The organism is Ruegeria sp. AN6 (assembly GCF_056540425.1).
The window spans coordinates 1-56484 of record NZ_JBQFWR010000016.1 but is presented as its reverse complement, the minus strand read 5'-3'; the positions used below and the strand labels follow the sequence as shown (position 1 = coordinate 56484).

Genomic DNA, 56484 nt, shown 5'->3' with positions numbered 1-56484 from the left:
ACATGATCCGCGACCGTCAAAGCTTTGGCATTCGCAACAAGGATCAGCTGTTGTCCGGTGCAACGGATTACCAGCTGCGGTTTTACGAAAACCCGCCGACCACTGCGACTGATCCCGCTCAACCCGCGCAATTGCTGGATTCGACCGATCCTGCCAGCGGGCCGATTGCAGCATTTGTTCGGGTGACCGTCGACACGCACGAGGTCGGCACTCCGCTGGCGGCGGCAGCGGCAGCTCTTTTGGGCAATGCGCAGCCTTTCTCCAGCGTCAACGCCGATGCCGTAGCAGGCTTCACCTTGATGGCCTGCGACATCACCCCCATGTTCATCTGCCTGCCGCAGCCCAGCCTCGATCTAACCGAAGGGCAGTTGATCAGAATGGTAAGTCAGGGCGGCAATGGCCATTGGGGTCCCGGAAACTTTGGTTTTTTGTCTTCTAATCAGAATCTGGCCATCGACGCGTCTGGTGCCTGCGAACCTGCACCAAACGGTCAGGAAGATTCATGTGCTCTGGCCGCATCGCGCGCTGTATCCATGTGCTTCAGCCAAAGAGCCGTTGAAACCAGACCGGGTCTGAGCGTGGGCAACATGGTGGCTGGCTTTAACACACGTTTCGACCGGTTTGAATCCAGCGCCGGGCAGTTCAAAAACGGCTCGCGCTACGATGTCGACAATTTTGCTTCTTCTCCACATGTCCTGGACGGTTGGATCACTGCGAGTAACGGAAACAACTGCACCAGCCAGCTGTCGCCCACCTATGACGCGAACGGGGTCCTTGATCCGGCCGCGACCGTTGGGCTGCCACTTGACGATTGTTTTGCCAGCGGCACTTGCCCGACACCTCGCATAGGAAATGGCGTCTTTACTACCGGGCTTACTGAGTATCTTACCATCAACTACGGCGCTGATTTCAGCGGTCCTCTTCCAACCGGTATTCCATCTTGGTTCCCGACCGGTGGCACCCGCTATGACATCTACAATGCAGAGGTTACCAACCAGGCCGCTCTGGAAGCTATCCTGACCGCAGGTGGTAAAGCAGAAAGCAGCATGCCTTCGTGCCAACCCCCCTCTGCCGGTCGTGCCGATCCCACGCGTCGTGTCATCACCGTCGCCGGTATCGATTGTGCGACTTTTCAGGATGAGCTGAACGGCGGGTCGGGTGCCATTCCGGTGACAAGTTTCATCGAGATGTTTCTGATCCGCCCCTCGGAATCCGGCAGCACCGGTGCGAACGCGGTCATCTATGGTGAGGTCATTCAGACCGTATCGAATGGCATCGGCGGCGCCGGAGTCGGCGGCATCGTTCACGATCTAGTTCAGCTTTACGAGTAATGATCATGTTTGGTGCATCCCATCATATCAGCAATACCCTTAGCCGGTTCCGCAACGACCAGTCTGGCGCGGCGTTGGTCGAGTTTGCGATCCTTTTACCAATCCTGTTAGTGACATTTGCCCTGATCGTCGAAGGGGGGCGGATTTTCTGGTCCTATCAAAATGCGATCACGGGGGTTCGGGACACTGCCCGTTATGTTGGCCGGATCGCCCCGTCGGACCTGTGCACTGCCTCGCCAAGCGCTGCTATCGGCGATTTTCAAACCGCTGTCTCAACCACTCTGACATCGCTTTCGACCACTGACATTGCTGTTGGTCTGGACTCGCTGTCCCTCGAATGCGTTGGCAACGCAGGTGAATACCGCGTTTCGCCCACACCGGTTGCCGTACTGACCGCGTCACTGACAATTTCAAATCTGCCGTTTACGCCCCTGTTCCAACTAGTAGGAGGTTCGGCGACGGCGCAGATCCAAACCACCATCACAGATCGTAGCCGGGTGTTTGGACCATGACCCGCCGCATTCACAAGATAACCCGCGAAATGTCGCGACTTGGCCGTCACGAAGATGGGTCGACGGTTACTGAGCTTGCCTTTGTCCTGCCGTTGTTCCTTTTGATTTTCCTGGGCCTGATAGATTTCGGCAGATTGGCCTTCCACTATGTTGCTGCTGAAAAAACAGCACAGGTCGCCGCTCGGATGGCTGCAGTGATGCCACCCGCATGTGGCGGCGTTCCGACAACCAACAGCCGAGGCACCTATACCGATATCACGGGCCCGCGGTTTGGAACCAATTGCAGTTTCGCATCCGGCGTTTGTGTCGAACCGGCCACCACCATATGCACCGGTGCGGCCCCCACGAATGCAGCTGCCCAGACCACCGTGACCGACATCTGGAACATGCTTCAGTTTGCCGTTCCCAACGATCCCACCGCAACTTTTGACGAAAGCAACATCACGTTCACTTACGACTTCGACCCGGAAATGAATTTCCTGGGTGGCCCTTATGTACCGATGGTCACAGTGACAATCGAAGAACTTCCGTTCCGGTTCGTCTCTCCGTTGGGTTCGATAGCAGCGCTGGTTTTGGGCGGCTCAACGCCAGAAACCGATGCGCTGACCACCGCGACAACGGGCTTCAAAATATTTTCCGACTTTAGCGCAACCCTTCCTGGCGAAGACCTCGCCAGTGGAGTCAACGGTTGAATTTCTAATCATGGGAGCTGAAAAATGACTCAAAAATCATTAGCCCTAATCTCTGATAATGAGGCGATTAAGGATTCAGTCGCCCAGGCCGTCGACCGGTTCGACGATCTTTCGCTAGAGACACATTTCGGGACCTTATCTTCGGTAAACGGTCGCGCCTGTGATCTGATGGGTGAAAATGACCTGCTGGTGTTCAGCTTTTCAGGCGAATTGGATCTGGAAACTGTCAGCGATCTTCGTCGTAGCACCGGTTCGCGCGGCACCTTGCTGGCACTTAGCGACCGTGACATCTCATTGACCGAAGCGCGTGCGCTGAACAAATCGGGAGTAGATGAGATTCTGCCCTATCCCATCGGGCAGGACGAACTGGCCGAACAGATTCAGCGTCTGACGGTCGACAAATCCTTGCTGCCGACAATTTATGCGCCGCAACCGCAGCGACTGGGGCAGATTATCAGCGTATGCCCGGCCCGTGGAGGCATCGGCGCGTCGACACTGTCCATCAACCTGGCGGACCAATTGCAGGGTTATTCCGGCATCTTCCGGAAAAGGACGCGAAACAAGGTCGCTGTCGTAGATCTGGATTTGCAATTTGGCACGGTCGCGACGTCCTTAGATTTGCAGCCTTCCTCGGGGCTTTTGAGAATGGCCCAGGATGGGGTAATGCCGGACCGGACTTTCCTTCAGCAATCTTTGGTGCAACATGCATCCGGTTTGGAAGTCCTGAGCGCGCCCGAAGAATTCATTCCTCTGGATGTTCTGACACGCGAACAGGTCAGCGCGCTGATCGAGACTTTGCGTCTGGAATTCGACTTTGTTGTTATCGATCTGCCACGTGTGCTGGTCGATTGGCTGGGCGCAGTTGTTGCTGCGTCAGACCGGATGCTGATGGTGGGTGACAGCTCGGTCTCTTCGGTGCGCCAAGCCTGCCGTTTGATTGAATTCTTCACAAAAGAGCGGCTCGAACCTCCGGTTGAGATCGTCATCAGCCAGGAAACGAAACCGACATTCCGGTCAAGCCAACATGTCGAAGCTCAAAAGGCGCTGGAACGCGAATTACGCTTCTGGCTGCCCAGCGACGCGCGCCACGCAAAACAGGCGCTGGATCGAGGTCAGTTGCTATCGCAGGCCTCTGGCAGCTGTGCCCTGTCCAAGGCGATCCGCTTGATGGGTCGGAAAATCATGAATGAAACAATGGTCGGCAAAACCGGCCTGAGAAACAACGCAGCCTAATTGGAGTCTAAGGGATGTTTGAAAAGTTTACACGCGCCGGGCGAACCAATGAGGCCGAAGTAATCCAGCTTAACCAGCATGCAGAGCAACTGGCCCAAGAAATTCAGCCTGAGACCACAGCAGAAGATACCGAACTGGCCGACTGGCTTGAGCTCAAAAGCACTTTGCACGAGGCTTTGCTGGAACGGTTGAACCTTTCGGTGATCGAAAAGGTTGAGAAAGACGTGCTGAGGCGCGAAGTCGCCGGGGTTGTTGGCGGTGCGTTGTCCCAAACCGGCAGGCCGCTGAATACCGAAGACTTCAACCGCATCGTCGAAGAACTTCTGGACGAAATTCTGGGTTTTGGCCCATTGGAGCCATTGCTGGCCGATCCAACGATCAACGACATTCTGGTTAACGGTTATCAGACGGTCTATGTCGAACGCTCTGGCCTGCTGGAGCGCGTGCCGGTGCGGTTCCGCGATGAAAAGCACCTGCTGCGGGTTATCGACAAGATCGTCAGCAAGATCGGGCGTCGTGTCGATGAACGGCAGCCTTGGGTGGATGCCCGGCTGGAAGATGGCAGCCGTGTCAACGCAATCATCCGCCCCTGTTCGATTGATGGTCCCAGTGTTTCAATTCGAAAATTCGCCCAGTCGAAGCTGACGATGGAAAAGCTGGTCGCAAATGGCGCTCTGAACGACGCCGCCGCACGGTTCCTGCAATCGCTGGTATACGCGCGACTGAACGTTCTGATCGCCGGCGGGACGGGGTCGGGTAAGACAACGATGTTGAACGCTTTGTCTTCGTATATCGACCATGGCGAGCGTGTAGTCACCATTGAAGACGCAGCAGAACTGCAACTTCAGCAGGAGCATGTTGTGCGACTGGAAACACGCCCGCCATCTCCGTCCGGCGACGGCCAGGTCATTCAGCGTGATCTGGTGCGCAACGCGCTGCGTATGCGCCCCGACAGGATCATTGTCGGTGAGGTTCGCGGAGCGGAGACTTTCGACATGCTTCAGGCCATGAATACGGGCCATGATGGTTCGATGACGACTGTACATGCGAACTCGGCGCGCGATTCATTGGGCCGCCTGGAACAGATGGTCACGATGACGGGTATCGAATTTCCCGCCGCAGCCATTCGATCCCAGATCGCGTCGGGGCTGCACTTTATTGTGCATCTGTCGCGGTTGGCGGATGGATCGCGCCGCGTCACCAGCATTTCGGAAATAACCGGGATGGAAGGTGAGATCATCACCATGCAGGACATCTTCGTGTTCCAGAAAAAGGGACGCGCGGAAAACGGCGAAGTGCTTGGTCAGTTTGTTCCCACCGGGATTCGTCCAAAATGCTATGACTTGCTCACAGCTGCTGGCGTCGATCTCGAACCCGAGACTTTCCGAGTATCAGGAGGCTGAGGCATGATCAGTATTAACACAGCCGAACTTCTTAACTATCTGACGCTGGCTTGCGTCTTCGTTGGAATTTTCATGCTGATTACCGGTGTGTTCCACTTTGCCCGTCGCGGTGAAAACCACGCCGAGGCTCGCAATCGCCGAATGCGCATGGTCCGGCAAGGCGTTACCGATGAAGATCGGCTCGCCTTGCTGCTTCCCGAGACCCAGACAGGGTTTTTTGCAAAGATCCCGTTTTTTGGGAACTTGCCGGATACGCTAGTTCAGGCGGGACTGCATGTTTCAGCGAAGAATTTTGTGCTGCTTTGCCTGTTTGGCACCTTGGCGATCGCAATCGCCGGTATGATGTTTCTGCCGCCCTGGCAGGCAGCCCCGATCGCACTCATCCTGGGTGTGCTTATGCCTGCTTTGGTGGTGAAATCGCGGCAGGCTGAACGCCAAAAAGCTTTGACCAGTCAGTTGCCCGATGCGCTAGAGCTGATGGCGCGTGGCCTGAAAATTGGTCACCCGGTCAACACCTCGATCAAAGCGGTCGCGGACGAGATGCAAGACCCTATCGGGTCCGAGTTCGGCATCATTTTCGACCAGATCAGTTTTGGCGATGAATTGCCCGACGCAGTTCAGGACTTTGCTGACCGGGTCGGTTCGGAAGATGCACAGTACCTGGCGGCAAGCATGGCAATCCAACACGGCACTGGTGGCGATCTGGAGCGGATCGTGTCCGTTCTGGCCACCGTGGTCAGACGGCGCATTGCATTGCGTGCGCGGATCAAGGCCATTTCCGCAGAAGGGCGCCTGTCCGGGTTTCTTCTGTCGATCATTCCGCTGGTGATCATGGGGTTAATGACGATCAACGCGCCTGGATATTACACCGACGTCAGTGACGATCCCGCATTCATCAAACTTGCAGTGTTGGTTGTCGTTCTGATGGTCTCGAACGTCATCATCCTGCACAAACTTGTCAATTTCCGTATCTGAGGGCAATTTCATGGAAAATATTCTGGAAATTATGTCGCTTCGTTTCGGGCTGCCAGCCGAAACAATTCTGCTGACCGTCTTTGGTCTTGGCGTTTTGCTGGTGTTCGTCGCCGTAACCTCGGCGTTAAGCCGTCGCCATCCAGCGGCTGTCCGTATCGCCAATCTGCGCGCCCAAAGGTATGAGGCCCGCAATGACCGTGGACTGTTGCGCGAAACTCTCGTCACCCCTAAAGGTCTTTTTAAGGCCGCACTGCCCAGTAGGGAAGCTGAGCGGCGCAAGATCGAGGATCAGCTGATTCAAGCCGGGCTGACCGGTCGAAATGCCCTGCGGATCTACACACTGACTCGGGTTTGGCTTGGGATTTTCGTGCCGATGATTGTGGGTCTGCTCATCGTTGCCTCAAGAACGCCTGGCATCCCTGTTCCCAGCGCGATTACGGGCATTTTTGAATCCATCAGCAAAGCCAACGCTATTCAGCTTATCGGTTTGCTGACGGCCGTCGGATATTTTGTTCCCGCGGCCTGGCTGAAGCATCGCCGCAAAGAACGTCAGCAGCGTATCCGCGATGCATTCCCAAATGCTCTCGACCTGCTGCAGATCTCGCTTCATGCTGGGCTGGGCTTTGATGCCGCTATGACACGGGTCGGGAACGAACTGGCGCTGGCCTCCCCTGACCTAGCGTTTGAGTTTCTGAACACCCAGCACGAGATTCAGGCCGGACGCCCCCGCGCAACTGCGCTGTCTGACATGGCGCGGCGTACAGGGGTTGATGAAATCCAGTCTTTTGCCACTGTTGTCCAGCAATCCATACGCTACGGGACCAGTATGTCCGAAGCTCTGACCACCTATGCGTCTGAAATGCGGGACTCACGCGAAACACGGGCGCAGGAACTGGCAAACCAGCTACCGGTAAAGATGTCCGCTGTTTTGGCTGCGCTGATGCTGCCGACGCTGATCATCATTACCGCCGCACCTTCGATGATTCGATACTTCCGTGGCTTTGGAGCGTAAAATTCGCGCCCGGATCCGCGGTAATCGCGAGTTCGGGCAGGTCATGTTTCTAAATCGAGGACAAACGGGCGTCTAGTTTTGGCAGATTTTGCCCAGTTTAGGTGAAAAGGAATAAGCTTATAAGCAGTTAAGTGGAGTCCGGCCACACAAAAAATCGAGACGCAATCGACGGGTGGGGGTGTTTGTCGAGAGGGTTGATCGGGTTTCGGTCAATGTTAAACGGTATGAATAGTTTGATTTCGGCGCATCGTTTCGCGCCCGGTGCAATGGCACCAACATCAGAACTTCTAAAAGTCGTGGCTGTCCTTTGCCAAGCGACACAGGGGAAAGTTCCACTGCTAAATGCGCTGCACGAAACAGCCCGCGCCATTGATGCGGAAGTCGTTTCAATCAGCCGGGTGGACCTGCAAGGCGACCAGCATGCGGCAAAGGTGCTGAGCTACGACGCCAATCACCAGACACCGGACAGTTTCAGCGGTTTCGATTTCTGCATCGCGCCTGCCATTTGCGGAAACAACATGAGCGGGGCCAAACTGGGGTCGGCTTGGTTCGGTGGACAGGATGACCTGTCCGAATACGAACATCTGTCAGAGTTCTATGCATTCCGCAGGTTTTCCGAGTCAGTTTCCATTCTGCTGGAACGACAAAATGGTGTCGCCGACTTTCTGGAATTGCATTTCAGCCACCCCATCTCTTCGGCCGTGGTAGATATTCTGAGCGTTTTGGGCCCTGTTCTGTCGGATTGCTGGAAGAAAAGATCTCTTGGTCGGTTTTCCGAAGCGAAGCTGAAAAACACGCGCCGAAAGCTTATCAAGAAAGAACCAAAAGGCATTTTGTCTATGGACAACCCTTGTCGGCTGAGTCGCTCGGAATATCGGGTTTGCCTGTTATTGGCGCGCGGATTGAACAACAACGCCTTGTTGTCCGAGTTATCGATTTCAATTTCGACACTGCGTACGCATCTTCGCAATATCTACGTCAAAACAGAAACGTCATCTCAACCCGAATTGATCCATGATTTGCTGACCCCGATGGTCAAGCGCCAATCGCTGAATGCAGGTAGCGAATATGTCGCCTGAAGTCGCGCAGTTCGTCCCTTTGATCGTCATTACTCCGCTTTTGGCTGCAATGGCATGGAATGACCTGAAGAACCTCAGGATATCCAATAAGCTGGTGCTGATAATGCTCGCCGCTTTTGTCCTCTCCGCGCCCGTGTTTCTATCCTTCCACGAGACGGTATACCGCGCGGTCTTCGGCGTCGGCGTATTTGTCGTTGGTTTTCTTGGTTTCACGCTGCGCCTGTGGGGTGGAGGCGACGTAAAGGCAATCGCCGCGCTGACATTGTTTGTGCCCAGCTACTTTCTGTTGCTGTTCTTTTACACTTTCACCATGTCCATGGTCGTGGGCATGCTGTTTGTGATCACTAGCCGCTCGATAATTGGATTTCCGGAATGTCGCTGGCTCGCATTGCGACCAAAAGCCAGCTATCCGATGGGTGTATCGATAGCCATGTCGGGTGTATTATTGCCCTTGATTGCGATGGGTTTGGGGTAGTACTTCCAGGGTAGTCTTAGGCCTTGCCCGATACTTCTATGTGCTTTGTTATTGTGTCGCCGCACACTGCAAGACGCCGTGCAAGAGTACCAGCCTCTTTAGGGCATCTAGTACGCAACGACACCCGGAGAGACCTACGTTTGGTGTTTGCTCTAGTGTGGGGTTTTGGTCTTGTGTAGGGCAGTGGCCAACGGAAGTAATAGATGCCGTGTCGGGACAGTGAGAGGTACGCATGCAGCTTCATTTTGTGTCACACCTGTGTGTCACACCGCTCTAATGCTTGCTACCTAGTTGTATTGTTGGCTCGACCCTCAAAGGTTTTCCTTTTTCGCCCGAAAAAGCATAATGAAATCAATGTGCGGTAATTCGATTGCTGCACCTGACATTCCTTTTTGGCAGCATAGTTTTTCCTCCCAATGGCAAAGAAAAAGCCAGCGATACGCTGGTTTGCAAGAACATGTATAAACTTAGTGTAGATCGCGTCGGCGAAATACTATGCGGTTTTTTCCGTTTATTGCCAGTGGCTCGACACCCTGCCTGTAAAGCTCCATACACATATTGGATACGTCCCGTTGGAGATCCGCTGCCAAAGCTTTAGCCGAGACATACGCTTTTCCGAACTCGGCTACGGAAGCCGCGTCGACGACCTTCCATCTTTGCGACGATCGGCCCTTTGTGAGAGCAGGGGTCAGTAATCCGTCACTCATCAAGTTGCTTACGGTTGTAGTGTCTAGTTTCAAGATTTCCGCGGATTCTGACAGGGTCAGAGCCCCGCTTTTTGTCGTGCCGATGCATTGCTTCAGCCTTGAAATTGAGACCAGCAGATCTGGCAGCCTTTTTGCACCCTCATTGGCGGAAACCAAAGGAATATCGTGGTTCAGAATCATGCGCACAAGCTCATTCGTGGAGCACTGACAAGGCAACGTGGCTTCGGTTAATGACATTTCATCACCTCTCAACTCTTCGCCTCGATCCAGCTGTTGACGCAGCCTTTTAAGAAACTCTTCTATGTCTCGAGGATCAAAATATGGCGCGTTTCTTGCTAGCAAACCTTCCCGTCTGACAAGGCCAGCGATTACGAGTTTTCTCAAAACGTTATAGTCCACTCCCAGCATTTCTGCGGCTTCACGGCCGCCGATGTTCGTGGATGTTTCTTGTGCAATCTGGAAGAGAAGTTCTGAGCTAGGGTATTTCATCAGTATAAATCTTTTCGAATTGGGCTCCTGTTTGGCATATCCACGCTTCAAAAGCTGGTGTTTCAGCATTCTTTGTTTAATGCCAAATTCAGCAGCGCCACTGGAAATCGAATGAATGGTTTGTTCCGGGCAAGGTATGCCGAGAACAAGTGCTCCTTTTGAAACTGGAAAATTTGACCAGATGAATTCGCTTAGAATCCTGCGCACAGGATCAAAACTAGGGTCATTTGCGCGACCTTGGAGCCATCGTAAGAAGTTACGGTATAAAGATCCGTACGTCATTTTCTGGGGTGCGCTATTGGATTGCAGCCGCTTCAGAGATCGAAACCAAGCCTTTTTGCCGCAGCGAAGAACATTGTATCCGACAGCACCCGCTTCAAGCCATTGCTGCTCCGATTTCTTTGCTCTGTTGTAATCTGGTCCAAACAGGAGCAAGGCACCGAAATTCTCACAAAGCTGAGCTACTACATGGAATTCCAGATGATCCAACCAGCTGCCCTGACGGCCTTCTCGCAATCTGGAGATTAGATATCTCTCTAGCGACTGGTGAATCGGGTCGACGAATTCGGGCGGTGGCGCTCGGAATACATCGAGGAGCCTGCTGTAGTCAAAGGTTTGCTTGCCATGTTTTGGGGGTGGTATTTCAACCAAGATGCAATGGTGGATCGTGCATGATTTGATTGAAGAAAGTTGCCAAATCCCATTGTGAAAAGGTCGATGTTGATCCGTGTTTGGCTCTGAACGAATGCACAGTGGGCAGACTCGAACTCTGGATCTGGTGAACGCGGTAAACTTAAGGCGTTGCCCGTGGAACTTTAGCCTGGTCGCAGACTCTCTCTCCGGTGTAGCAGCTCTGAGTTTGGCTGGATCGAACCCGGCTAGTAACGCCAACCGACCAACTTCGACGGGGTGTCCGGCCTTCAGATGTGCAAGGTCAATTCCCATGTCCGCGCAAAAAGCTCGAAGAGACGGCGCCCCGTTTCTCCTAGCCAGACGCGACGCTAGAGAGGTGGCAGTTTCAAACTCAATATACGAAACCGAAAGCGGCAAAGCAGTCCTGACGTCGATCATGTCACCATCCCTCCAAACACTCGCCGTGCGTCTATTTTGTAGTAGTCATCCGCGATGAAAGGGTTGAACGCATCTGGGCAGGCGGTTCTAACCTCGAAAGCACGAGCAAAATGGTTCTTGGTCAAGACTGTTGAGCCAGACAAATAGGCTGCTTCGATTGCCGCAATTGTGATTTCGATTACGAGGCCAAACTGAAATGCCGCTGCGTGGATGAGTCGCTCCGCAAAACGAAGGTCAACGGCTTCGTTTGCCAGTGTCAGACTTGCTCGCGAAGAATAGGCCGCGACCAATTCCTGTACGTCACTCGTGTTGGCGGCCAGACATAGAGGATCGAAACGGACCGTATCCATTCGCCGAGCCAGCTGTGGGTCATGGTTTAGAATGTCGCCCAGTTCCAGTGTGCCAGATAAGAGAATGCCGACAGGCCAGTCACCATCGGTCATTAACGTCTTGAGCATGGATGCAACCGAATTCAGTTGGTGCTTTGTTCCGCGCGAGCTTAAGTCTTGTGCTTCGTCTAAATGCAAAAAAAGAACACCGCGTTCGCGAAGCTGATGTCTGGCAAGGTCCCAGATATACCACGCTTGCCTTTCTGCAGAGAGGTTATAGCCGAGCTCTCGCAACAACATATGTCCGACAAATTTCAAAGTAGCGGGGGAAGGCACGCGCAAACTGACAATGGCTTGATCGGTGAGTTTATCTTGACCAAATTTTGTATGCATTTTGGTTATGAGCTGCGCAATTGCACAACTCTTGCCTGTTCCCGAAGTACCCAAAAGCGCGATCCCATGGGCCTCGCGTGCTCGGGCTGATCGAATATCAACCAACCTCTTTTCGATCAGAAGCGTTAACTGCTGTTCCAATGGGAGGAACCTTTCATGCCGAAAGAAATATCCCTGTAGCTCAGCAATGCGTTCGGCGATTTTGGCGTGATCACTCATCGTCGAACCCCCATGTCGATTTGCGTTGACCCTTATCGTTGTCAGATTTTTGGTATGCGGCTCTATTTTCTGCCTGCGTTCCTATTGAGCTAATTTCAATTCCGTCAGCCAAAGGGTCGCTGCTGATGTTTGTGAGTTTTGATCGCTCAGCTGGGGAACGCAGCGAATAGTGCAACGTCGCCTCGTTTCTCAGAATTTCCTCCTTGCTCACATGGAAGGGGGTCAATTCCATTCTCGCCATTGCCGCGAGATTTGTTTTTGAAATGCGCTTGAATGCGCTCTGAACCATCTCTTGGCTCAGTTCGGCTTGACGCTGATGCTTGATGCGAAGTGTACGTGTGGCTTCTTTATACGCATCATAAGATACTCCATCGAAGCCCGACTGGTTCGCTGTTGCTGCGTGCCATTTCCCGGCCACTTTGACGGAAATCCAACCTAAATCCCTTAGGTCAACACGAATCTCCACCGTACGCACAGAGCTATGTTTGAACGCTTCTTTCAAAGCGTCGCAGTTGTAGCTGAGTCCGGCAAAGCGAACACCGTCCCCACGAATTTTTCGCTCAACAAACGGGTGTCCGAATGCTTTTCGCATGACATGCCCGTCTGGCAACACAAGCATTCGCTTTTCTTTGGCGAGCCGGTCCCAACAGTCGCGAGGGGATTCACCGTTTAGGGACCCATGCGGTTGGTTGTGATAGATATCAACGACAAAGGTCACAAGAATCTTGATGAGATCATCGTCACTTAGGCAAGCTAGTTGTTCTGATGGGTAGTCACCGCGTGCGACAGGATTGAAAAAAGTTCTACCAGAAAGCAAAGGCATTAACTGGTGACCCAGCGTTCGAAAGAAGGACTCGATATGGCCGCGCATCCAGGGGAGCCCACCAGGAGGATAGTGCAACGTGATACCAAGAGAGGCAGCAACAGCGCGAAATTCTAAAGAAATGAACGCCGATCCGTGGTCCGTTACAAGTACGCCGACCGCACCATGCTCCTTCCAAGGCATGGTACATGCGCAGGCTTCGGCAATCGCAGATTTGTCGGTGTAAACATCTCTTAAGGTGAGAATTGCATCTTCGGCAGACGGCGCCTTTGCAAGCCTCATCGCAACGATAACCTTGGTGGCGCAGTCGATGGCGACATAGAGCCATCGCCTGCCACGTTCTAACGCTTTGCGCCTTTCTGGCGTCAAATGTTCGAGCAACCCGATCGAGGCCAATAGGGAAATCACATCCAGCTTGACCTCATCCATCTCAACGCGTTCGAGAGGAAAAACGACGTCAACGCCGGTTTCGTACAGATTGTACTTTCTATTGGCGGCCGCGATGCCGTGGCGTTTTGAATAAACATAGTATGGATCTGCCCGGCCCAGCCTCTCGGCAACAGCCCTTTTGGACGGTATGTGCAAATGCTCCCGCCCTGCCGATTGCCGCGATCGGTTTTCGGCTTTGATGTTCGCGATCGTCTCATTGATTGCGGCACTCTTTGTTGGACGTTGTACGTCACCATAGATCTCGATAACGCGCGAAATCATTGCTTCGGTTTCATGGCACCATCGCAAGCCTCGGTTTCCCGATTTGCTGGTCTTTGGAACGAAACAAAGAGGATCAAAGCCGCTCTTAATATACCTGCGCAACATTTTAAAAGCGGTCTTACCGCAAGGAAGCTTGCGTGTTTGCATGATATCGCCTGACCGTTTGGCGCCGTTGTTCTCGAAATCACTGCCATCGAGCCTGGCAACTTCAGTCTGGAGCAAAAACCGAGCATCCCTGTAACTGCTGTCTGTTCTCAACAACCGCCCTTCTGACTCCAAACGCAGCATTGCGTCACAGACGGCTTTCTTCCACAGAACAGCATCTCTGATCTTTGGGTTTAAGACATTTATGAGGTCAATTTCCTGATGGGCTTTGCAGGTGCGATCTGCCCAATCGAAATAGCCGGGCCGATAGACAACGTCCGGCGACTTGAGCAGGTCGGAAAGTTCTTCGTGGGTGAAACTCTCAACAATGCCAGGCAGGTCCGCGTTTTCGAACAGAATACGCTCAGAGTTGACGTCGCAGGGGCGATACCGAACCGAAGACACCACGAGGAGGTCCGACAGCTTTGGATTGAAACAGTAAGTCATGCGACCGCCTCCGTGAGTTGAGGGCGTGCATGCATCAGCTGGCGAGCTGCTTCTACGGCGGCCCTCCGATCTAGTTGCTTTTCGGTAACGAGCAGTATTTTGTCCGCAAACGGTTTTTTTGTGGCGGCGGCTACAGCCTCGAGCTCGGCCACAAATCCGGAGCGGAATACTCGCTCCTCAGGCTTGATAGCAACGGCGACGCGCTTGCCACACTTCAAAGTCACCAAAAAGTCAAAGACGTGCTGAGCTCTGTTTCCGTCTGGTCGACGAAACGTAATCGCCGGAGGTTGATCCCAGATGGCATGAATGTCATCGCGCACTAAAGTTAGGCACAAAAAGCGATATTCAAGCATGCTTTCGTAGTGAATTTGGCGCGGCCAAGGAAAGCCGGGTAATTGCGCGACCAAAAGTCCGCGCAAGCTGGCTTTTGATGGCGAGATGACGTTTCTAGTCGCACGGCTCGCATGGGGGGTGCGGTAGGTTGGGTTATTGTTCATGTTTGTTGGCAAACGCCTTGCAGCTGTGGTTTTGCTGAGAGGCGCAAACTGCCCCTTCTTCTTGATGCTTTGAGAGAGCCCGCCGAAAGACATCTGTTCTCCCGGCAGGTTGACTTTTTCTGTGTCTCGGGCGATGAAGAAGTGTCGGACACGCTATTCGACACTTCAGCAAAAGGCTTCCTAGGTTTGGCGATCAGGAGGTCTTTTCCTTTTTGAGAAAGGCTTACTACATGGTTTGCCCCTCCTCAGACGAATAACGATCGGGAAAGAGCTGTTGAGGAGTTGTGCCGAGGCGTTCAGCGATGGCTGTTTGAACTCGGTGCGATCGTCGACGCCCCTTGCAGACAACTGTTACCGTTGATTGCGAGATATCAAGACTTTTTGCGACTTCGGCCAGTGAACTGCCTACGGAGCGCAGTCTGAATTTCAAAAGCTCATGGTGCTGGAGATCGACATTCATAGCGCCTCGTCAAACTACTTTGATCGTGCTTTCCTACGGAATGAATCAGCTGCGATTCTTTGCGTCAACGAACGAAGAGGATTTCGTCGAATTGTTTTCGTTTTACCCCCCGTTTTGGCGATTGAAATGATACTCCCGGTCGGAATCTCGTTTGTTTGTCGGAATGGAAAGGTACTCGCGCACGGAGTCAGGACACATTCTCAAATTGTGGTGCACCGCGTTCCAGCTAAAGAAATTCGGTCGACGTATCTGATCGATCCCCGTCTTGGGAGTTTTGCTGCTTGGTACTGTTTGAGTCTGAAGTCTGCGAAAAATGTCCTTGAAGCCAACGGCGTGGGTTTTCTGGCCCAGTTGAGAAGAGAATTTTCTGACGATGCCAGCTTGAATCAACTGGCGACTAGGCATGGACCAAAACCGGAGACGCTATCAAATTGGCTTGCAGGTGCGGGCGAGCCGATAAAGCGAGGCAACCATCGGCGCGGGATTGATATTGAAAAGCTTGTGCGAGTGTTCCGGGAAACATCATCAGTAAACAGAGCGGCAGAAGAGGCTGGAGTTCACTGGAGTACGGCAGCAGATAGGTTGAAATCCGTTGGTGTAATGTAAGTTGAAAAGCTCCCTTCACCCTTGCAGACAAAGCCCGCTTTCCTCCGAGTAACCGTCCGTGGGGCAGATCGTGGCGAGTGCCCGAAATGAGTCCCACTTTGACCAATGCTGCGTGATGCCCCAATAACAGCAACGCGGACGAAGCTACCTGACGCAGACGCAGCGAAGTTGACTCAAACAGGTCGTACAGCTTTATCAAAACACCCGGACCACACAGTTCCTTCGGGTCCAGACCCTCAGTACCCCAGTATTCAGACCCATGAAACAACGACAAATAATTCACTGACTTGAAGCCCAGGCATCCCGATGGGTTCAGCTCAAATATCTCACTCCGGTATCTCGCAACTGAAACTGTCTGGGGAACTCGGATCGCCAGAGCCGTCATACGTCACAACGGTCGGGTGCGCGCAGATGATCCGTCCGCCTTGACCGGTAGGCTGACGTGTGGCCGGATTGACATAAGGTGCATCAAGGTGTTCTGGCGCTAAGTCTGTGTCCAGCCACTCTTCCAGCGCAGCGATGTAGTTTGTACCGTCCGGTCCCGGCCCGCCCCGGCAATGGGTGACGCCAGGACGGACGAACAAACGCACGTCCTCGTGCGCAGCCGGATCAAATTCAAGCACCTTTTCGTAGTAGTCTATGGTGCCGTATGCGGACATCGATCCGTCCATCCAGCTGTTGTCGATTATCAATTTTCCACCATTGCCCCGAAACTCGGAGAGGTTCGGATCGTCGGCGTCGAGCGTCGGGCTGACGCGCGCGGCATGATGGGCGAAATCCGAAAAATCGTAACCCTCGTAAGTCCAATCCGGATCGCTGAGGAAAAAGTACCTGAACATCCCCATGGCAAAACCCCACGTCGCGTTCGGCATAGGGGGGGCAGGGAACACTTCCTCCGCGTTCTCATCGCCGGGGTGAAAGTCGACGTCTGCACCTTCGACGTAACCGCCGGTGTTCCACAATGACCAGCCGAGCGGGTTGCCGGGCAATTCCACACCCATAGGCATGCCCGGCCATGACGAGCCGCCAAACTCCACCTCGCGGTAGAGGTCCACCGCAACCCGGACCTGTTTCTCGCTCAGGCACTGGTTCGCCTGACCGTCCCCGCACTGCAGGCTTGAAACGTCAAAAGTGCACTGACGCGGGTCATTCAATATCCCGTCCTCAAGCCCGTCTATCGCGTCGCATTCGTCCATGATTGCACTCCCGATCAGCGCCTGGGCATCGACGTCGAGTATCGGCGTCACAATCTGGTTCGGATCGGGGAACATGTTCATGGCGTCATACAACCAGCGACCGCCAAGTTCCTGCGTCCAGGAATAGGCTGGGGCACCGGCGTAAATCCCTTCGAACAGGTCCGGCGACCGCTGGGCCACCATCAAGGCCTGACCGCCGCCGCGGGAACACCCATAGAACAGGTTTCGTTCGATTTCCGATCCGTAAAACTCGGCGATGATCGCCTTCGCGGTGACAGCCGTCCGGTGCACCGCTTGAAACCCAAAATTTACTTGCCGTTCAAGATTGTTGAGTGCCCAGCTTGCGTCGCCGTTGTTGCCCTTATGGCCTGTATCCGTTGTGACAGTCGCCCATCCTTCACCGAGAATGTTCCCCGCCAAAAATGCCGCATTGTTGAAGTCGCCCGAAAACCCGCCCCCTCCGCCCATTATGAACTTTCCGTTCCAGTCGCCCGGAAGCAGCAGTTCAAATCCGGTCTCAGTACCGATTTCACCGACAACTCGGCAGTGTGCCGCCGGATCTGGCACTACCTCTGCACTCAAAATCCTGACATCGGGAAAGCTTGGAATTGATTCAACGCTACAATCGACGGCATTGGCAGTAGATGCGACGGCGACAAAGCCACCGACCAAAGCGCTAGCCACGAAGTTTTTGATATGCGTAACGGGCATAAACTGGATCTCCTAGAATGCGGCCCAGCGAGGATTGCAATTTCCAGCCAATTGCACAAGGCGGTCGAATGGCCGCCAAACACCACACTCCAGTCATCTGACACAAATCCACAAACGACCGGGTCAAGGCCGAACCAGCTGCTAGGTTGACACGCTGCGACCGACGATTTTGAGCGGGTATTGGACTATTGCACGTGGGTCGCTCAAAAATGTGGCGACCTGGCGTTCACCTCCATCGTTTTCGTTCGCCGAACCTTCGTGTTACGTTCGTTCGGTGAGGGTGAAGTGGGAGCGACGTGACGATGAAATCGATACTGACAAGCATTAGTTTAAGCGCGCTGATGACTGGCGCTGGTTTCGCCCAAACGTACGTGGGCGACGTCGCCGTCAATCCGGAGGATGTCCAACTGGGTCAAAAGCATTTCTCGCCTTTTGTCGACCAGTCCTTCCCTAATCGGGTATTCTGGGGAGATACCCATCTGCATACTTCCTACTCGACTGACGCTGGGATGCTAGGCAACGTGCTTGGCCCTGACGAGGCTTTTCGCTTTGCGCGCGGAGAGAAGGTCCGAGGCTCGCTAGGTGAATTTGCCCAGCTGGTACGTCCGCTGGACTTCCTTGTTGTGGCGGATCATGCCGAGAATCTGGGCCTCGCACCCATGATCTCGGAGTCGAACCCGCAGCTTCTGGCCAACCCTTGGGGCCGGGAGGTTCATCGGTTGGTCAAGGCCGGGGATTCTTTAGCCGCCTATGTCACATGGGGTGAGTCCATGATGGCCAACAAAGACCCGCTCGATGACGACGATCTGACCAGAACATTCTACAACCGGATTGTCGAAACCGCCGAGCACTACAACGAACCGGGTGTCTTTACCGCTCTGCATGGTTTCGAGTGGACGTCCTCGCGGGATGCCAACAATCTGCACCGGGTGGTTATGTTCCGCGACAACGCTGACAAGGTGGCTGACATCGTGCCCTTCTCCAACTACGATAGCTCCGATCCTGAAGATCTCTGGGACTGGATGGAATCCTACGAGGTGCGCACTGGCGGCCGGGTCATGGCCTTTCCGCACAACGGCAACCTTTCTAACGGACTGATGTTCAACGATGTGCGTGAGAATGGCGAGCCTATTGACGCAGAATACGCGAAGCGCCGCATGCGGTGGGAGCCGCTCTATGAAGTCACCCAAATCAAAGGGGATGGAGAAACCCACCCGATGCTGTCGCCGAATGACGAATTCGCGGACTACTACACCTGGGATCGGGGTAATTTCGGGACAGAGTTGAAATTGCCCGAGATGTTGCCGCGCGAGTACGCGCGGACGGCTTTGGCGCGAGGGTTGAAGTACGAGCAGGAAATAGGCGTCAATCCGTTCAAGTTCGGGATGATCGGGGCAACTGACAGCCACACTTCTCTTGCGACTGCGCGCGAGGACAATTACTTCGGAAAAGCCGCGGCCGGTGAACCAGGCAGCGGCGAAGACCGCTACGACGAGTTCCTCATCCAGCCTGATTTCCTTGGCGAAGAAGTCGCCGTGCGCCACTATGAGACACTGGCTTCCGGTCTGGCCGCGGCATGGGCGAGAGAAAACACGCGAGAAGCGATCTGGGACGCGTTCAACCGCAAGGAAGTTTACGCGACAACCGGGCCGCGCATGACTGTCCGGGTCTTCGCTGGTTGGGACTTTGAAGCCGACGAGGTCCACCGCCCTAACTTTGCCGCCGAGGGTTATGCACGGGGCGTGCCGATGGGGGGCAATCTTTTCTCCGGGCCGGAAGGCGGCGCGCCGAAACTGATGATCCGCGCACTTCGAGATCCTGACGGCGCTAACCTCGATCGTATCCAGATCATTAAGGGATGGGTCGACACCGATGGCGAACCACGGACCAAGGTCTTCAACGCGGCATGGGCCGGCGGAAGGGAACTTGACGCTGCGGGCAACTTACCTCCTGTAGGTAGCACCGTGGAGGGCGCGAAATACACAAACACCATTGGCTCAGCTGCCCTCGGTGGTCATTGGGTCGACCCCGAGTTCGATCCTGCGCAGAGAGCTTACTATTACGTGCGCGTTCTGGAAATCCCGACGCCCTCATGGCTGGCCTACGACGAGGCCTACTTTGGCCGTCTCAACTTGCCGGAAGATGCAATCATGGAGCAGCAGGAGCGCGCCTATACGTCGCCTATTTGGTACTCACCGCAAGGCTGACATGAAGCCGTTCTCTAGCGGCGGTTGCTCCGCCCAAACGCTTCGCAGATATTTGGCTCAGATTCCTAGTTTTGGTTTTGCTGTCGACCGGACAAGAGCGTCAGGAAGTCGGGGGGCTGGCTATTCCGACAACGGCCGGGTCGTCAGTTCAAAATTTGGAGGCCAAAAGTGTTGGCCATCATGTGGCCCGCCTACTGCTGGCAATGCTCCCGATCATGTTACTGTCCAAGATGCCGGCTGTATGTGTTGACTTTATAATCGCGGAGCTTGGTGCGCCTGTGGCGCTGGGCGGGTTCCTGGTCGCGGCCATGATCCTGACGCATGACGTGTTGGCGGCTCTGGATTTCGCCCGGGTCAACCAGTTGCAACGCGCCGTAAATATCTGCTTTGGTTCAGCCGTCGCGACCATCGGCTTGATTATGCCGGCGGTCCTTGTCGCTTCAACAATGGTTGGCCTTCCAATTGAACTAGGCCTGGAACCAGCCGAAATTGCTCTGCTCGCTCTGACGCTGGCAATCAGCATAGTCACCTTTGTGGGAACCCGTACCAACTCGCTGCAGGGGTTGTACACTTGGCAGCCATCATAACTTTCGTGGTTCTGATCTTTGACACTTAAGGATCTAGGCTCATTTTAGCGCTCACCAAAAAGCACTTGTACATTGGGTTATAAAGTTTCTGTCCGTTGCTATGAAGCTTGCTGCGACTTGTCGACAATATGAACCTGTTTTTGCGGTAACGGTGTGGACACGCCTTCGGCATCAAAGGCCTTCTTTCCTTGATCGATGAGGTCCCAGTATACGGACCAATAGTCGGCGGTTGCCACCCAAGGTCGACAGTTCAAGTTCACGGATGACTCGTCGATTGCGGCCATGAAAACTGCTGGCGCGGGGGTCTTTAGTACTTTTTCATGGTTGGCGCAGAGTTCCATCAGAATCGACTTGGCCTTATCGACATCATCCTCATACCCAATTCGAAACACCATATCTACACGGCGTGTTTCAGCCGCGTTCACATTTGTTATCACGTCCCCCCAAACCGTCGAGTTCGGGACAATTATGAACTTGTTATCAAAGGTTCGAATGGTTGTTGATATGATGCTCATACCATAAACTTCGCCAGAAACTCCTGACACTTCAACGAAGTCCCCGAAGTCAAATGGCTTGAACAGCATGATCATCAATCCGGCCGCCAAATTCCCCAGAGTCTCCTGCATCGCAAACGCAACGACAATCGACAGACCGCCGAAGATAGTCAAAATAGGTGCGAGGTAAAATCCCAGTCCAGACAGAAGAAGTATCAGCCCGACAGCAAATGTTCCCCAGTAAACAGCTTGGGGAGCAGATTTTTTCAATGCCGCTGATAACCCACGCCGCCGATCCAAGGCTTTCTTGGTCATTCGACGCAGCAAGCGGGCAGAAAATCTGATCGCCCAAATCGAAACCAATACGATCCCAATCTTCTTTATGAAATCAAGGCCACCACTGCTCGAGAACATCCAACGGAAAGCGGTTTCAACTAGTGTCCAGTTGTCTGTTACGTAAATGAGTTCGGACACCAAAGCAGAAAGGTAGTCGCGGTACGGTTTGGTTTCCTCGGCTGACCCTCCCTTCTTCGTCCAGGCCTGCAAGGATGAGGAGTAGTTCCTTTGAATGCGGGTTCTTTCGTCATTCAGCTCAATGAGTTGTGCTCGCGCTATTTGCGTTTCATTGCTGTCCAAATCTTTGAGCGAACGTTGAATATCAACGGCTCTTTGTACGTTCTCCTGGAGGATTTTTTGCCATCCTAGAGTGACCTGTGAAATTTCCGCAGCCGTTAGCGGCGTTAACATTTTCCTTAAATCAGCATTGCTGACATCTGGATCGGTCGCAGCCTCGATGTAAGTCTGATTTCTAACAATTTCTGGCGATTCTTCCACGCTTAGAGTCGAGGGATCTTGAGTTTGGGATGCGACCGAGTACGGCATCGAGACCAGTAGCAAAGACAGCAACAATGCAAAAATGTGTACGGCAATAGACGCATCAAGCGATCTGGCTGGTGTGTTTCTACGACCTACTGATCGAGTGTGGTGGAAGATGCGGAATGTTTCCACTGTGACCATCCCTATTTTCTGAGCTGGCTGCAATCAGTACCTTTTGGACAGTGCTGCTTCAAGTGCCGAGAATCAGCGGCATTCTCGCGACCGAAGATCAAACCTATTAAATTTGACATGAGCCAGACTTGCCCTGTCCTTCCGCGCCCGAGTCTTGGGAACCTTTAGAGTTCACTTTATTGCGGCGAAATCGGTGCAACTCTGAGGTCAAAACCGCAGCCGGAACTCCCAATTTGCGGCGCACAAACATCGGGCTAGTTCTCAATGAAGATGGCGAGCAGTCGTTGGCTGCGTGGCAGTGCCGATATTCCGAATGAACGTCTACTTAGGGCTCAACGCGGTCATCTGAGCACATTTGTCGGATGTCCACAAAGCGGACGAAGCCGCCAGTCGGCTTCGGGTGGCCAATTGGTGCAAACGGCCCAAAGCCGTCGTTGGCACAACCCAATGATAATGTCGGCTTTTGCGTCGCTCGCGGGAAGGAGATTGGAAAGCCACTGAAACGTGGCTTCCCAAATGGATAGAGAGGTTTTGGCCCCATCACGACCCGTCGAAAATCAGGAACACGTAGGCCATAAAGGCGGCCAGATGCACGACGCCCTGAAGCGCATTTGTGCGGGTTCCTACGAAGGTCAGAATGCTGATCCCAAGGGTCAGAGCCAGTAGCACGATCTCAGCGCCTCCCAAGCCGAGCTCAATCGGAAGGCCGACAAAATGCGCAGCGATCAGAACTGCGGGCACTGTCAGGCCGATTGTGGCCAGTGCTGAGCCAAGACAGATGTTGACGGCCCGTTGCAGCTTGTTGGCGCGCGCTGCGTCCAGAGCAGCCAGCGCTTCGGGGGTCAGGATCATGGCAGCCACGAGGAAACCGCCAAGCGCAACGGGCGCGCCAAATTCCAGAAGTTTGAAGTCGACAAACAGCGCGAGCTTTTTGGACATCAGAACCAGTGGCAGCATTGCCAGAACCAGCCAGACCACGTGAAAGCCAACACTTTTGGTTTCGAGATGGTGCGCGTCCGATCCCGCTGTGGTTGGCAGTTCATCTGCGGGCTGGCGGAAGATTTCTGGTTTGCCGGCGGTCTGATAGACGAGGAAAATGCCATAGAGCACAACCGACATCCCGATCATAAACACTGTTTGCAGGGCAGAGAGGCCACCGCCGGGTGCAGATGTGGTGAAGCTTGGCAGCACAAGGCTTACGATGGCGACGGGAAGCAGGACCACGAGATAGGCATTGGCTCCCGAGAGGTTGAACACTTGCAGTCCATGGCGCAGGCCGCCAATCAGGAGGCTCAATCCAACCAGTCCGTTCATCACGATCATCAGCACCGAGAACATAGTGTCCCGCGCCAAGGTCGGGTTGTTGTCCCCGGTCAACATGACAGCTGTGATAAGCGCCACCTCGATTCCGATCACCGAGAGTGTCAGGATCAGCGTGCCGTAGGGTTCGCCGAAGATGACGGCCAGACATTCCGCGTGATGCACAACGCGAAACACCGCGGCCAGCATCACGCCAAAGATACCCCCCAGCAGCAGCCAGGACATGCCAGAGCCCATGGCCGCGGGCTTGATCAGATCACCGGCGAAGGTCAAAGCGACGAACACCAACCAGATTAGCACGGTCGCATTTTCTGCGCGAAACAAGTTTGAAGATGTGGAGTTCATAATGGGTCTCCCGTATTAGCGTTTTTGATTGGGGGCAGCTTCGACACTTGTGGCCGCCGTTGCCTTGAAGTTTGTCTGCTCAGCCTTGGCAGCAGGCGCTACTGTCTTGATCCGCACCACGGTTAGTGCGGTGAAGGCGGCCATCACGAGGGCAAGCATCCAGCCCATGGCCAGGTCTCCAAACACAGCAGAGACAACGCTTGTCAGGAGTGGGCCGATGATCCCGCCAATGGTGAACACAAACAGCATGGATACCGCGCTGGATGCGACATAAACAGGCACGGTTCGGTCCATGGCATGCGCCAGCAAAAGCGAGTAAAGCGTGAGCATCGACCCACCCAACAGAACCAGACCGGCAAGCAGCAGGCGATTGAGATCTGCCTCCACAGCGCCTGCCGGCTGCGGACCGTCTCCCGTCGAAAAGAATGCGAAAACTGTTAGCACAAAGGTTGCCACTACGGAGGCGACCAGAATGACCTTCCGACGGTCCATCCGGTCAGAGGCAAGCCCCAGCGGATAGAGAAACAGGATACGCCCGACGTAGACCGCGCCCATTGCGATCGCTACGTCCACGGCGTCGACGCCCATGGTCGCCGCCCGATATGGCACAACATTCACGAAAACTGTGGAGACTATGCCAACAGCGAGCGCGCCAAAGGCAGCTGTGGGGGCATCTATGAAAAGGGCTTTTACACGCACATTGGCCCGCTCTTTGCCTTCCGGTGGCGTGCTTGGCGCGGCTGCAATCACGACGATGGCGAGACAGTACAGCAAAGACACCAACACAAAAGACTGGTTCAAATCGTCTGGAGTCACGATCACGATAACCTGGCTCAACACCGACATCAGGCCCAGGATGATGGCAAACACCGCAAGCAGACGCCCGCGCGACGTCCCATCCACAGTTTCGCTGATCCAAGCGTCGCCGATGGCAAACAGCCCGGCTGTGGCGATGCCTGTCATAAGCCGCACAAACAAAAGGGTGGGCTCGTGATCTGTGACCGAAAAGAGCAAAGCCGCAGCCGTACAAATAGCGGCGGCCGCCGAAAAGGCGCGGATGTGGCCAATACTGGTGATCCAACCAGCAATGTAAAAGCAGCCAATCAGGAACCCCAGCGAGTAGGCCGCCGGTGCAAGCGCGGCGATTTCCTGCGAAGCACCGGTTTCCGCGAAATACAGGGCGACAATTGTGCCGGACGCCGCGGTCACCAGTTGGATCGCGGCAATAGCAATGAAGAGATATTTGAGAGTGTGAATTTGAGCGCTGAAACTGGGCATATGCGCACCTTTGAAAAAAATCCGGGATGGGTGCCCAAGGCAACTTTGTCGATTGCCTTGGGCCGTGGGCTTACTTCAGATGAAGGTCAAAGAAGGCGTTCAGCTCGCGCAAAGCATCCTGCGATTCCGGGGCATCGACCATGAAACCTGCGATGTAGTCGCCGTGCGCCTGACCGTCGTAGACGTGCAGTTCGGCGGCTACATCCGCATCCCGCATGGCGCGGTGCATCCGCACTGTATCGCTGAGCAACAGATCCCGCGTGCCGCTAAGGAAGATTGCAGGCGGCATCCCCTTAAGGTCGCCATAGACCGGAGAGAGATACGGATCGTCGGCGTTTTTGCCGCCCGCATACAGCTCAAAAGTGCCCGCGATTACGCCCTCATGCTGGCCAAGCGGATCAAGACCTTCGAGGGTTGTCCAGCTGTCAGACACATTGGCAAGATCGGTGGCGGGCGTGCCAGCCATGATCGCACCCGGCACCGGCAGACCTGCGTCCCGCAGTTGCAGATTTGTAGAAAGCGTCAGGTTGCCGCCCGCCGATGTCCCAAACATGGCGATTTTGGCTGGATCATAGTTCTGAGTGATCTCGCCCCAAACCGCAATCACGTCATCGGTTGCTGCCGGAAACGGGTGTAGGGGCGGGCGACGGTAATCTACAGAGATCACCTCCACACCCAGCCCATTTGCCAACCAAGCGGCCTCCATGATTGCCGCTTTGCCGCCGTTGAACACGAAAGCGCCGCCATGCACATGGACAAAAACGGTGTCGGCCCAACGCGGGTCGATTTCCTCAGGCGTGACGAGATATGTCGTAACACCCGCGATCTTACCAACACTGAAATTGGCTCCGGTTTTGGCCAACATCGCCTCGGCCCCTTGCGCAGACGCTGCATCAAATTGGGCTTGGAAAGACAGCCACTCTTCCAGTGTCTCCGGAACCGCCGGCATTCCTACGATCTCGCGCGAGCCAATCAACTCAGCCAATTCTGGGGATACGCCCACTGGGACAGGCACCGTGCGCTCTGCCAACGGCAAGCCATCGGTCGCGGTTTTCACAGGGGGTTCAGCGGCAAGGGCCGGTACCGAAAGCGCTGCAATAAGAGCAGTTGTCAGGGCAGTTTTCAGAACGGAACGACGTTTCATTTCAATCTCCTACGTTTTAGGTGTCCGTGTTTGTCTTTGATGAAACTGAGGTAATTTCGCGCCTTGCACCTTGCGACCCCCGAAAGTGATCATTTGACGACAAAACGGCGTCTGCTTAGGGCTTTTGTCTTGAAGCAGACCTGTGATGTGCAAACCAAGGGAGGCAGGTGGCAAAACAAAGCCCCGGTCGGACAATCGCCGACCGAGGCAATAGCGCGAAGCGTTGATCAGGATGTCTGATCAATCGGCAGGGCAATCGGGAAGGCCCAGCCATCTTCAAGGATCTCTGGACCCGGCTGATATAGGCGCACGACGTAGTTCCACCCGTCCATGATCGGCAAACAGTTCACCCGACCATCCTCACAATCTCCGAAATGTATGGTCACGGTGCCGTCCTCATTGGGAACGGAAGTCACGTTGTTGACCGAATAGGCCCCTGCGTCGTTGGGTACCATGTAACCGCTCGCATCATAGACTGTGACCGACCAGAAACCGTCTACAGGGACGTCGCCGACAGTCAGGGTGTGGGGAATGCTGCCATCGTTCCGATCCGGGAACTTGATGTCATAAACCGCCGCCGCAGGTGGGTTGCCGCCCCATCCGGCCGCCGCGCCGACCAAATGCGAGATTGGATTTACGGCGTCGGCCGTCCCAAACACCTCAAACGTGTTACCACTGAGCCCTTGCGCCAACGGAAGCAGCAGTTCGCGTGTCAAATCACGGGAGGCGGCGTCCCAGTTTGGTACCTCAAAGTGTCCGGCGTTAGACTGATATACTTCAATGGCGTCCTGAAGCGCGTTGGCCTCGGCAATGTCTGATGGGTCATTCTCGTCCGCGAACGTCCTGAACAGGACAGACATATAACGCGTGCCAACCTCCTTTTCAGTGAAATGATAGGTGCCCGCGTCATGAACAACGCCTACCACATAGTGATCCTGGTTGAGAATTAGCATGGACATAAAGCGTCCTTCGGAGTCTGGCAGCACAATCGAGGCGGGCTCGGTCAGATCGATCACGACGCCGGAATAAAGTGTATCGCGGTTCATCCGGATCACATCCTGCGCATCCAGTGGTACCGGTTCGCGGATATGCATCAACCCACCAAAGCCACCCAGATCGACAATGCGCTGATGATACATGTCGGTCTCAGCTCGCACAAAATTGGTCACATTCACCGTCACCGGGGCCTCCGCAAAAGCAGGCACGGCAAGGCCTGCGGCGGCAACGATGGCAAGGAAAGAGGATACCGTTTTCATTTCAATCTCCTTTGATGGTAAGAGCGCGACCGTTCCAATTTCGGTCGCTTTGTTTGGCTCATTCCTCAGGTAGGCGGCCAAGAATGGCGTTGGGATGGGCCAAACACTTCTCAAAGTGATCAATCGACGACATAGTGAGCGCGTGCGCGACCCGATGCAGAACTCAAGGGGTTTACTCCCGACACTCGACGCCCTGGACCAGATGGCGTCCCCAAGGCTCGTTGAACGTGCGCTCAAAGATGTTGGGTTAACCCGCACGGTGCTTGAAGGCCCTCCGGTTCCGCTGCCGATACGGTATCATGCACAGCTTCTGGAAACGATTTCCGGCAAAATTGGAGAGCGCCATCTCGGGGCGATCATGGCGAAAGACTTTGCCTACTCTTCTCTCAACCGGCCTGATCCGTTTTCGAGCTATGCGCTTGGGGCTTCTCGGTTGGACATCGCCCTTCAACGGGCCGCCCGGGCGCTGCCCTTTCTCCAACGAGGGACCCAAATTCGCACACGAACCGACGGAAATTGTCTGGTATTCAGTTTCGGGGTGCAATTTGAAAAGAGCATCGGGGCTCAATTGCTTGAGCAGGAAATTCCTTCGATCCTAATCGCTCTTGTGCGTCCCTACCTTGGGACAAGCTGGGTGCCAGATTGGGTCGAACTTCCGGCTGAGCACAGGCTTCAGAAAGTTGCATTTGCACGATTGCTCGGCACAGAAGTCCGGGCCAATGCAGATTTTCCGGGGATCGCAATTCCGATGTCGCAACTTCAGACGCCGACCCGCCTTGACGAAGGCGGACGCGTGCAAATGACGGCTGCAGGCATAGAGAGGTTGCGGTTGAACCGCCCGCCCCGCACACATGCCGAAACGGTACGCCAAGCGCTTCGCATGCAACTCAACAACGGCAGCGCCGCGGTCGACGATGTCGCGGCGGCACTTGGGGTCGGGGTTCGGACATTGCAGCGTCAGCTTCGGATCGAAGATGTGACGTTCAAGGAGATCGCGCTGTCCGAACAAGTTAGTCGGGCAAAGATGCTCTTGAGTGAAAACGACCTGAACCTGTCTCAAATCGCCTTTTATCTTGGTTTCTCCGAGGTCAACAGCTTCCGGCGCGCGTTCCGCACCTGGTTTGGACAATCGCCGACACAGTACCGTTCTCGCGCATTCAGCTAAGCTGCGGCATAGCGATTAATTCATCGAAGTCTGTGTCTGCAGTTGCTGCGGTTCCTCTTTGATCTTTGGAATGCGTAGTGAAAGCACACAGACATGCAATTGCAGGTCACTTTAGGTAGCCGCAAGCGGACATTAGTCCGTCCTGCAGCGAAGGTCCGTTTTCGCCCGTTCACGGCGAATGCTGTGCTGGTCCCTAAGGTCTACTTAGGGCTCGCTTTGGACCTTAGCCGCAAGGTGCTCCGACGGTCCGATGGGCGGGCCAAACTATCTGGCAGGGATCGTTTTTTTTAGTGCAAATGACTAAAATGACGGCAACGCAATTGAGTCTAGGATATGATAGTAGGTTCCGAAGTGGAGGTTCCAATGGCGAATTTGACTGTCAAAAACTTATCGGTCGAAGTTTATGGACGTCTGCGAATTATCGCAGCGGAACGAGGTGTAAGCATCGAGGAAGCCGCGCGACAACTTCTCGACGAAGTGTCACGACCGTCAGAAAAAGTTGGTGATGTAATTGTGGAATACGTACAGAGCCTTAACGCGTTTCTTCCTGAAATCAAGCGGAGCGACGAAGCCCCAGAACCGACAGACTTCAGCTGACTTTTTAAGGTGCGATCATCTTTGTTTCAGTAAATGGTCGCAGATCACAGCCTGGTTTCCATCCACCCAGTGGTAAAGCGAATAGAAATCCCCACAACCTAAGTCCTCTATTTCAGCTTCTTTTCGGCGTTAGGACTTCAGTTTCGATGTGGGTCATAGAAGGTGCCGTGCACTGCAGCTACTCAACCAGGGATCGTTTCACATAACACCCCTTCAGCGATGTTCCCGGTTCGTTACAGCCCGAGAAATCAGCGCGGGGTTGTGTGCGCAGCCCAGCCTTGGAAAGACTGTAACCCGCGTCGAACGCTATTAATCAATCTGGGGAAAACGTATCGTTCGGTGACCGCTCACTTAGAAAAGAGCCGATGTACGACAGCACCTTAGATCAGTTCAATCGGCAATACTCAGCATATCGAATGCGGCAACTAATCAGACCTGACCAAGGCTCAAGCCGGCCACCAAGCCGCCGTTCGCTGCCTTTGCAGCACTTGACCTCAGCGTCGGCGGCAATGTTGCGCCCACCTGCCATCCGACACTGGAATTTGAACGTCCGGAATGTGCGGTTTTCGACCTGCCGCACATGCGAAAGACCGAATCTCGCTAAACGGCAAGAATGGGCTCTTACCTCCTATCGATGCCCGCCGCAGAGAATGTCTGCTCTGAGCCCATTTTGACGAATGCTGCGCCTCGTGCATAGGGCCGTAGACCGTGGGAAAGCAGACCCTCGCTACACTTGCAAAGAATGCAATTTGATCGTGATGGGCTTCGGGTTCCTAGTTAAATTTCGAAACGAATTAGAGGACTATAGGAAGCTCAAGCGTAACGCTCGCTCCTCTTTCGACTTGGTTGATTGCAACCTCTCCTCCATGGCGCTTCGCCACCGCTGAGACAATTGACAACCCCAAACCGCTGCCTTCGGAATACTCCAGCTGCGAAAACCGACTGAACGCTGCTTCGCTTTGATCGGGCGAAAGACCTGTTCCGTCATCGGCCACCGTTAGTTTGACATTCCCGCCGTCACAGCGCAGCACAACTGAAATTCGGCTCAACTTAGGGCCACCGTGCTTAACTGCGTTGTCCAGCAGGTTCTTTATGGCTTCCGTCAAAAACACGCGATCCCCTGAGACCATGATCGGCGCGTCCGGCATGGTGACCTCGAAGTCGATACCTTTCGCGAGGATGTGCACGCCCATCTCTGCACAAGCCTCTTCCACGACCAAACGGAAATCAGTTTTTTCCATCTGTTCCTGGTGCGTAGGTTGCCGCAGCCGTTCCAGCGACAATAATTGTTCCGCCACCGTGGCCGAATTCTTTGCCGCGGCCACAAGTTCGACGATGCGTTTGTCCTTGTCCTCATCCGTTTTTGCATCTCGCAGCGCCTCGGCCATGGACTGGACCGCGGCTGCCGGATTTCGCAGTTGATGCGCGGCTTCTGAGATAAACACCTGATGGGCGTTGATGCTGTGTTCGACCTGCCCAAACAACCTGTTCAAGGTCTGGACGATGCCATGGACTTCGACCGGTACCGGACGTTTGATTTTGCTGAGGTCGTCGGGTGAGCGCAGGTCAATGGCGTCCTGCAAATCCAGCAACGGCCGCAGGCCGCGCGCGACGCCGAACCATACGACAAAGGCGAGCGTGGCCAGCAGGATACCCATCAGGATTGCTGCGCGGATCGACAATTCGTTGGCAAAGGCGTTGCGGTCCGCGATGCGTTGCCATGCCGTTACCGTCGCATCCCCCACCAGATTCCCTAGCGTGACCCGTTCGGTCATTTTCAGCACGCGCACTGGCTCATCCCGATAGACCGCCTCAAAGAACTGCGGTTGGTAAACATCCTGCTGTGACGGGTTTGCTGAGGCCGGAGGATATGCGTACCCGGTCACGTAGATGCCGCCGGGTCCGGTCACGTGATAGAAAATTTCTCCTCCCGATGCATCTCGGATTAAACTGCGCGTGGTGGGCGACAAGGCATCGCCCTCTGACACCGCCACATCGCGCGAAATCGCCAGACCGGCGGATAACAGGCTGTCATCAAAAAGTTCCTGCGCTGTTTGCTGGGCAACAGTGAAGCGCCAATATCCAAGCAGGATTGCGAGCAGCACCAAAGGCGTCAGGATCAGAATGAACAGCCTAAGCCTGAGCGAACCATGCCTGATCACTTATGCACCTCAAGCAGGTATCCAAGGCCACGAGCCGTCTTGATCCGGATGCCAAGATTCTGAAGGCGCTTGCGCAATCGCGACACATGCGGTTCGACGGCAGAGTCCTCGACATCCGCGCCCACACCGTAGACGTAATCAGTCAACTGGCTTTTGGGGACAATCCTGCCGCGTCGTTCCAGCAGGCATTCAAGTACGGCCATTTCCCGGCGCGGCACGTCAAGTACCTGCCCATTTGCACTGACCTGCCGGGCAGTTCGGTCAAACTCCAGCTCTCCGATGGTCTCGCGCGCACCGTAGTCCAGTTGTTTGCGGCGGGACAGCGCGCGAATGCGGGCCTCAAGCTCATCCATCTCGAAAGGTTTGACCAGGTAGTCATCAGCGCCCATATCCAGACCAGATACCCGGTCACTCGTTTCGCTGCGCGCGGTCAGCAGTATGACGGGGGCGCTGTCCCCCCGATTGCGCAGCGAACGCAGGATTTTCAGCCCTGACCGGCCCGGTAAGTTGATATCCAGAACGATCAGGTCCGCCCCCTCTTGTACCAGATACAGCTCGGCCGCGTCGCCATCCGTCAGCACATCTGCGGCATGACCACGATCACGCAAGCGGTAGGCAATAGCGTTTGCGAGGGTCTCATTATCCTCGACGATGACGATCCGCATTCGGGCTCCTGCAAGTTTCACGCAAGGTTGGCGCTCCATGATTGACAGATGGGAAGGGGAATCAACCCCACAGTTCTATTTGCGATCACTGTGGCGCGGAGGGCGCCGACGTGGTTGTCTGGTCAACAGGGAGGAACCAATGGCCAATTCCAACTTCACCCGCCGCGCCGTCGTGGGGCTGATCGCCGCCGCCGGACTTGCCGCGCCCGCCGCTGCCGAGGTCGATTTCTCGGGTAAGACCATCGAGTGGGTCATTCCGTTCTCGGAAACGGGTGGGTCTGCTAAATGGGCCAATTTCTTTGCACCGCTTCTGTCCGAGGCGCTGCCGGGTCAGCCGACCGTTGTGGTTAAATTCATGCCCGGCGCAGGGTCGACCAAAGGCGCGAATTGGTTTCAGGAGCAAAGCCACGATGACGGCACACTGCTGTTTGGCACATCTGGCTCAACCCAGTTTCCCTATCTGCTGAGCGACCCGCGCGTGCGCTACGAGTATAACGACTGGATTCCGGTCATGGCGTCCGGAACCGGCGGTGTTGCTTATCTAAATGCCGAGGACGGGGCCAAGTTCGACGGGTCCGCGAACGCCCTGAAGGATACCAATTTCATCTACGGCTCGCAGGGTGCGACCCGTCTGGATCTCGTGCCGTTGTTGGCGTGGCAGATGCTGGGCATGAATGTCGAGCCCGTCTTTGGCATCAAAGGCCGTGGAGACGGTCGCCTGATGTTTGAGCGTGGTGAAGCCAATATCGACTACCAGACCTCCTCGGGTTATCTGGGCGGTTCGGCGCCGCTGGTCGAGGCCGGTAAGGCCGTGCCTATGATGACGTGGGGTGCGCTGGATGCCGATGCCAATATCGTACGCGATCCGACTTTCCCGGACATTCCGACCTTTAAAGAGGTCTGCGAGGCAACTGATGGCTGCGAAACCAGCGGCGAGGCATGGGACGCGTGGAAAGCCTTCTTTGTTGCGGGTTTCCCTGTTCAGAAACTGGCCTTCTTGCCGGGTGACACACCGCAAGAGGTGGTTGAAGCCTATACCGCGGCCTTCCAGGCGGTGACCGAGCGTGGCGACTTTGCGGACATCTCCTCCAAGCGTGTAGGCAAATACCCTGTGTTCGTGGGCGACGGCTCCAAGGCAGCGCTGCAAACTGCAACGAGCGTGGATGACAACGCCAAGCAGTATGTCTTGAACTGGCTTAAAGACTCCTACGGCGTCGAGCTGAACTAAGCTGGCCCTTCACGGCGCGTGCCCTCCCACACGAGAGCCGCGCCATCTGAATTCTACCAAAATTGAATGAAAGGCGGCCGCTATGGAGGTTTTCGCCACCGCTCTTCCTGCGCTTGGTGATGCGTGGGCTCTGATCCTGCAACCTATCGTTCTGGGTTATCTTGTGCTCGGCGTTGTCATGGGGCTGGCCGTGGGCGTCTTTCCCGGGCTCGGCGGTATCGCTGGCCTGTCCCTTTTGCTGCCTTTCATGTTCGGCATGGACCCGATCCTGGGTCTGGCTCTGATGATTGGAATGGTCGCTGTCGTTCCGACCTCGGACACATTTGCTTCGGTTCTGATGGGGATACCAGGCAGTTCTGCTTCGCAGGCGACCGTGCTTGACGGCTTCCCGATGGCAAAAAAGGGAGAGGCCGCGCGGGCGTTGTCTGCTGCCTTTGCGTCATCCTTATTCGGTGGTCTCGTTGGCGCGACCTTCCTAACTATGTTCATCCTGATCGCGCGGCCCATCGTCCTGGCCTTTGGTCTGCCCGAGATGCTGATGATAACCATTCTCGGCCTGTCGATGGTTGCCATTCTGGCCGGGCGTATCCCACTGAAAGGCGTTGCCGCGGCTGGGTTGGGCCTGATGGTGGGTACGATTGGCGAGGCCGATGCCGGCGGCTCGCTTCGGATGGCGACCTATGACATTCCTTACCTGACGGATGGTCTAAAGCTGGTCATCGTCGGTCTGGGTATCTTTGCCGTTCCCGAAATCGTCTCACTGCTGCGGCAGGATCGGTCGATTGCCAAAGGCGCTTCGTTAGGCGCTGGATGGCTGGATGGCGTGAAGGATTGGTTTGCAAACATCTGGTTGTCGGTCCGATGTTCGATCATCGGCGTGATTGTCGGGGTTATCCCCGGCCTCGGCGGCTCGGTTGTCGACTGGATTGCCTATGGTCACTCAGTTCAAACGACCAAGGACAAAAGCAATTTCGGTAAAGGCGAAGTGCGCGGGGTCATCGGCCCGGAAAGCTCGAACAACGCCAAGGAAGGCGGCGGTCTGGTGCCGACGCTTCTGTTCGGCATCCCCGGCTCAGGATCGATGGCGATCTTTATCGGTGCAGTCGCTCTGCTGGGGTCGGGGGATATCGAAGTCGGTCCGAGCATGCTCCAGGACAATCTCGACATCACCTATTCGATCGTCTGGCTGCTGGCGCTGGCCAACGTGGTGGGCACCATTCTGTGCATCGCAGCCTCGGGCGGGATCGCCAAGCTGACGACGATCCGGTTCACCTATCTGGCCCCGTTCCTGTTCATGCTGATCAGCTTCGCGGCCTTTCAATCCGGACAGAACTTCGAAGACCTGCTGGCCCTATTCGTGATCGGCCTGATCGGCATCTTTCTGCGTCGGTTCGACTGGTCGCGTCCGGCCTTTCTGATCGGCTTCGTACTGTCGAACCCGGTCGAGAAGTTCACCAATCAGGCGTTCCAGATCGCCTCGTTCCGGTTCCGCAAGAGCTTTGGCGAGGGCATGGAATATGTCTTCAGCCCCATCGTGATCGTCCTGATCGTTGTTACGGTTGTCTCGGTCATTCTGGGCATCCGGCAGGCCAAGATGATCATGGCTGAGGGTGACGTGCAGGCCGGGCACAAACGCGCGCCGTTGATCTTTCTGCTGGTGATCATGGCCTATCTGATCGTCGCTTTGGTCAACGCCAACATGATCCCTGACTACAACATGACTGACAAGATCATCCCGCTGGTGATCGGTAGTGTGTCTCTGTTCTGCTGCGTGATCCTGCTGATTCAGATGATGCGGCGGCCCGAGGGCGACGCAATCTTTGCCGACAAGGAAATCGCTGGTGAGGATGTTGGCGCGCCCCATGGTCTTTGGTCCACACTGGCATGGTTCGCCAGCCTGATCGCTGCGACCTGGGTGGTGGGCTTCATCCTCGCACTGCTGGGTTTCCTGATCGCGTTTTTCCGCATCCGGGCCGGGGCCAGTTGGCAGATGACATTGATCCTGACCGCCTGCGGCATTGGGTTCATGTGCCTGATGGCGGGCGCACTGAACCGCGATTTCCCGCCGGGTCTGTTGCAAGACATGGTCAGACTGCCCTGGCCGTTGAAGTGAGGGATCCAAAATGACCCAAACCGCAATCCCTTACCTCTTCATGCGCGGCGGCACGTCAAAAGGTCCGTATTTCCGCCGCTCGGACTTGCCCGAGGATCTGGACACGCTGGCCGAGGTGCTGATCGCCGCTCTTGGTTCCGGGCAATCGCTGAACATCGATGGTATCGGCGGCGGCGCGGCGGTGACCACGAAAGTCGCGATGCTGTCAGTCAGTGAGGATGACTGGGCCGATATCGACTATTTCTTCGCGCAGGTCTCGGTCGATGACAAGCTGGTCGATTTCAAGCCCACGTGTGGCAATATCCTGTCCGGCGTTGCCCCTGCGGCCATCGAAATGGGACTGTTTGTACCAAAGGGCGATGAAACTGAGATCCGCATTCGGGCCGTCAATACGGGGGCTCGGGTCGTGGCCAAGGTGAATACACCCGAGGGCGAATTGACCTATGAGGGCGAAGCGGAGATCGCTGGTGTACCCGGCCATTCAGCGCCGGTGCAGCTGAGTTTCATGGGTGTGGTGGGCTCGGCAACCGGAGCTTTCCTGCCCACGGGCAACTTACGCGATACCGTTCAGGGCGTTGAACTAACTTGCATGGATGTTGCAATGCCGATGGTCATCGCCCGCGCCGCAGACTTCGGGTTGACGGGCTATGAAAGCGCCGAGGAGTTGGATGCCAACCACACTTTTTTTGATCGGATGGAGGCTGTTCGGATTGAGGCCGGGGATCGGATGGGTATGGGGGATGTGTCCAAATCGGTCACTCCCAAATTCGGCCTCGTCGCGCCTGCCAGAGAGGGCGGAACGCTTGCGGTGCGGTATTTCATGCCGTGGAAGACCCACCCGACCATGGCGGTCACCGGCGCGCAATGCATGGCGTCCTGCGCGCTGACGCCTGGCACAGTGGCGGACGGCTTGCTGGATCGCCCCACTGCAAGTCCGGCTGAAGTCGTGCTGGAGCACGCCTCCGGCGAAATCGACGTGCTGGTGGACTTCTCCACCACCGACGGGTTCTCCGTGGACGCGGCGGGCCTAGTACGGACCGCGCGCAAGTTGGCGGACGGGCATGTTTATGTGCCGCAATCTGTCTGGAACGGAAGTTGATCAGGTGCTGCCTACGCGGTATACTACGGTATGCAGTATTGGAGGACACGATGGACGACTTTTCGGAATGCCTCGCTATCGCGCGTCAGGAACTTAGGTTGGCGCAAGCGGTCCTAAGGCGGGATATGGCAGAGTACCCGACACCGATCGCTGGGTGCGATGAGCAGTTCAACCATCTGCTGGACCAAAGCGAACGCGTCCGGAACGCGCTGGCCGCCCTCGACGCTCCGCATTTTGTACCAACCCCAAGAAAGCTGACCTGCGGTCAGGGTATAGAAAGCCGATGAACGTACATATTCTGGATGACTGGTTTGACACGCTGCGTGGCCTGCCTTGCTTTGAAAAACTCATCAGTCATGAGGTGACGGTATGGACGGATCATGTCGAAGACACTGACGTTCTGGCCGAGCGGTTGCAGGATGCAGAGGTGCTGGTGCTGTTCCGGGAACGCACCAAAGTCACTCGCGCCTTGCTGGAGAAATTGCCGAAGCTGAAACTGATCAGCCAGCGCAGCGTTTATCCTCATGTCGATGTTGAGGCCTGTACAGATCACGGAATGTTGTTGTGTTCGAACATGCATGGTGGGACGCCGTCCTACGCCGCAGCCGAACTTACTTGGGCGTTAATCATGGCTGGGATGCGCGACTTGCCCGCACAAATGGCCTCGGTCAAGGCAGGGCACTGGCAGGCTGGTGTGGGCAAAACGCTGCGGGGCCGTCAATTGGGGCTCTATGGTTATGGCCGCATTGCCCGCGCCGTTGCAGGTTATGCCGAGGCGTTCAGGATGAAGGTTGTCTGGTGGTCGTCTGAGGAAGGCCGGGCACGCGCGCAGGCGGATGGCGCGCTGGTCGCGCCCAGCCGTGAAGCGTTCTTTGCCGACAGCGATGTCGTCTCAGTCCATGTGCGCCTGAAACCGGACACGCGCGAGATCATCACCGCATCGGATTTCGCACAGATGCAGCCGGGGGCGCTGTTTGTGAACACCTCACGGGCCGGGCTGATCGCTCCGGGCGCTTTGCTTGAGGCGCTGAACGCCGGTCGCCCTGGCAAAGTGGCCATTGATGTGTTCGATACCGAGCCACTGACCGATACGACCGATCCGCTATTGTCGCATCCCAAGCTGATCGCGACCCCGCATATCGGCTTTGTCACCGAGGACGAGTTCGATCTGCAATTCGCGGATATATTCGATCAGGTGAACGCCTATGCCGAAGGCGCTCCGATCCACATGATCAACCCCGAGGTTTGGACCAGCGCAGAATAAGATTTGCGGCGATGGGTGCACCGATGATTGCCAACACGATCCTTGTCAGATGGGGGGTGATCACAAAGCCCAGATCCGCGCCCGAGACGATGGCGAGAAGTCGCCTCAACAAACGACCCCATTGCCTAGGAAGCTGACATAGGTCCAATTGCAGCGAATGTTCACTCAGTCCGCTGCCCTGCCATCTGAGAAGCGCGTGGGAATGTCCGGTTTGCGCGGTTGGCGGCGTGCCGCGCTTGCATATGCGCGCGGCTTGATCGATTGCGGCTTCGGGCTCTGAGTTCCGCTTCGGCCCCAAAGGAAAATCCTGCTGCCAAAAAGGAAGAACTATGCGTGGCGGATCAGTTAGGTTTTGGTGGAGCCTAGGGGAGTCGAACCCCTGACCTCTTGCATGCCATGCAAGCGCTCTCCCAACTGAGCTAAGGCCCCATACAGGTACCGCCAAAGCGGTGGACGGACGTTTATGAGACGTCGCCGTAGAGTGCAAGTCCAAAAATCGGATTCGGTGAAAAAGTGCGAACCAATCCGGTGGACTGGGATGAGGCAGCCGGGCTGCCTCGAAACCCATCAGTTTTCGTCTTCTGACGACATGTCCTTGATATCGTCCAGCGAAACGTTGTCGCTGTCGTCATCATCGTCCAGCAGATCGTCATCCAGTTCGACATCGACGTTGTCGTCATCATCCAACACGATATCTTCGTCCGACGAAGCTTCACGTGCTTTAACCGAAGCCGCATCTTCGGCATCTGCCGCGATCATCCGGCTTTTACCGGTTTCCAGTTCAACGATCTCGCCGGTATAGGGGCTGACGATCGGGTCCTTGTTCAGGTCGTAAAAGCGTTTACCAGTGGTCGGGCAAACACGCTTTACGCCCCATTCTTCCTTGGGCATATCAAATCCCCTTGATATCAGGTGAATCTCATCAATGATTCAGGTCACCTGCCATAAGCGGCAGGCACTGTCAAAGCCTTTGCGCGAAGGAGATCGGCCCATGGGGCGACATGCATTGCCTGGAACCCCTCCGGTGCCGCTGACATTGCGCAAATCTGCGCAGGCAAGACGGATCAGTTTAAGGATTTCCCAATTGGATGGGCGGGTTACGCTGACCTACCCGAAAGGTGTCGCCGAAGCCGAGGCTTTGGATTTCGCGCATCAGAAAGAGGATTGGATTCGCGGTCATCTTCAGGACGGGCCAGACCAGGAAACCGTTGAGTTCGGTCAATCCATATCAATAGAGGGAAAAGCACGGCGAATCGTTCAAATCTCAGGTCGGCGGGTGCTTCTGAAAGGTGACGAGATCGGTGTTCCTGCCGGGGCGGAGGCGCGGAGACTCGCCCGGTTTCTCAAAGAACTTGCCCGCGATCGTTTGACCGGAGCGTGTGATGACTATGCCGCGATGTTGGGTCGTTCGTATCGTAGCATTACGCTGCGTGATACGCGTTCGCGTTGGGGATCCTGCAGTTCTGCTGGTGCGTTGATGTTTTCATGGCGACTGATCCTCGCACCGCCTGAGGTGCTGCACTATGTGGCCGCTCATGAAGTGGCGCATCTGATCGAAATGAACCATTCTCCCGCCTTCTGGGCGCAGGTCGAGCGGATATTTGGCCCGTACAAAGAGGCCCGCCGCTGGTTGCGCGACAATGGGGCTGAACTTCACCGCTATCGCTTCGAACCCGCCGCTTGACGCCGGGAAAGTTTGTGATCACATAAGCTCATGCTGACCACACGCCCCGCCGAGTCCCACACCGCGACCCATGATCGAGTGTATCGATCACTCAGGTCTCGTATCATGCATGGTGAGATGGCTCCGGGGCAGGCGTTGACATTGCGCGGTATAGGCAAGGAATTCGGTGTGTCGATGACGCCTGCGCGCGAAGCAGTGCGGAGGCTTGCAGCGGAAGGCGCGCTGTCACTGTCCACCTCGGGCCGCGTGTCGACCCCTGAACTGACACGGGATCGGATCGAGGAGTTGGCCGCATTGCGTGCGCTGCTTGAGGTTGAATTGGCCAGTCGTGCCCTGCCGCGCGCGCACATGGCACTGATTGACCGGCTGCAAAGCATCAACATGGCCGTCGCCGAGATGGTCACTAAACGCGACGCGGTTGGCTATATCCGTTCCAATCTGGAATTCCACCGGACGCTTTACCTGCGCGCACAGGCCCCCGCGATGCTTGCAATGGCCGAGACCGTTTGGCTGCAGCTTGGTCCCACGATGCGGGCACTTTATGGCCGGCTGCGACGAACTGAGCCGCCGCATTACCACCGTTTGATCATCGCAGCGCTCAAGGCTGGGGATGAACCAGGTCTTAGATTGGCGGTGCGCTCGGACGTGACGCAAGGATTGCGCCTGCTCGTAACCTGAGCGGCTTGTTGCCCATCTCATTGACAGGTTGTTTTCAGATGCTGCTCTGCTGGTCTGAACGGGCGGGCTGCGTTATCCTGAAAGCAAATCACAACAAGAGCAGATTTCAATCATGATCAATCGAAGAACTTTTTCTATCGGGCTTGGGGCGACGCTGTTGGCAGCCTGTTCAACTGGCAGCGCGCCAACCAGTGCTCCAGCGTCGCGAATGCGTGCTGTCCCGAACGCTGGATGGGATGCGTGGGTTGCTGGTTTCAAAGGCCGGGCAGCGTCGCAGGGCATCTCTCAATCTACCCTGAATCGCGCCTTTCAGGGGGCGGGATATTTGCCCGACGTGATCGAGCGCGACCGCAATCAGGTCGAGTTCAAGCGCTCGCTTGAGGATTATCTGGCCATTGCCGCGTCGGACGAGCGGATCAGCACCGGCAAACAGATGCTTGTGCGGCACGCAGGGACTCTGTCGCAGATCGAAGCGCAATATGGCGTCGACAAGGAAATCGTTGTCGCAGTGTGGGGGCTAGAAAGCCGCTATGGCGCGCGGCGCGGTGATGTGCCGGTGATCTCGGCGACCTCGACGCTGGCCTATGATGGGCGGCGCGGGGCGTTCTTTGAAAAGCAACTGGTGGCGGCGTTGAAGATCATTCAAGAGGGCGATACAACCCCAGCCAACATGACCGGCAGCTGGGCCGGAGCGATGGGACACACCCAGTTTATCCCTACCTCTTATCTAGCTTATGCCGTTGATTTCACTGGTGATGGACGCCGCGATATTTGGTCCGAAGATCCGGCAGATTCGTTGGCCTCAACCGCCGCGTATCTGTCGCGCGCCGGTTGGGTTCGGGGTCAGCCTTGGGGTGGGGAAGTCGGTACAGTCTCGGGCTCTCCGGTGGCAGTGTTACAACCGCAGACGCCCGGACCACGCATTGCGGTGTTCCGCAATTTTCAAGTGATCAAGCGCTATAACAACTCGGACAGCTACGCGATTGGTGTTGGCCATCTTGCGGATCGGATCGTGGGCGGGGCACCGTTCCAGGCCTCATTCGGGCCGGACGCAACCGGGTTGACGCTTGACGATCGCAAAGAGCTACAGCGCCGCCTGACATCTGCGGGCTATGACACGCAGGGTGCAGATGGAGTGATCGGGAAAAACACCGAGGCCGCAATCAGCGCATATCAACGCGCCAACGGGCTGTCCGTAACCGGTCAGCCTTCAGTGGCGTTGTTGCAGATTTTGGGAGGCTGACGGCTTAAGCCGCCAGCCCTTTTGAGCCGATATCCAGGAATTTCTGACGGCGGTCCTTGATCAGGGCTGCCGCATCTTTTCCGTCAAGCTCTTTCAGCATCGAAGCAATTGCAGTCCGCACGGATTCAACCGCTGCAGGGCGGTCGCGATGCGCCCCGCCTTTGGGTTCTGGAATGATGTGGTCACAGATACCCAGTTTGTGCAGGTCCTGAGCCGTCAGACGGAGCGCTTCGGCGGCTTCACGCATCTTCTCGGCATCCTTCCACAGGATCGAAGCGCAGCCCTCGGGCGAAATCACCGAGTAGACCGAATGCTCCAGCATCGCCACGCGGTTCGCTGTCGCAAACGCAACCGCGCCGCCCGATCCGCCTTCGCCGATGATGACAGAAACCAGTGGTACTCCAATCTTCAGGCACATCTCGGTTGAACGCGCGATGGCCTCGGACTGGCCGCGCTCTTCCGCGCCTTTGCCGGGATAGGCGCCTGCTGTATCGATCAGGGTGATCACTGGCAGGCCAAAGCGTCCCGCCATCTCCATCAATCGAACGGCTTTGCGATAGCCTTCGGGGCGGGCCATGCCGAAATTGCGCTCGATCCGCGATTTGGTGTCGCTGCCTTTTTCATGGCCAATCACCATCACCGGTTGATCGTTGAACCGCGCCAGACCGCCAATGACCGCCAGATCGTCGGCAAAGTTCCGGTCGCCGGCCAGAGGTGTGAATTCGGTGAACAACGCATCTACGTAATCGTTGCAATGAGGCCGCTCAGGGTGCCGCGCGACCTGGCATTTCCTCCACGGCGTGAGGTCGCCATAAAGCTCGTCCAGCAGCTTGGCGGCTTTGGCATCCAGCGCGGCAGCTTCTTCGGCCACGTCCATCTCTTCATTGGCGCGGGCCAGCGCGCGCAGCTCTTCAGCTTTGCCTTCAATCTCGGCCAGTGGTTTTTCGAAATCCAGATACTGGGTCATGACGCCTCTCAACGCGGAAGTTCCCTGCTATATGACTAATGCTTGTCCCGGATGCAACTCAGCAAGATTTGTGGTTTCACAATATGCGACGACAGGCGGGCGAAGATTTAGGAAGGATACCGATGGCTGTCAGCTATGAAGATCGCGTGTTGCGCGTGTTGGCTTATATCCACGATCATCCCGCTGGGGATTTGTCGCTGGATGCCTTGGCCGACGTCGCGGCGATGTCACGATTTCATTGGCATCGCGTGTTTCGCGCAATCACCGGCGAGACCTGCGCGCAGGCTGCCCGCCGGATACGTCTGCACCGCGCCGCCTGTTGGTTGGTGCAGTCGGAAAGGCCTGTTGCGCAAATAGCGACCGATATTGGTTATCCGAACCTGAAATCTTTTGCACGAGCCTTTTCCGAGGCCTACGGCAGCAGCCCCACCGTGTTTCGCAAGGCGGGGCAGATTCTGCCGGCTCATCCAAAATTCAAAACCGGAGAATACCCCATGCATCCCGTGACAACCCGCACCGAACCGTCCCGCCGTGTCGTAGCACTTCCGCATAAAGGGGCTTATGCCGAGATTGGCCGCAGTTTTGAGGCCTTTGGTGCCCTATGCGAATCCCGAAAACTGTGGCCACAGGTCGGCCCGATGATCGGGCTCTATCTCGACAGCCCCGAAGACGTGCAGGAAGATGAATTGCGCAGCTTTGCCGGGGCTCAATTCTGCGGCAAAGATATTCCGGAGGGGATGGAAGACCTCAGCATCCCTGGCGGCAAGACGGCGGTTCTGACCTACAAAGGCCCGTATTCCGGCATACACGCCGCCTATCAGACACTGTTCGGAAATTGGTTGCCCGATTCTGGCGAGGAGCCTGCGGATCAGCCTTGCTATGAAATCTATCTGAATGATCCGCGCGAAACTGCGCCCGAGGACCTGCTGACCGAAATCTGCCTACCGCTCAAATGACTTAGTGCGGCCAAAGAACAGGGTAGAGCGAGGCAACAAGAAGTACGGCCATTGTCCAGTTAAATATCAGCAAGCGGTGCGGGTTGGTCAGGACCCGCGCCATTTGTTGGCCCAGAACCGTCCACACGCTGACCGATGGCAGATTGATCGCTCCGAACACCAGCGCAACCAGTATGATGGCTTCAAGCGTTTGTCCCGGCGCATATGCTGCAGTTGCCGTAAGCGCCATGGCCCAGGCCTTTGGATTGACCCACTGAAAGCTGGCAGCCTGAAAAAACGTCATCGGCGTACCGCTTGCTGCTTGTCCCTTTACAGGCGCTGCATGTGCGATCTTCCATGCCAGATACAGCAGGTAAATGACGGATGCGATCTTAAGCACCGTATAACTAACTGGGAATCGGTCGAAAACCTGAACCAGCCCTGCGCCCACCAGCAATACCATGAAGGTAAAGCCCAACCCGATACCCAACATATGTGGTATCGTTCGCCGGAAGCCAAAATTCGCGCCTGACGCCATGAGCATGAGGTTGTTTGGCCCGGGAGTTATCGATGACACAAGGGCGAACACGATCAGGGCCATCAGAATATCGTATGTCATGAACGCATTTTCTCGCCAATCGCGACGAATGAAATTGCTTTTTTGTGCGGCAATAGAATATTATTCACAACAAATGACGAAGGTTGATCGAATTAATCAACATATATTGCGAGAAGTGTCGCAAGATGGTCGCATCAGCAACCTCGATCTTGCCGACCGCGTTGGCCTGTCGCCGTCTGCCTGTCTGCGTCGGGTGCAAGAGTTGGAGCGCGCGGGTGTTATATCGGGCTATCGCGCAGTTCTAAACCCGACAGCCTTAGGCATAGGCTTTGTTGCCTATATCGGCGTCGGGCTGGGTGAGCATACCAAGGCCGCCCAAGAAGGGTTTGAAGAAGCGCTGCAGCAAGCGCCCGAGGTGGTCGAATGTCACAATATCACAGGCACGATCGAGTACCTTTTGCGGGTCGAATGTGCAGACCTCGCATCCTACAAAACCTTCCATACTGAGGTATTGGGAACGCTTCCGCATGTGACCTCGATTACTTCATACGTGGTAATGGGGTCTCCCAAGGATATGCGCGCGTAAAGGCCAAAAAAGTGAATTCTAACCACCTTGCAGGTCAAAAATTCACAGCCTAAGGTCTTTGCAACAGTGTCGTCGGCAGGGATTGATCCCCAAGCGGGCGCGAATTCAGGGAGAAGACCATGAAATTTTTCCGGACCGGAGCGCTTGTTACCGTCTTAGCAGTTTTTGCGGGTGCGGCGACGGCTGCACCTTTGAAGTTAACGCCTGCAAATCCTCAACCCAGTCCAAAAGCGGGGTTGAATGCAAAGTATAGCTGGGAAGGTAATCCGCCTCGCAAAATCCAAAACCTCGGCAAAGTTAAACAACTATTGAGGAAGGCCAAGCCCGGCGCGCCACTTAGGGGACTGGACTACCGTGATACGAATGAGGGCGATCCTGTCCTGACTTTCAACGAAGCCTTCAATGTTGCCGCGGAAATCACGGGTTATATTCGTTTTGATTCACCCGGGATATACGAGCTTGAAACCTGGTCAAATGACGGGATCGATGCGTGGGTCGGTGGCCAGCAAATTGGATATGTTAATGGTCGCCAAGGCTGTGAGGCCAACCAACGGACCGAAGTCGAAGTGCCGAAAGCTGGTTGGTATCCTCTCAACATCAAGTACTTTCAGAAATACGGTACGTCCTGCTTGATGATGAAATGGGGTAAACAGGGTGAGAGGATTACCTGGACACCCAACGACGTCTTCGGCCGCTGATCATACAAAATAAAAGGCGCTCGTTTGAGCGCCTTTCTTCGTCGTAGGTTAGCCACCTGCCGCGATCAGTTCGGACTGCGCTACAATGACTTCGGCCTGCTTGATCGAGGCGATATCCACCAAACGTCCTTTGTAGACGGTTGCGCCTTCACCGTTGGCCTTTGCCTGTTCCATTGCGGCTAGAATTTCGCGCGCTTCAGACACCGCCTCATCTGACGGGGTGAAAACCTGATTAGCCAATGCAATCTGCTTGGGGTGGATGGCCCATTTGCCAACCATGCCCAGTGTGGCCGAGCGTTTGGCTTGCGCGATATATCCCTCATCATCCGAAAAATCGCCGAACGGGCCATCGACCGGAAGCACGCCATGGGTACGGCAGGCGGCGACGATGGCGGCTTGCGCCCAGTGCCAGGGGTCGGACCAGTGCTTTTCGCCTTCGCGCAGCATGTAATAGTTTTCCTGTGTGCCGCCGATGCCGGTTGTTTGCATGCCCATCGAGGCTGCAAAATCCGCAGCGCCAAGGCTCATGGCCTGCAAACGCGGGGATGCTGCTGCGATCTCTTCGACATGCGCCAAGCCAGCGGCGGATTCGATGATCACCTCGAAAGAGATGGGTTTGGTTCGGCCCTTGGCTCGCTCGATGGCAGTAACCAGCGCGTCCACCGCATAAACATCCGCCGCACACCCGACCTTGGGGATCATGATCTGATCCAGCCGATCGCCTGCCTGTTCCAGCACATCAACCACGTCGCGGTACCAATAGGGTGTATCCAGCCCATTGATCCGAACTGACATGTATTTGTTGCCCCAATCGACCGTATTGAGCGCCTCGATGACATTGGCGCGGGCGGTATCCTTGTCGGACGGGGCCACCGAGTCTTCCAGATCCAGGTTGATGACATCCGCTGCCGACGCGGCCATCTTGGGAAATAGCTTAGTATTCGAGCCCGGGCCAAACAGTTGACAGCGATTGGGGCGCGCCGGAGCGGCGGGTTGGATGCGGAAACTCATCTGAACCTCGTCTGAGTAATGAAATTGCGTTCTTTCCTGAGCCTGAGATATTAAATTGCGTGGCGCTGTGCAAGCTTGATTGTGCAGCTGCGGCAATGCGTGTGCAGAATGTTCGAATTTTAAACCGACAAAAGAATGCTCAAAGATTGATCAGTTTGAAAACTTCGAATAGTTTTGCGAGTTTTAAAATTATTGTGCAAGTTTATCCTGTCAGAAGGCGGATTGTAAGGAGAGTTTGAGAAATCCTCGTCAAATCGGTTCTCTAGCTTAGGCCAGAATCAAAGGAGTGCAGCGCGATGATCGAGACACCGTACCTATTGTTTTTGGGCGATGCGCCCGACTTGTTGGCGGCCAAAGTGGCTATTGGCATCCGGGACTGGCGTCCTGAGAATGCTGTTGGTCAAATCAAGCTGGAAGGTTGCAATGCCGACCTGGGCCTGACGGAAATGACTCTGGCCGAAGGTAAAGCGGCTGGTGCCAAGACACTCGTCATTGGTGTTGCAAACCGGGGCGGGATCATCAGCGAAGCTTGGAAAGAAGTTCTGATTGAAGCTTTGGAAATGGGCTATGATCTGGCATCTGGCCTGCACAACCTGCTGCGTGACGAAGGTGATTTGGTTGCGGCTGCGCAGACCCATGGATGCACATTGCACGACGTCCGTGTGCCGACTGTTGGTTACCCGATTGCAAACGGCCGCAAGCGTACCGGCAAACGGTGCCTGGCCGTTGGAACCGATTGCTCTGCCGGTAAGATGTATACGGCGATGTCGATGGATGCCGAAATGCGCAAGCGCGGTATGAAATCCACGTTCCGTGCTACAGGTCAGACGGGCATTCTGGTCACGGGGCAGGGTGTACCGCTGGATGCCGTTATCGCGGATTTCATGGCAGGGTCGGTCGAGTACCTGACACCGGACAATGATCCGGATCACTGGGATCACATCGAAGGGCAGGGTTCCCTGTTCCACGTGTCTTATTCGGGTGTGACCATGGCGCTGATCCATGGCGGGCAGCCCGATGCGCTGATCCTGTGCCACGAACCAACCCGGACCCATATGCGCGGACTGCCTGAGTATTCACTGCCGACGCTGGAGCAGTTGCGTGACACAGCACTGCCGCTGGCGCGCGTGGCAAACCCAGAGTGTCAGGTTGCAGGCGTGTCGATCAACACCCAGCACCTGAGCGAAGAAGATGCGCTTGCCTATATCACTAAGGTTGAGACCGAGATGGGCATCCCGGCGACCGATCCCTACCGCTTTGGAGCCGGTAAACTAGTGGATGCGCTGGCCACACTGTGATCTAAGCACTCTCGCTGGAGGCGGAGCAATCCGCCGCCGGCGGGCGTATTTGTCAAAAAATAGAGGAGCAGGCGCGTGCAAATTGAAGTTTCTCGCGATGTGTTTCGATTGGCGCAGGTATTCACCATCTCGCGCGGCTCACGTACCGAGGCAAAAGTTTTGACTGTCCGTATCTCGGACGGTGTGCACCATGGTTGGGGCGAATGTGTACCTTATGCCCGCTATGGCGAAACACTGGAGTCGGTCGAGGCCGAGATAGCCGGGCTACCCGATGTGTTTTCGCGCTATTCCCTGAGGGACCTTTTGCCTGCTGGCGCGGCGCGGAATGCGGTGGATTGTGCACTGTGGGATCTGGAAGCGAAACGCGCGGGTAAACGGGCATGGGAGCTTGCTGAAATCGCTGCGCCAGGGCCTGAAATAACAGCCTATACGCTGTCATTGGACACGCCCGAAGCGATGCGGGCTCAAGCGGCCGAAAACGCTTTCCGCCCCTTGCTGAAGATTAAGCTGGGAACACCCGATGATATGCCGAGGCTCGAGGCTGTCCGGGCTGGGGCGCCAAAGTCGAAAATCATCATCGACGCTAATGAAGGCTGGTCTGCCGAAGTCTATGCAGATCTTGCCCCGCATCTCGTGCGCCTGGGCGTGGCTCTGGTCGAACAGCCTTTACCAGCTGGTGAGGATGATGCCCTGATCGGGATGGATCGCCCTGTGCCAGTTTGTGCTGACGAATCCTGTCACGATCGGGCAAGCCTACCCGCACTCAAGGGCAAATATGATGTGGTGAACATCAAACTGGACAAGACCGGCGGTCTTACCGAGGCGCTAGAATTGCGCAAGGCCGCATTGGCTGAGGGCTATGATGTTATGGTTGGCTGCATGGTCGGAAGCTCGCTTGCGATGGCCCCGGCAACACTGGTGGCGCAGGGGGCGATGGTTACAGACCTTGACGGGCCGCTTCTGTTGGCCGAAGACCGCGATACACCGCTGATTTTTGACGATGCCGGAGTACACCCGCCCAAAGCGGCGCTCTGGGGGTAAGGAACGGGCGAAGCCCGGAAACAAAAGGAAATGACATGACCCGTACCGTCTATGTGAATGGCGAATACCTGCCTGAATCCGAAGCAAGCATTTCGATCTTTGACCGGGGTTTCCTGTTTGCGGATGCTGTGTACGAGGTGACCAGCGTGCTGGACGGCAAGCTGATCGACTTTGAAGGCCACGCCGTACGTCTGAAGCGCTCATTGGATGAACTCGATATCGTTCAGCCTTGCAGCATGGACGAATTGTTGGAAATCCACCGCAAACTGGTTGAATTGAATGGAATTGATGAGGGGCTGGTTTATCTGCAGGTCACTCGTGGCTCGGACGGGGATCGGGATTTTGTTTTCCCAGCCGCCGATACAAAGCCAAGCCTTGTTCTCTTTACCCAGAACAAACCAGGCCTTGCAGACAGTCCGGCAGCGAAGAAGGGTGCCAAGATCATCTCGATTGATGATATCCGCTGGGGCCGTCGTGACATCAAGACGGTGCAGCTGCTTTACCCTTCCATGGGCAAGATGATGGCCAAAAAGGCAGGCTGCGATGATGCGTGGCTGGTTGAAGATGGCTATGTGACCGAAGGCACCAGCAACAACGCCTATTTCGTCAAGAGTGGTAAGATCGTCACCCGTCCGCTGTCTAACGACATACTGCACGGCATCACGCGCAAGGCGGTATTGCGCATGGCGGCCGAGGCGCAGATGGAGGTCGAAGAGCGCCTGTTCACCATAGACGAAGCAAAAGAAGCCGATGAGGCCTTCACCACTTCGGCCAGTGCTTTCGTTATGCCGGTGGTTGAGATCGATGGTGTTGCGCTGGGCGATGGCACACCGGGTCCGATCGCCAAACGTCTGCGCGAGATCTATCTGGACGAAAGCCGCAAGGCGGCGATCTAGAAGAGGTAGTTATATCTAGTCTCGTTGCCAGCAATGGTATGAACTCAAATGCGACGCGCGGCGCAATTTGCCGTTATTCCTGCACCCTCGCGAAATATTGCGAGGGTGTTGTCGGTTCACAGGATGTTGGTGCCGTGAACAAACCGTCATGTTGGGTTTTTACGGATCACTGAGGTGTCACTGATTGTGAACCCGTGTTCGAATGATCAGCATCATCCCCGGTGGAAGGTTTACACAGAGAAGGCGGTTTTTTCCGGCGTCGAGCGTCAGCTCTTCTTCGTCACATTCTCTTCAAACGCAACCTTGAATGCGGCCTGTTTTTCGGCGCTGGCATCGGTCTGATAGTTGGCCTTCCATTCATCCATGGACATGCCATAGAAAATCTCGCGCGCTTCGTCCTTGCCCAATTCAATGCCTTTTGCATTGGCGGCTTCCTGATACCAGCGCGACAGGCAATTGCGGCAAAACCCGGTCAGATTCATCATGTCGATGTTCTGGACGTCTGTGCGGTCTTTCATCAGGTGCTGCTGCAAACGACGGAACGCAGCGGCTTGAAGTTCGATTTCGGTTTGCTTGTCCATATTCTGGCTCCGAGTAGATGTTTTTACATTCTGAGGCTGAACTAGCAATCCGCAGGCTTCGATACAATGAATACAAAGGCCTTTGAATTGGCCGATCCGGTATTTAGGAGAGTTTCAGTGCCAACCATGGCACCAGGCAAAAAACCAGGGTCAGGATCTTGTAGTTCGCAAGATACCGGAAGTAAGCGCGTTTTATGTCGGCACGTTCCATCTGGAACATTCTGCCATGCACATCTGCAATCCAGTTTTGCAAAGCCAAGACCATCATGGTGCTGAAGAGCAAAACACCGATGTTCAGAACCGTCATCCAACCGAAGACAGTCGTCAGGAATTCCTGCGTCATAGTCGTCTCCTTTCGCCTGATATATGGGTATTGGCCAATGCGCTCCCAACATTAGGAGGAACAAAAAACAATCTGCGACGTCACTGTGTCACAGTCTGCTTTCGACGAGCGCGTCTTGTAGTGCAACGGCCAGACGGTTGGCCCAATGGCGCTGCCCCTCGTGATCCGCAATCAGATCGTTGCGCAGCTCAATCAGTGCATTGGGTCGACCAAATGCTGTGCAATGTTTGTCGATCGCATCACCGGGTAGAACGCCGGTATAGGGTTCATTTACACCGACGCACAGATCGCTCTCGGCATTCAGTCGGTTGATTAACGGACGTGAGAACCGCTCATCCGGAGTGTGCAGGACGCCGATATGCCAGGGTCGGGGATCGCGACCGCGTAGCTGGCGCGTAAAGGAGTGCATTGAGACGATAACCGCATGAGGCAGGCCTGCAAGCTGTGCCAGCGCATCATGATAAGGACGGTAGCACATGTTCAGGCGCCGCTCCTTCTCAACTGTATCGGCGTGGCGATTGCCTGGGATGATCGAACCATCATAGAGCTTCATCAGAAGCGTCGGATCATCCTCACCGCGATTGGGGTCGATCACCAAGCGCGAAAAATTGGCCGCGATAACTGGGGCGTTCAGAATCTCGCCCAGATGCTTCGACACCTCGTAGGCGCCCACATCGTAAGCGATGTGCCGTTCCATGTCTTCGCGCGGCAGTCCCAGGTCCCCGTCATTGATATCGGGTGGGACCATGTTGGTTGCATGGTCGCAAGTAATTAGCCAACGCGACGGCCGATCCGCGCCGTGAACAAAAAACGGAGAATAAGTCATGAGCCTGTCATCTTGTTTGTCGCAGGTGTAGGACAGTTGCGTTGGAAAGGGAATTGCGCAATAAGCGGCCCAAGCAATGTTTGCGGTAACATTCGTGCGTTTAAGGAGAGCCTGATCAATGCGACGCCTGAGAAATGTGAAAATCGTGGCGACGCTGGGACCGGCGTCTAACGACTATGACACCATCCGCGCTCTGCACGAGGCAGGGGCCGATGTGTTTCGCCTGAACATGAGCCATGGCAGTCATGATGAAATCCGCGAACGGCATCGGATCATCCGGCAGATCGAAAAGGATCTGGACAGCCCGATTGCAATTTTGGCCGATCTTCAAGGACCGAAGCTGCGCGTTGGTGTGTTTGCCAATGACGCAGAAGAGCTGGAAGAGGGCGCAGCGTTTCGTCTGGACCTTGATCCGGCAGCGGGGGATATCAACCGGGTCTGTCTACCGCACCCCGAGATTTTTGCTGCTTTGGAGCCGGGTGCGCGCCTGCTGGTCAATGATGGCAAGATTCGTCTGATCGTGCAGGATTGCGGTCAGGATTTTGCCCACTGCACAGTTGAAGTAGGTGGCACGATCTCAAACCGAAAAGGTGTGAATGTTCCGGACGTGGTTCTGCCGTTGGCGGCGCTGTCTGACAAGGATCGCGACGATCTGGAATTTGTCTGCCAGTTGGGCGTGGACTGGTTAGCGCTGAGTTTTGTGCAGCGCGCCAAGGACGTTTTCGAAGCACGTGCGCTGGCAGATGGTCGCGCATCGATCCTGTCCAAGATCGAAAAGCCTGCCGCAGTGGAAGCTTTTGATGACATCCTTGATGCCTCGGACGGGATCATGGTTGCACGTGGCGATCTCGGTGTTGAGTTGCCCGTTTCAGCTGTACCGCCGATTCAGAAGCGTCTGGTGCGCAAGTGTCGTACTGCAGCGAAGCCCGTGATTGTTGCAACACAGATGTTGGAAAGCATGATCGAAAGTCCGATGCCAACGCGGGCCGAGGTTTCGGACGTGGCAACCGCCATCTATGAAGGCACCGATGCAATCATGCTCAGCGCTGAATCCGCGGCTGGATCCTATCCGATCGAAGCGGTCCAGACCATGAATAAGGTCGCCATCGAGGTTGAAGCGGATCCGACCTACCACCAGATCATTGCGGCCTCACGAACTGCCAAGGGCACGACCATCGCGGACGGAATCGTGGCAGCCGCGCGCGAAATTGCGGAAAAGACGGACATCAAGGCCATCTGCTGTTTCACTCAAAGTGGTACAACCGCGTTGCTTACTGCACGCGAGCGTCCCGGTGTGCCGATAATTGCGATGACTCCGGCCACTGGCACCGCACGCAGGCTTTGCTTGAGCTGGGGCTGCCATTGTGTTCTGACCCCCGAGCAGGAACGGTTCAAGGGCGCGGTGGTCAGTGCGGCTCGCGCGGCTCGTTCGGGCGGCTTTGCGGCCGAGACTGATCAGATCGTGGTCACCGCTGGCGTGCCGTTTAATGTCCCTGGAACGACCAACATCTTGCGTATCGCTCCGTGTGATGAACGGCTGATTTACAACACCGATCCGGGTTAAGTTGCGACCCAATATCAACAATTTATATTGATACCCTACAATCTGCCTAAAATTTAGGCGGAAATAAATTAGCAATTTCAACTAGATGAGCGATTGTTGGTTGCATTTCAAAATTACTTCTCTGTTTTTCCGTGTTTTTGGGGATACTTGCCTCTAGGGCAGTCTACTCAAACAAGTTCCAGGTTCCGGCTGCTCTGCCGGGGGCACGGGCCCCGGTCAAACAAACCACAATGGAGGAACGACATGACAACGAAAATTGTCATTGGACTGGACGGGACAGAAACCGGAGAACGCGCAATCGCCTTCGCCAAAGACTTGGCCGGACGTATCGGAGAATGCGAACTGCTGGTTGTTTATGTCATCGAATGGTCGCCTTTCACATTCCAGACACCGGAAGAAAATGCTATGCGCCACAAGAGGCGCGAGGAAGAGGTAGAGCTGGCTACATCGCGGATCATCGCGCCAGCGGTCGAAGCGCTAAAGGCAGCAGGATTCGAAGCCCAAGGTATCGTGCGTCACGGAGATGTCGCCGAAACACTGAACACGATCACGGTCGAAAACGGTGGATCACAGATCGTTGTTGGTCGGGCTTCGGCTGACGGGTTCAAGAAGCGCCTGTTTGGCAGCTCCACGCAGAACCTTGTCATGCATGCCGACGTTCCCGTCACGGTCGTGAATTGAGGGGAGAGTAGATGATGAGTATTCAAAACAAACTTGGTTTGGCTGCGCTTACCGCTCTGGCTGCGAGTCCTGCCGCCGCTCAGGAAGCGGTTGGGCTGGACGACAAGATCAATCAGGCATTTGCAGACTTCACCGGGCCATTTGTAAGTTTTATTTTTGCACCTTTCCCCGGGACAGGTTTCCCCTGGATCGTGGGATGGCTGGTTGTAGCGGCGACTGTGTTCACACTGTATTTTGCCTTCGTGCAGTTGCGCTTTTTCAGCCATGCGATCAGCCTGGTGAAAGGCGACTACTCTGACCCGAACGATGCGGGTGAGGTCAGCCACTTTCAAGCGCTCGCTACAGCCTTGTCCGGTACGGTTGGGCTTGGCAACATCGCCGGTGTTGCGGTTGCCGTTGGCATCGGCGGGCCGGGTGCGACTTTCTGGATGATCGTCGCGGGTCTGTTGGGCATGGCGTCGAAATTCACCGAATGTACGCTGGGCGTGAAGTATCGCAACGAATACGAGGACGGCACCGTTTCCGGTGGTCCGATGTATTACATGTCCAAAGGGTTCAACGAACTGGGCCTGCCGGGTGGTAAGATCCTTGCGGTTCTTTTCTCGATCTTCTGTATCCTCGGTGCCTTGGGCGGGGGCAACATGTTCCAGGCCAACCAGGCGCACCAGCAGATCGCAGGCATCGTTGGAGACTATCCCGGTTGGATCACCGGTCTGGTGTTCGCGGGCATCGTGTTTGCAGTGATCGTGGGTGGCCTGAAATCTATCGCACGCGTGACCGAGAAAGTCGTGCCATTTATGGGCGTGATGTATGTGGCTGCGGCGCTGGTAATCATCCTGATGAACGCGGATCAGATCGGGTGGGCCTTTGGCCAGATCTTCGCGGGTGCCTTTACTGGTCTCGGCGTGGCAGGCGGTATGGTCGGTGCGCTGATCCAGGGCTTCCGTCGTGCGGCGTTTTCGAACGAGGCAGGGGTCGGGTCTGCAGCGATTGCACACTCTGCTGTTCGGACCAAAGAGCCGATTACCGAGGGCTTTGTATCTCTGCTTGAGCCGTTCATCGATACGGTCGTGATCTGTACCATGACCGCGCTGGTGATCATCATCACCCAGCAATTGATCGTTGATCCGGAAACCGGCAATTACATGCTGAACGAAGCGGGTAACGCGATTGCAACTGTTGATGGTAACACCGGTGTCAGCCTGACCTCGGCAGCCTTCGGCAGCGCGTTCAGCTGGTTCCCGTTCATTCTGGCCATTGCCGTGGTGCTGTTCGCCTTCTCGACCATGATCAGCTGGTCCTATTACGGCCTCAAGGCCTGGACTTATCTGTTCGGTGAGGGTCACACCAAGGAGCTGGTGTTCAAGGTCATCTTCTGCATCTTCGTTGTCATCGGCGCTGCGGCCAACCTTGGGCCGGTCATTGACTTCTCGGATGCGGCGATCTTTGCGATGGCTGTTGTGAACGTCTTCGCGCTCTACTTCCTGATGAAAGTGGTGCGCCAGGAGCTGGCGTCCTACGCAGAACGGTTGAAGAGCGGCGAAATCCGCAAATTCGAACATTAAACCATACCACCGGGGCGGCGCGTGTCGCCCCGGTACTCAGTCTGCCCGTGAAAATCGCAGATTCTGACCCAAACCCCCTTGCCAGTATGACCGAACTTGCGTAAACGGCGCTTCTGATCGCGTGACCGGCCGAGATGGCATGCCGAGTCGCGTCTGAAACCGAACCCGGAAAAGGAGACGGAAATGCCTAAGATGAAGACCAAGTCGAGCGCCAAGAAGCGCTTTAAGGTGACTGCGACCGGTAAGGTCCTTGCTGGCCAGGCCGGCAAACGTCACGGCATGATCAAGCGGACCAAGAAATTCATCCGCGATGCCCGTGGCAACACCACCCTGTCCGCCCCCGACGCCAAGATCGTCAAGGGCTACATGCCCTACGACCGCTAAGAGGAGATTTGAGAGATGTCCCGCGTTAAAGGTGGAACCGTAACCCACGCCCGTCACAAGAAGATCATCAAAGCCGCAAAAGGCTATTATGGTCGTCGCAAGAGCACATTCAAAGTTGCGTCTCAGGCCGTTGACAAGGCCAACCAGTATGCAACCCGTGACCGCAAGAATCGCAAGCGCAACTTCCGCGCGCTGTGGATCCAGCGTATCAATGCTGCTGTGCGTTCGCATGACGAAGCACTGACATATTCCCGCTTCATCAATGGCCTGAACCTGGCCGGTATCGAAGTGGACCGCAAAGTTCTGGCTGACCTGGCCGTGCACGAACCGGAAGCGTTCGGCGCGATCGTCGCCAAAGCTCAGGCAGCCCTGGCCGCCTGATCCTCGTCTCAGAGACAGTGAAATCAAAGCCGCTCCTACAGGGAGCGGCTTTTTTGTTTTAACAAACCGGGTCGTAAGCCCAACCGCCTCATAAATTTTTATCGGAGAATGGGTCCGATGGCGTGTTTAGCCGAAGATGTCGCATGAATGCGCGGGCGATTCTAGGAACCGGCCTTTGATCCGAAATGACGAAGTGACCACGATATCGCATGGGCGCTTCAAACGGGACAAAAGTCAGGTCCGGTGATCGATACATGTACACCGGAAAGGGATTGATCACAGCCAACCCAAGGCCCTCCCGAGCCATATCGGCTGCTGCGAACGAGGTCGAAACCTCGGCGACAATTCTGGGTTCCGCTCGTACCTGATGCAGTAATCGATCAAGCTGCCCGCGTCTGCCGTGGCGATATGTCAATGCAATCAGATCTTGTTCATGCAGATCTGCGGGGGCGAGCGCACTGCGTTGGGCAAGTGGATGTTCGGGTCGCATTACGCAAACTGCTGGCGATTCCCTGAACGGTATCAGTTTGATCCCCGCGCGGCTTTGCTCAATCCCGGTTACCGCCAAGTCGAAGCGGTTTTCCAATACGCCCAATGTCACCATGTCTGAGGTCGTCACCTCCAGGTTCACAAAAAACCCGGATTTCCACGTATGAAACTGGCGATGAGCGTGACGATATAGCGGTGGGCATAACTTGGAGGAGCGACAAGGCGTAACGTTTCCTGGACGGTTTCACCCGGTCCATCGATCCGGTCGAGAGCCTCGAACAAGGGGTCGAGACGCATGTTCAATCGCACGGCCTCTTGCGTCGGGCGTAGTCTGCCCGCGTCCCTTTCAAACAGAATTTTCCCAAGTCGGGATTCAAGACTGCCAACAGATCGGCTGACGGCTGATTGAGACAGGCCCAGTTGTCGTGCAGCGGCGGCAGTGGTTCCTGCCTGCATGAGGGCCCGCAAGGCTTGATACTCCGGTAGTGAGTGCCAGTTGCGTGTTTTCTTCATCGACTTGCACCCTCATGAATCCGACTAGGCTCCAGACTCATTGATTTACAGCCAGAACAGCACGGTAGCTGCTAGAGCGATAGCCGAGAGGAATACCTTTGGGCATCTGTCATA

At 55.6% G+C, this 56484-nt stretch carries 55 protein-coding genes, 1 tRNA gene and 1 pseudogene (1 of these 57 only partly in view); 33 read left to right on the top strand and 24 right to left on the bottom strand.

What is annotated here, in order from left to right; translation table 11 throughout:
* The 9 genes from ACR0MQ_RS19290 to ACR0MQ_RS19250 all read left to right on the top strand — a co-directional run.
* A protein-coding gene (locus ACR0MQ_RS19290) for a pilus assembly protein TadG-related protein (protein ID WP_480610203.1) crosses the window boundary here: on the top strand, positions 1-1331 show its 3' portion. The gene continues 238 nt to the left of window position 1, outside the view; the window shows 1331 of its 1569 coding nt (coding positions 239-1569); its start codon lies beyond the left edge, outside the window; the stop codon is at positions 1329-1331.
* Between the two features lie 5 nt (positions 1332-1336).
* Positions 1337-1843, top strand: coding sequence for a TadE/TadG family type IV pilus assembly protein (locus ACR0MQ_RS19285; protein ID WP_480610201.1), 507 nt, complete (start codon positions 1337-1339; stop codon positions 1841-1843).
* Positions 1840-2535 carry a TadE/TadG family type IV pilus assembly protein gene (locus ACR0MQ_RS19280; protein WP_170772186.1) on the top strand — a complete coding sequence of 232 codons (696 nt, stop codon included), beginning with the start codon at positions 1840-1842 and terminating at the stop codon, positions 2533-2535. The genes ACR0MQ_RS19285 and ACR0MQ_RS19280 overlap by 4 nt, the downstream gene beginning before the upstream one ends.
* Before the next feature lie 24 nt (positions 2536-2559).
* Complete coding sequence (locus ACR0MQ_RS19275; RefSeq protein ID WP_170772184.1) at positions 2560-3768, top strand: AAA family ATPase; 1209 nt, start codon at positions 2560-2562, stop codon at positions 3766-3768.
* A 14-nt stretch (positions 3769-3782) separates the two neighbouring features.
* On the top strand, positions 3783-5171 hold the full coding sequence (locus ACR0MQ_RS19270; protein ID WP_170547190.1) for a TadA family conjugal transfer-associated ATPase: 1389 nt from the start codon (positions 3783-3785) through the stop codon (positions 5169-5171).
* Positions 5172-5174: 3 nt separating this feature from the next.
* The gene (locus tag ACR0MQ_RS19265; protein ID WP_480610199.1) at positions 5175-6146 is read left to right on the top strand and encodes a type II secretion system F family protein; all 972 of its coding nucleotides are present in this window, start codon (positions 5175-5177) and stop codon (positions 6144-6146) included.
* 10 nt (positions 6147-6156) lie between these two features.
* Positions 6157-7158, top strand: coding sequence for a type II secretion system F family protein (locus ACR0MQ_RS19260; RefSeq protein ID WP_010443529.1), 1002 nt, complete (start codon positions 6157-6159; stop codon positions 7156-7158).
* Positions 7159-7382: 224 nt separating this feature from the next.
* A complete protein-coding gene (locus ACR0MQ_RS19255; RefSeq protein ID WP_480610197.1) occupies positions 7383-8237 on the top strand; it encodes a helix-turn-helix transcriptional regulator in 855 nt (284 codons plus the stop codon).
* Positions 8227-8712, top strand: coding sequence for a prepilin peptidase (locus ACR0MQ_RS19250; protein ID WP_480610195.1), 486 nt, complete (start codon positions 8227-8229; stop codon positions 8710-8712). The genes ACR0MQ_RS19255 and ACR0MQ_RS19250 overlap by 11 nt, the downstream gene beginning before the upstream one ends.
* Before the next feature lie 467 nt (positions 8713-9179).
* Here the strand turns inward: ACR0MQ_RS19250 and ACR0MQ_RS19245 are convergent, their stop codons facing one another.
* From ACR0MQ_RS19245 to ACR0MQ_RS19220, 6 genes and pseudogenes are all read right to left on the bottom strand, one after another.
* Positions 9180-10397, bottom strand: coding sequence for a hypothetical protein (locus ACR0MQ_RS19245; RefSeq protein ID WP_480610221.1), 1218 nt, complete (start codon positions 10395-10397; stop codon positions 9180-9182).
* A gap of 171 nt (positions 10398-10568) precedes the next feature.
* Positions 10569-10979: pseudogene (locus ACR0MQ_RS19240) on the bottom strand (TniQ family protein); the annotation flags it as partial.
* Positions 10976-11920, bottom strand: coding sequence for a TniB family NTP-binding protein (locus ACR0MQ_RS19235; protein ID WP_480610193.1), 945 nt, complete (start codon positions 11918-11920; stop codon positions 10976-10978). The gene ACR0MQ_RS19235 and the pseudogene ACR0MQ_RS19240, both read right to left, overlap by 4 nt.
* On the bottom strand, positions 11913-13676 hold the full coding sequence (locus ACR0MQ_RS19230) for a transposase (protein WP_480610191.1): 1764 nt from the start codon (positions 13674-13676) through the stop codon (positions 11913-11915). The genes ACR0MQ_RS19235 and ACR0MQ_RS19230 overlap by 8 nt, the downstream gene beginning before the upstream one ends.
* A 365-nt stretch (positions 13677-14041) precedes the next feature.
* On the bottom strand, positions 14042-14635 hold the full coding sequence (locus ACR0MQ_RS19225) for a hypothetical protein (protein ID WP_480610189.1): 594 nt from the start codon (positions 14633-14635) through the stop codon (positions 14042-14044).
* 133 nt (positions 14636-14768) lie between these two features.
* On the bottom strand, positions 14769-15002 hold the full coding sequence (locus ACR0MQ_RS19220) for a helix-turn-helix domain-containing protein (RefSeq protein WP_480610187.1): 234 nt from the start codon (positions 15000-15002) through the stop codon (positions 14769-14771).
* Between ACR0MQ_RS19220 and ACR0MQ_RS19215 the strand changes: the two genes are divergently transcribed.
* The gene (locus ACR0MQ_RS19215; protein WP_480610185.1) at positions 14982-15608 is read left to right on the top strand and encodes a hypothetical protein; all 627 of its coding nucleotides are present in this window, start codon (positions 14982-14984) and stop codon (positions 15606-15608) included. The genes ACR0MQ_RS19220 and ACR0MQ_RS19215 overlap by 21 nt on opposite strands.
* Before the next feature lie 326 nt (positions 15609-15934).
* On the opposite strand, the gene ACR0MQ_RS19210 is transcribed toward ACR0MQ_RS19215, so the two are convergent.
* Positions 15935-17515, bottom strand: coding sequence for a tannase/feruloyl esterase family alpha/beta hydrolase (locus ACR0MQ_RS19210; RefSeq protein ID WP_480610183.1), 1581 nt, complete (start codon positions 17513-17515; stop codon positions 15935-15937).
* A 302-nt stretch (positions 17516-17817) separates the two neighbouring features.
* Here ACR0MQ_RS19210 and ACR0MQ_RS19205 point away from each other — a divergent pair, with 302 nt between their 5' ends.
* Complete coding sequence (locus ACR0MQ_RS19205) at positions 17818-19722, top strand: DUF3604 domain-containing protein (protein WP_480610181.1); 1905 nt, start codon at positions 17818-17820, stop codon at positions 19720-19722.
* Positions 19723-19793: 71 nt separating this feature from the next.
* A complete protein-coding gene (locus tag ACR0MQ_RS19200; RefSeq protein ID WP_480610179.1) occupies positions 19794-20309 on the top strand; it encodes a calcium:cation antiporter in 516 nt (171 codons plus the stop codon).
* A gap of 98 nt (positions 20310-20407) precedes the next feature.
* Here ACR0MQ_RS19200 and ACR0MQ_RS19195 read toward each other — a convergent pair whose 3' ends face one another.
* The 5 genes from ACR0MQ_RS19195 to ACR0MQ_RS19175 form a co-directional block, all read right to left on the bottom strand.
* On the bottom strand, positions 20408-21811 hold the full coding sequence (locus tag ACR0MQ_RS19195; RefSeq protein WP_480610177.1) for a mechanosensitive ion channel family protein: 1404 nt from the start codon (positions 21809-21811) through the stop codon (positions 20408-20410).
* A 540-nt stretch (positions 21812-22351) separates the two neighbouring features.
* A complete protein-coding gene (locus tag ACR0MQ_RS19190) occupies positions 22352-23476 on the bottom strand; it encodes a calcium:cation antiporter (protein WP_480610175.1) in 1125 nt (374 codons plus the stop codon).
* 15 nt (positions 23477-23491) lie between these two features.
* Positions 23492-24754, bottom strand: a complete 1263-nt coding sequence (locus ACR0MQ_RS19185; RefSeq protein ID WP_480610173.1) for an MFS transporter — start codon at positions 24752-24754, stop codon at positions 23492-23494.
* A 70-nt stretch (positions 24755-24824) separates the two neighbouring features.
* The gene (locus ACR0MQ_RS19180; RefSeq protein ID WP_170507290.1) at positions 24825-25898 is read right to left on the bottom strand and encodes an alpha/beta hydrolase; all 1074 of its coding nucleotides are present in this window, start codon (positions 25896-25898) and stop codon (positions 24825-24827) included.
* Positions 25899-26125: 227 nt separating this feature from the next.
* Complete coding sequence (locus ACR0MQ_RS19175; protein ID WP_170507292.1) at positions 26126-27154, bottom strand: DUF1214 domain-containing protein; 1029 nt, start codon at positions 27152-27154, stop codon at positions 26126-26128.
* 94 nt (positions 27155-27248) lie between these two features.
* Between ACR0MQ_RS19175 and ACR0MQ_RS19170 the strand changes: the two genes are divergently transcribed.
* Positions 27249-28319 carry an AraC family transcriptional regulator gene (locus tag ACR0MQ_RS19170; protein ID WP_170507295.1) on the top strand — a complete coding sequence of 357 codons (1071 nt, stop codon included), beginning with the start codon at positions 27249-27251 and terminating at the stop codon, positions 28317-28319.
* 363 nt (positions 28320-28682) lie between these two features.
* Complete coding sequence (locus ACR0MQ_RS19165; protein ID WP_480610170.1) at positions 28683-28916, top strand: FitA-like ribbon-helix-helix domain-containing protein; 234 nt, start codon at positions 28683-28685, stop codon at positions 28914-28916.
* Between the two features lie 794 nt (positions 28917-29710).
* On the opposite strand, the gene ACR0MQ_RS19160 is transcribed toward ACR0MQ_RS19165, so the two are convergent.
* Both ACR0MQ_RS19160 and ACR0MQ_RS19155 read right to left on the bottom strand, forming a co-directional pair.
* Positions 29711-31078 (bottom strand): sensor histidine kinase, encoded by a 1368-nt coding sequence (locus ACR0MQ_RS19160; RefSeq protein ID WP_480610168.1) that lies wholly within the window; start codon positions 31076-31078, stop codon positions 29711-29713.
* Positions 31075-31743, bottom strand: coding sequence for a response regulator transcription factor (locus ACR0MQ_RS19155; protein ID WP_170406634.1), 669 nt, complete (start codon positions 31741-31743; stop codon positions 31075-31077). The genes ACR0MQ_RS19160 and ACR0MQ_RS19155 overlap by 4 nt, the downstream gene beginning before the upstream one ends.
* A 139-nt stretch (positions 31744-31882) precedes the next feature.
* Between ACR0MQ_RS19155 and ACR0MQ_RS19150 the strand changes: the two genes are divergently transcribed.
* The 5 genes from ACR0MQ_RS19150 (at position 31883) to ACR0MQ_RS19130 (ending at position 37447) form a co-directional block, all read left to right on the top strand.
* Entirely contained in the window at positions 31883-32971 is a 1089-nt protein-coding gene (locus ACR0MQ_RS19150; protein WP_170429916.1) for a type 2 periplasmic-binding domain-containing protein, read from the top strand.
* Positions 32972-33053: 82 nt separating this feature from the next.
* Positions 33054-35084 (top strand): tripartite tricarboxylate transporter permease, encoded by a 2031-nt coding sequence (locus tag ACR0MQ_RS19145; protein ID WP_480610166.1) that lies wholly within the window; start codon positions 33054-33056, stop codon positions 35082-35084.
* A gap of 10 nt (positions 35085-35094) precedes the next feature.
* On the top strand, positions 35095-36183 hold the full coding sequence (locus ACR0MQ_RS19140; protein WP_480610164.1) for a 4-oxalomesaconate tautomerase: 1089 nt from the start codon (positions 35095-35097) through the stop codon (positions 36181-36183).
* A 50-nt stretch (positions 36184-36233) separates the two neighbouring features.
* The gene (locus ACR0MQ_RS19135) at positions 36234-36470 is read left to right on the top strand and encodes a hypothetical protein (RefSeq protein ID WP_480610162.1); all 237 of its coding nucleotides are present in this window, start codon (positions 36234-36236) and stop codon (positions 36468-36470) included.
* Positions 36467-37447: a D-2-hydroxyacid dehydrogenase family protein gene (locus ACR0MQ_RS19130; protein ID WP_480610160.1), complete on the top strand. Its 981-nt coding sequence runs from the start codon at positions 36467-36469 to the stop codon at positions 37445-37447. Before ACR0MQ_RS19135 ends, ACR0MQ_RS19130 begins: the two co-directional genes overlap by 4 nt.
* A 353-nt stretch (positions 37448-37800) precedes the next feature.
* On the opposite strand, the gene ACR0MQ_RS19125 is transcribed toward ACR0MQ_RS19130, so the two are convergent.
* Positions 37801-37876: transfer RNA gene (locus ACR0MQ_RS19125), tRNA-Ala, on the bottom strand.
* Positions 37877-38014: 138 nt separating this feature from the next.
* Positions 38015-38338 (bottom strand): TIGR02300 family protein, encoded by a 324-nt coding sequence (locus tag ACR0MQ_RS19120; protein WP_010443532.1) that lies wholly within the window; start codon positions 38336-38338, stop codon positions 38015-38017.
* A 100-nt stretch (positions 38339-38438) separates the two neighbouring features.
* Here ACR0MQ_RS19120 and ACR0MQ_RS19115 point away from each other — a divergent pair, with 100 nt between their 5' ends.
* The 3 genes from ACR0MQ_RS19115 to ACR0MQ_RS19105 all read left to right on the top strand — a co-directional run bounded on the left by ACR0MQ_RS19115 (position 38439) and on the right by ACR0MQ_RS19105 (position 41052).
* Positions 38439-39131 (top strand): M48 family metallopeptidase, encoded by a 693-nt coding sequence (locus ACR0MQ_RS19115; RefSeq protein WP_319546044.1) that lies wholly within the window; start codon positions 38439-38441, stop codon positions 39129-39131.
* 30 nt (positions 39132-39161) lie between these two features.
* Positions 39162-39809, top strand: coding sequence for a GntR family transcriptional regulator (locus tag ACR0MQ_RS19110; RefSeq protein WP_029622256.1), 648 nt, complete (start codon positions 39162-39164; stop codon positions 39807-39809).
* 112 nt (positions 39810-39921) lie between these two features.
* A complete protein-coding gene (locus ACR0MQ_RS19105) occupies positions 39922-41052 on the top strand; it encodes a lytic murein transglycosylase (RefSeq protein WP_480610158.1) in 1131 nt (376 codons plus the stop codon).
* A gap of 4 nt (positions 41053-41056) precedes the next feature.
* On the opposite strand, the gene ACR0MQ_RS19100 is transcribed toward ACR0MQ_RS19105, so the two are convergent.
* Complete coding sequence (locus ACR0MQ_RS19100) at positions 41057-42019, bottom strand: acetyl-CoA carboxylase carboxyltransferase subunit alpha (RefSeq protein ID WP_480456068.1); 963 nt, start codon at positions 42017-42019, stop codon at positions 41057-41059.
* A 122-nt stretch (positions 42020-42141) separates the two neighbouring features.
* On the opposite strand from ACR0MQ_RS19100, the gene ACR0MQ_RS19095 reads away from it, so the two are divergent.
* Entirely contained in the window at positions 42142-42975 is an 834-nt protein-coding gene (locus tag ACR0MQ_RS19095; protein WP_170547210.1) for an AraC family transcriptional regulator, read from the top strand.
* Position 42976: 1 nt separating this feature from the next.
* On the opposite strand, the gene ACR0MQ_RS19090 is transcribed toward ACR0MQ_RS19095, so the two are convergent.
* Positions 42977-43573, bottom strand: a complete 597-nt coding sequence (locus ACR0MQ_RS19090; RefSeq protein WP_170772170.1) for a LysE family translocator — start codon at positions 43571-43573, stop codon at positions 42977-42979.
* 73 nt (positions 43574-43646) lie between these two features.
* Between ACR0MQ_RS19090 and ACR0MQ_RS19085 the strand changes: the two genes are divergently transcribed.
* Positions 43647-44099 (top strand): Lrp/AsnC family transcriptional regulator, encoded by a 453-nt coding sequence (locus ACR0MQ_RS19085; RefSeq protein WP_480610155.1) that lies wholly within the window; start codon positions 43647-43649, stop codon positions 44097-44099.
* A 119-nt stretch (positions 44100-44218) separates the two neighbouring features.
* Positions 44219-44797: a PA14 domain-containing protein gene (locus ACR0MQ_RS19080; protein WP_170772166.1), complete on the top strand. Its 579-nt coding sequence runs from the start codon at positions 44219-44221 to the stop codon at positions 44795-44797.
* 48 nt (positions 44798-44845) lie between these two features.
* Here the strand turns inward: ACR0MQ_RS19080 and ACR0MQ_RS19075 are convergent, their stop codons facing one another.
* Entirely contained in the window at positions 44846-45808 is a 963-nt protein-coding gene (locus ACR0MQ_RS19075) for an L-malyl-CoA/beta-methylmalyl-CoA lyase (RefSeq protein WP_170772164.1), read from the bottom strand.
* A gap of 296 nt (positions 45809-46104) precedes the next feature.
* On the opposite strand from ACR0MQ_RS19075, the gene dgcN reads away from it, so the two are divergent.
* The 3 genes from dgcN (at position 46105) to ACR0MQ_RS19060 (ending at position 49043) form a co-directional block, all read left to right on the top strand.
* On the top strand, positions 46105-47106 hold the full coding sequence (gene dgcN, locus ACR0MQ_RS19070; protein ID WP_170473935.1) for an N-acetyltransferase DgcN: 1002 nt from the start codon (positions 46105-46107) through the stop codon (positions 47104-47106).
* A 75-nt stretch (positions 47107-47181) separates the two neighbouring features.
* Positions 47182-48147, top strand: a complete 966-nt coding sequence (gene dgcA / locus ACR0MQ_RS19065) for an N-acetyl-D-Glu racemase DgcA (RefSeq protein ID WP_170772162.1) — start codon at positions 47182-47184, stop codon at positions 48145-48147.
* 35 nt (positions 48148-48182) lie between these two features.
* Positions 48183-49043, top strand: a complete 861-nt coding sequence (locus tag ACR0MQ_RS19060; protein WP_170772160.1) for a D-amino-acid transaminase — start codon at positions 48183-48185, stop codon at positions 49041-49043.
* A gap of 266 nt (positions 49044-49309) precedes the next feature.
* On the opposite strand, the gene ACR0MQ_RS19055 is transcribed toward ACR0MQ_RS19060, so the two are convergent.
* The 3 genes from ACR0MQ_RS19055 to ACR0MQ_RS19045 form a co-directional block, all read right to left on the bottom strand.
* On the bottom strand, positions 49310-49624 hold the full coding sequence (locus ACR0MQ_RS19055) for a DUF1244 domain-containing protein (protein WP_170772158.1): 315 nt from the start codon (positions 49622-49624) through the stop codon (positions 49310-49312).
* Positions 49625-49727: 103 nt separating this feature from the next.
* Positions 49728-49967, bottom strand: coding sequence for a DUF6868 family protein (locus ACR0MQ_RS19050; protein ID WP_010443547.1), 240 nt, complete (start codon positions 49965-49967; stop codon positions 49728-49730).
* Positions 49968-50055: 88 nt separating this feature from the next.
* Positions 50056-50793, bottom strand: coding sequence for an N-formylglutamate amidohydrolase (locus ACR0MQ_RS19045; RefSeq protein WP_170772156.1), 738 nt, complete (start codon positions 50791-50793; stop codon positions 50056-50058).
* 118 nt (positions 50794-50911) lie between these two features.
* Between ACR0MQ_RS19045 and pyk the strand changes: the two genes are divergently transcribed.
* From pyk to rplT, 5 genes are all read left to right on the top strand, one after another.
* Complete coding sequence (pyk, locus tag ACR0MQ_RS19040) at positions 50912-52357, top strand: pyruvate kinase (RefSeq protein WP_170473948.1); 1446 nt, start codon at positions 50912-50914, stop codon at positions 52355-52357.
* Positions 52358-52600: 243 nt separating this feature from the next.
* The gene (locus ACR0MQ_RS19035; protein ID WP_010443550.1) at positions 52601-53038 is read left to right on the top strand and encodes a universal stress protein; all 438 of its coding nucleotides are present in this window, start codon (positions 52601-52603) and stop codon (positions 53036-53038) included.
* Positions 53039-53052: 14 nt separating this feature from the next.
* Complete coding sequence (locus ACR0MQ_RS19030) at positions 53053-54603, top strand: alanine/glycine:cation symporter family protein (RefSeq protein ID WP_411353638.1); 1551 nt, start codon at positions 53053-53055, stop codon at positions 54601-54603.
* Positions 54604-54786: 183 nt separating this feature from the next.
* Positions 54787-54987, top strand: coding sequence for a 50S ribosomal protein L35 (gene rpmI, locus ACR0MQ_RS19025; RefSeq protein ID WP_010443552.1), 201 nt, complete (start codon positions 54787-54789; stop codon positions 54985-54987).
* A gap of 15 nt (positions 54988-55002) precedes the next feature.
* Positions 55003-55368: a 50S ribosomal protein L20 gene (rplT, locus tag ACR0MQ_RS19020; protein ID WP_010443553.1), complete on the top strand. Its 366-nt coding sequence runs from the start codon at positions 55003-55005 to the stop codon at positions 55366-55368.
* A gap of 88 nt (positions 55369-55456) precedes the next feature.
* Here the strand turns inward: rplT and ACR0MQ_RS19015 are convergent, their stop codons facing one another.
* Complete coding sequence (locus ACR0MQ_RS19015) at positions 55457-55987, bottom strand: LysR substrate-binding domain-containing protein (RefSeq protein WP_480610150.1); 531 nt, start codon at positions 55985-55987, stop codon at positions 55457-55459.
* Positions 55988-55995: 8 nt separating this feature from the next.
* Complete coding sequence (locus ACR0MQ_RS19010; RefSeq protein ID WP_480610148.1) at positions 55996-56370, bottom strand: LysR family transcriptional regulator; 375 nt, start codon at positions 56368-56370, stop codon at positions 55996-55998.
* Positions 56371-56484 lie beyond the last annotated feature (114 nt).

Excerpts from the sequence above, each read along its gene's own strand:
- ACR0MQ_RS19235 (WP_480610193.1), bottom strand. The coding sequence starts at position 11,920 with ATGAGTGATCACGCCAAAATCGCCGAACGCATTGCTGAGCTACAGGGA.
- ACR0MQ_RS19255 (WP_480610197.1), top strand. The coding sequence starts at position 7,383 with ATGAATAGTTTGATTTCGGCGCATCGTTTCGCGCCCGGTGCAATGGCA.
- ACR0MQ_RS19100 (WP_480456068.1), bottom strand. The coding sequence starts at position 42,019 with ATGACCCAGTATCTGGATTTCGAAAAACCACTGGCCGAGATTGAAGGC.
- ACR0MQ_RS19105 (WP_480610158.1), top strand. The coding sequence starts at position 39,922 with ATGATCAATCGAAGAACTTTTTCTATCGGGCTTGGGGCGACGCTGTTG.
- ACR0MQ_RS19120 (WP_010443532.1), bottom strand. The coding sequence starts at position 38,338 with ATGCCCAAGGAAGAATGGGGCGTAAAGCGTGTTTGCCCGACCACTGGT.
- ACR0MQ_RS19140 (WP_480610164.1), top strand. The coding sequence starts at position 35,095 with ATGACCCAAACCGCAATCCCTTACCTCTTCATGCGCGGCGGCACGTCA.
- ACR0MQ_RS19180 (WP_170507290.1), bottom strand. The coding sequence starts at position 25,898 with ATGAAACGTCGTTCCGTTCTGAAAACTGCCCTGACAACTGCTCTTATT.
- ACR0MQ_RS19185 (WP_480610173.1), bottom strand. The coding sequence starts at position 24,754 with ATGCCCAGTTTCAGCGCTCAAATTCACACTCTCAAATATCTCTTCATT.
- ACR0MQ_RS19055 (WP_170772158.1), bottom strand. The coding sequence starts at position 49,624 with ATGGACAAGCAAACCGAAATCGAACTTCAAGCCGCTGCGTTCCGTCGT.
- ACR0MQ_RS19095 (WP_170547210.1), top strand. The coding sequence starts at position 42,142 with ATGGCTGTCAGCTATGAAGATCGCGTGTTGCGCGTGTTGGCTTATATC.
- ACR0MQ_RS19035 (WP_010443550.1), top strand. The coding sequence starts at position 52,601 with ATGACAACGAAAATTGTCATTGGACTGGACGGGACAGAAACCGGAGAA.
- ACR0MQ_RS19075 (WP_170772164.1), bottom strand. The coding sequence starts at position 45,808 with ATGAGTTTCCGCATCCAACCCGCCGCTCCGGCGCGCCCCAATCGCTGT.
- ACR0MQ_RS19110 (WP_029622256.1), top strand. The coding sequence starts at position 39,162 with ATGCTGACCACACGCCCCGCCGAGTCCCACACCGCGACCCATGATCGA.
- ACR0MQ_RS19010 (WP_480610148.1), bottom strand. The coding sequence starts at position 56,370 with ATGAAGAAAACACGCAACTGGCACTCACTACCGGAGTATCAAGCCTTG.
- ACR0MQ_RS19190 (WP_480610175.1), bottom strand. The coding sequence starts at position 23,476 with ATGAACTCCACATCTTCAAACTTGTTTCGCGCAGAAAATGCGACCGTG.
- ACR0MQ_RS19260 (WP_010443529.1), top strand. The coding sequence starts at position 6,157 with ATGGAAAATATTCTGGAAATTATGTCGCTTCGTTTCGGGCTGCCAGCC.
- ACR0MQ_RS19205 (WP_480610181.1), top strand. The coding sequence starts at position 17,818 with ATGAAATCGATACTGACAAGCATTAGTTTAAGCGCGCTGATGACTGGC.
- ACR0MQ_RS19045 (WP_170772156.1), bottom strand. The coding sequence starts at position 50,793 with ATGACTTATTCTCCGTTTTTTGTTCACGGCGCGGATCGGCCGTCGCGT.
- ACR0MQ_RS19170 (WP_170507295.1), top strand. The coding sequence starts at position 27,249 with ATGGGCCAAACACTTCTCAAAGTGATCAATCGACGACATAGTGAGCGC.
- ACR0MQ_RS19250 (WP_480610195.1), top strand. The coding sequence starts at position 8,227 with ATGTCGCCTGAAGTCGCGCAGTTCGTCCCTTTGATCGTCATTACTCCG.
- ACR0MQ_RS19115 (WP_319546044.1), top strand. The coding sequence starts at position 38,439 with ATGGGGCGACATGCATTGCCTGGAACCCCTCCGGTGCCGCTGACATTG.
- ACR0MQ_RS19030 (WP_411353638.1), top strand. The coding sequence starts at position 53,053 with ATGAGTATTCAAAACAAACTTGGTTTGGCTGCGCTTACCGCTCTGGCT.
- ACR0MQ_RS19145 (WP_480610166.1), top strand. The coding sequence starts at position 33,054 with ATGGAGGTTTTCGCCACCGCTCTTCCTGCGCTTGGTGATGCGTGGGCT.
- ACR0MQ_RS19135 (WP_480610162.1), top strand. The coding sequence starts at position 36,234 with ATGGACGACTTTTCGGAATGCCTCGCTATCGCGCGTCAGGAACTTAGG.
- ACR0MQ_RS19165 (WP_480610170.1), top strand. The coding sequence starts at position 28,683 with ATGGCGAATTTGACTGTCAAAAACTTATCGGTCGAAGTTTATGGACGT.
- ACR0MQ_RS19080 (WP_170772166.1), top strand. The coding sequence starts at position 44,219 with ATGAAATTTTTCCGGACCGGAGCGCTTGTTACCGTCTTAGCAGTTTTT.
- ACR0MQ_RS19150 (WP_170429916.1), top strand. The coding sequence starts at position 31,883 with ATGGCCAATTCCAACTTCACCCGCCGCGCCGTCGTGGGGCTGATCGCC.
- ACR0MQ_RS19175 (WP_170507292.1), bottom strand. The coding sequence starts at position 27,154 with ATGAAAACGGTATCCTCTTTCCTTGCCATCGTTGCCGCCGCAGGCCTT.
- ACR0MQ_RS19220 (WP_480610187.1), bottom strand. The coding sequence starts at position 15,002 with ATGAATGTCGATCTCCAGCACCATGAGCTTTTGAAATTCAGACTGCGC.
- rplT (WP_010443553.1), top strand. The coding sequence starts at position 55,003 with ATGTCCCGCGTTAAAGGTGGAACCGTAACCCACGCCCGTCACAAGAAG.
- ACR0MQ_RS19050 (WP_010443547.1), bottom strand. The coding sequence starts at position 49,967 with ATGACGCAGGAATTCCTGACGACTGTCTTCGGTTGGATGACGGTTCTG.
- ACR0MQ_RS19285 (WP_480610201.1), top strand. The coding sequence starts at position 1,337 with ATGTTTGGTGCATCCCATCATATCAGCAATACCCTTAGCCGGTTCCGC.
- pyk (WP_170473948.1), top strand. The coding sequence starts at position 50,912 with ATGCGACGCCTGAGAAATGTGAAAATCGTGGCGACGCTGGGACCGGCG.
- ACR0MQ_RS19085 (WP_480610155.1), top strand. The coding sequence starts at position 43,647 with ATGACGAAGGTTGATCGAATTAATCAACATATATTGCGAGAAGTGTCG.
- ACR0MQ_RS19155 (WP_170406634.1), bottom strand. The coding sequence starts at position 31,743 with ATGCGGATCGTCATCGTCGAGGATAATGAGACCCTCGCAAACGCTATT.
- dgcN (WP_170473935.1), top strand. The coding sequence starts at position 46,105 with ATGATCGAGACACCGTACCTATTGTTTTTGGGCGATGCGCCCGACTTG.
- ACR0MQ_RS19275 (WP_170772184.1), top strand. The coding sequence starts at position 2,560 with ATGACTCAAAAATCATTAGCCCTAATCTCTGATAATGAGGCGATTAAG.
- ACR0MQ_RS19130 (WP_480610160.1), top strand. The coding sequence starts at position 36,467 with ATGAACGTACATATTCTGGATGACTGGTTTGACACGCTGCGTGGCCTG.
- ACR0MQ_RS19265 (WP_480610199.1), top strand. The coding sequence starts at position 5,175 with ATGATCAGTATTAACACAGCCGAACTTCTTAACTATCTGACGCTGGCT.
- ACR0MQ_RS19270 (WP_170547190.1), top strand. The coding sequence starts at position 3,783 with ATGTTTGAAAAGTTTACACGCGCCGGGCGAACCAATGAGGCCGAAGTA.
- ACR0MQ_RS19280 (WP_170772186.1), top strand. The coding sequence starts at position 1,840 with ATGACCCGCCGCATTCACAAGATAACCCGCGAAATGTCGCGACTTGGC.
- rpmI (WP_010443552.1), top strand. The coding sequence starts at position 54,787 with ATGCCTAAGATGAAGACCAAGTCGAGCGCCAAGAAGCGCTTTAAGGTG.
- ACR0MQ_RS19060 (WP_170772160.1), top strand. The coding sequence starts at position 48,183 with ATGACCCGTACCGTCTATGTGAATGGCGAATACCTGCCTGAATCCGAA.
- ACR0MQ_RS19210 (WP_480610183.1), bottom strand. The coding sequence starts at position 17,515 with ATGCCCGTTACGCATATCAAAAACTTCGTGGCTAGCGCTTTGGTCGGT.
- ACR0MQ_RS19090 (WP_170772170.1), bottom strand. The coding sequence starts at position 43,573 with ATGACATACGATATTCTGATGGCCCTGATCGTGTTCGCCCTTGTGTCA.
- ACR0MQ_RS19225 (WP_480610189.1), bottom strand. The coding sequence starts at position 14,635 with ATGTCTTTCGGCGGGCTCTCTCAAAGCATCAAGAAGAAGGGGCAGTTT.